The organism is Streptococcus sp. ELY_137 (assembly GCF_058314515.1).
The window spans coordinates 1-45,055 of record NZ_JBZFUL010000016.1 but is presented as its reverse complement, the minus strand read 5'-3'; the positions used below and the strand labels follow the sequence as shown (position 1 = coordinate 45,055).

The following is a 45,055-nucleotide window of genomic DNA, read 5'->3' as shown; positions in this document are numbered from 1 at the left end:
TACGAGTTCGTTTGTGGTAAGATGGGTGTAGGTCATTTATGGTAGTTCCTCTCAGACAAATGTGGTGTTTATCTGAGCCTAACATAAATGGCTTTTTTCTGTCTAGCTTAATTTTACAAATTGGGCTGTCATAAAACTTCCTTTATGTTACCGTTTTAAGCAACAAACCTTAATGTTACCTCAAACCATATCATAACACATTTTAATGCAAAGGACTACTAGGCCCATTTTTATCCACGAGGGCTACCGCCATCCCTTGAAAACCAGTCCCGTTGGGATCATTTTTAGTGGCGACCACACGGAACTCCTGACCGTCCATCGTGATGGTGTTGGTTTCACCCTTTTTTAATTCATCATCGGGTTTAGCTGTAACCACATCCGCATTATATTTTTCGGCTGCTTTAGGATCAACGCTATAAACGTTTTGGTGCCTATTAAAATAATTAAGTTCTTTATCAGAATATTGATAAGACATTATTGCTCTCCTTTCTCTTTATCAGAATAACTAACTTTTACCTTGTCAGTTGTCGTTCCTTTATGGTGTTCTAAATACTGTTGTTGTTTATTTGTTAACGTTCTGTGTATTCCCCCTTGTGAAATTTCTTCATAGCTTTTGTCATAGCTTGCGCCAAATTTGATAACCTCACCATCGGAAAATGTTAATTTTATTTCACATTGCCATGCTCCAGGCGGAGATGTGTATTCAGGTTCTGTTAGTTCAATCTTTTCAATCCCTTCATAAGAATTCTTGAAGGCCTTAACCAAGCTCACCTCGTACTCTCGGTTACGTTTCAGTTCCTCTTGTTTGTGTTTACTGTATAAGTGCATAGCACTGCCTCCTATCATAATGACTAGGGCAATCAGACTGATTACCAGTATTAATTTTCTTTTTGTCATAAGCACCTCCTTTGCAGTATCGTCCTAAGTAAGAAACTTTAATGTTACCTTAAACTATGTCCATTCTTACCCACTAGCACTGCCACCATGGCTTACACTACCTTTGTCAGAATTAACTTTGACATTTGGCACAAATATTTTCCAGCATTAACCGCCATTCTCATGTAACAGCTCATCAAGGATTTTCTTAAGCTCTTCCGAGGTATAACCTGATGTAGCAATCAACTCTTGCTTTTCTTTTTGAACTTGCTCCATATCTTCTTCTAACTTTTTGGCGAAGTCAGATAGTTCATGAACACTCTCTTGAGATAGTCGATGATGTTCTTTTACTTCCTCCCATGATTTATGTAACTCTTGAGCAAAGTCTAAATCTTGACGGCGTTTAGTTTCTGGCAAGAGGGCTAACGAGAATGTTCTGGTAAGTTCCAATATCCCCCGAGATAATTTTTCACTGTCATGGACTAGTTTTTCATTATTTCTAAGCTCAGCTTGATATTTTTCAATAATGGTTTCCCGTTTTAGTAAGGCAAGGAACTTGTTTTTGAACTCTATTGCCCTTTTGTCTAACATAGACTACACCTCCCTTCGTGCCATTGTAACATATTCCTATACATACTGTTTTATGGGCAGCAACTGATTTTGATTTTTGAGCATAAACCAGCAATTATGGCATAAAAAATGAGTATCCAATCGTGTCAGATACTCATTTTCAGCACTAGCTTTTTGAAGACTTTTGATACATAAAAAGAACTTCTAGAAGTTAATTGTTGTCTGCCATACTTATTGAAAGACATTTACGGTGTCTTGTAGAGACGCTGTGCCCTATTCACAGTTTAAATAAGTTTCTGATAGATTATTCTATTTGTATTATCGAAAATCGATTGTTTTAATCATATCACGCAGTAGGGAAAATGTAAATGCTGATTTATCCTTTTTCCCTAGGCTCCCAGTCTAATCTATGACCAGCTAGGAAGCTTGTTTTGAAATTCTCTATGGGATGAAAATAGGCCTTGCCAAATTCATCAATCAAGCCATGAAATTCTTGGGCGTCCTGATAAGTGAAGGGGCCTGGAAGCTGAGATAGCTGGCGGTTCAAACTTTGATAGGTGGTCAATCCCTCAACACCTAAAAGCCCAAAGAGCGTGCGAGCATACTTGTCCGCTACGAATTGCGGCTGGTCGAAAATATAAGTCAGCAGCACATCAGCCGTCTCAGGTCCGACACCATGCAGCTTAAGCAGGGTATCGCGCAGACTTTCGCCATACTGCGCCACAGTAGCCTTGGGATCCTGATCATGGGCTAGGTACCACTGGGTCAGCGTTTGGATGGCCTTGCTTTTATTCTTCATAAAACCGGCTGGGCGAACCAGTTCCTCCAAATCTTCCAGCGGCAGCTGCTGAATACGGTGGAAATCGTAATCGGTCTGGGCTCTAATCAGCTGTGACGCACGAACAGCATTGCGCTCAGTTGTATTTTGAATCAAAATAGCTTCAATAATAATTTGCTGCTTACTGTCAGCCGGCCACCAACCAGTCGGCCCCATGTGAGCCAGCATCTTTTGATAGAGATCGTATAGGGTTAACTCCATACTACTTACAAAGCCCCGACAACCTTGTGAGGGAGATATTTTTCTTCCAGATAATCCATATCTTCCTGAGTCAAGTGAAGGTCAAAAGCTCCCATAAAGTCATCCAGATATTTTTCCTTGGTGACACCGACAATTGGAGAGTGGACGCCTTTTTGCCATAACCACGCTAAGGCAATCTGCGTGCGGGTGACACCGTATTTGTCAGCAAGTTCAGCGACCCGGTTAACAATCGCCATGTCCTGCTCCTCGGTACTGTCGTATTTACTTTGGGCTGTTGTATCCGTCTTACTGCGGGCTGTATCAGCTGTCCAATCGCGCACGACACGACCCGATGCCAAAGGACTGTAGGGCGCTAAACCAACACCTGTCTCCTGACAGAAAGGCAGCATTTCGCGCTCATCTTCACGATAGAGGAGATTATAATGATTTTGCATGACGGAAAATTTAGTCCAGCCGTTCTTTTCAGCAACATATTGCGCTTTCTGGAACTGCCAAGCATACATGGCTGAAGCTCCCAGATAACGAACCTTACCGCTGCCTACCAAATCGTTCAGGGCTGACATGGTCTCTTCAATTGGCGTATGATAATCCCAGCGATGGATATAGAGAATATCAATGTAATCAGTCCCCAGCCGCTTAAGGCTGCGTTCAACCTGATGGAAAATAGCCTTGCGTGAAAGCCCGTGGTTGTTGGGCTTACTTTCACCATTAGGCAAATCACTGAAGAAGCATTTGGTCGCAATCACCACATCTTCACGGTTGGCAAAATCACGAAGAGCTCGGCCGAGATACTCTTCACTGCTACCAGCCGCATAAACATTAGCCGTATCAAAGAAATTGATTCCTAGATCCAAGGCTTTCTTAATGATGACACGGCTCTTGTCCTCATCGAGAAGCCAGCCTGAGTGAAATCCCAGCGTGGCATCTCCAAAACTCATACAGCCTAAGCAAAGTTTAGAAACTTCCAAGCCTGTTGCTCCTAATTTCACATATTCCATGATGCTACCTCCTGTAGAAATTTCACCTTTATTCTATACCTTGAAGTCCACTATAAGTCAAGTTAAAACTTAAAAAACAAACAAATTATTTAACGCAGGATTCAGGCAGTTCCAGTCTTAACAGCAAGAAAAGTAAAAGGGAGTGGAATCAACCTAAAAATAACAAAAGCACTGGTCAGCGAAATTTTATTTTTAGCTGCTGTCCTGAAGGGCTGAGACAAAAGTCCTGTCGCCATAGATTATTTGAGATATAACAGTTTGACACAGTAGTTGGAAGTGAAGCTTGTTGGCTAGGTTAGCTTAGTCTTACCATTGCACATTGGGCTAAGAGATTATTCCAAATCAGAAATACTGGATGAGTTTTTGCTCAACTTCTATCTGACACTCATGATAGAAGTTATCCAATCGAGCCTTCCATTTCAAAAGAAATCAATCGGTTCAGTTCAACTGCGTATTCCATCGGTAATTCCTTAGCGAAGGGTTCGATGAAGCCCATGACGATTTTTTCAGTCGCTTCCTGCTCCGTGAGTCCGCGGCTCATCAGGTAAAAGAGCTGTTCCTCAGAAATTTTAGAAACCTTGGCTTCGTGCTCTAAAGAAACAGATGAATTGTGGATCTCATTAAATGGTACTGTATCTGAAGATGACAAATCATCCATTAGAATCGTATCACATTCTATGTGGCTGAGAGACTGGCTAGCATTTTCCTTAAAGGTCACCTGACCACGGTAGTCCACCTTTCCGCCTCCCTTGGCCAGTGATTTGGAAATAATCGAAGATTTCGTATGGGGAGCATTGTGGATCATTTTAGCACCGGTGTCTTGGTCTTGTCCTTTATTGGCAAAGGCGATGGTCAGCATGGTTCCTGTTGCTCCTTGGCCGTCCAGATAGATAGCTGGATATTTCATGGTTGTTTTGGAACCAAGATTGCCATCGATCCACTCGACCGTTGCGTCTTTTTTAGCCGTCGCCCGCTTGGTCACCAGATTATAGACATTGTCCGACCAGTTCTGAATAGTGGTGTAACGAATGTGGGCGCCATCCAAGGCGAAAACTTCAACAACAGCGGCATGCAGACTATTGGTCGTGTAGCTCGGTGCCGTACAGCCCTCAACATAGTGCATGCTGGCTCCTTTATCAACAATAATCAATGTACGTTCAAATTGACCGGTATTTTCATTATTAATACGTAAGTAGAGCTGCAGGGGGACTTCCACATGAACTCCTTTGGGAATATAGATAAAGGTGCCCCCTGACCAAACAGCTGAGTTAAGAGCAGCCAGTTTATTATCAGTCGGCGGTACCAATTGACCAAAATATTGACGAAAAAGTTCAGGATACTCCTGCAGAGCCGAATCAATATCTGTGAAAATAATGCCTTGGGCTTCGAACTCCTTTTTCATATTGTGGTAGACCGCTTCGGACTCATACTGGGCAACGGTCCCCGCCAAATAGGATTGCTCTGCCTCGGGAACACCTAAACGCTCAAAGGTCTCCTTGACCTTATCCGGCACCTCATCCCAAGTCCTAGCCGGCGCATCGGAGACTTTTTGATAGTAGACAATATCATCAAAATTGACACCTGATAAATCCGGTCCCCATGAAGGCAGAGGCATCTCCTCAAAGGCCTTGAGAGCCTTCAGGCGAAAATCCAGCATCCAGTCCGGCTCCTGCTTCTTCTGCGAAATCTGCCGAACCACATCCTCATTCAGTCCCTTTCCTGTTGAAAAGACAGGATCCATATCCACGTGAAAATCATAGTCTTGCTGATCGACCTGAAAGTTATCTTGGCTATCTGTTGTCATTCAATCGCCACCTTTCTTGTTCTCCATTATAATATTTCTTCTGATAAAAATATAGCTTCTGGTCTAAAAAATTAGATTTATCCAAGAGGCTCTAGTTCTCTCGGTCAAATCGCTTGCAATTAATTCTGCAGCCCCCTATAATAAAACAGAAATCAATAGATAAGAAGCGAGGAATATGATTTATGTCAGTAATGACGATAATTTTAGCAAGCCTCGTTGCTCTGGAATTTTTCTATATCATGTATTTAGAAACCTTTGCAACGACATCTGCCAGCACATCACGGGTTTTTGGCATGACTCGAGAGGAACTGTCAGCACCATCCTTAAAGACCCTTTTTAAAAACCAAGGTGTCTATAATGGTTTGATTGGGGTTGGCATTCTTTATGCCCTCATCTGGAATCCAAGCATGCTGTTGCCCATCATGATTTATATCGTACTGGTAGCAGCTTACGGTGCAGCCACGTCTAATCCTAAGATCCTCCTGACCCAAGGTGGTCTAGCCATCTTGACTATTATTACTGCAATATTTTTAGGATAAACTAACTATAAAAACTAGGCTTAAGGTCGATTCTAAAACAGTCTGATAAGAATAGTCAGCTTTTTAGTTCATCTACGTTACAGTCTAGTTTTTTTATTTATTGGGACGGGCGTCCCTAAACGTTTTTCAGCACCTCATTTGAGAGTGCGTAGACGTTTGGAAGACCGTTTTTTTTTTTGCGGCCATGGATTCATAAAATAAGAGGTTGAGACAAAAGCAGGACTTTTGTTTCAACCTCTTATGTAGGAAAGATAACGGTAAAGGTGATGGTGTCCCCTTTGTAGCTGGCAAAAATACGTCCTTTAAAAAGCTTAACTACGCTTTCTGCCATGGACAGTCCAATTCCAAATCCCGATTTTTTTTTGTTGCTATGAGATTCTTCTTCTCGATAAAAACGCTCAAAGAACTTGCTGTAATCAGTACCCTGTCCTTCTTTGTAGGTATTGGAGACTTGCAGTCTGGCTCGTTTGCGGGTGCGCCCTACCTGACTGAGGCTGACGCTGACCTTACCGCCTGCATCACAGTACTTATTAGCATTATCAACTAGGATGGTTACCAATTCAAAAATTGATTTCTCTTCTGCCTTAATGTGAATATCAGGCGATATAGCCATGACAAATTCTTTACCATCTCTAACCACTGGTCCTTTAAAATCCTCGGCAGCATCTTCTGCGACTGCCGAAAAATCGACATCAGATAGGGTTATATCGGGCTGCTCTTCCAGCCTAGCCATAGCCACCATTGAATTAATGAGGTTGCCCAAGCGACTGACCTGATCCTTGGTGGAAAGTGACCACTCAGTCTCACCGGTCATAAGCTCCTGTAGTTCCGTATTGGCCTGAATAATAGCTAAGGGAGTCTTAAGCTCATGCCCCGCATTGGTAACAAAGCGTCTCTGCTTCTCCATATTTCTGACAAAGGGGCGAATAATCCGACCTGAAAAGAGGGAAAAGATAGTGAGAAAAAGGACAAAACTGACAAGAGACATAAGAGAAGTCAGATGAGTCAGCCGTTTAGTGGAGGCGTAGAATTGGCTGCTATCTAAAACGACAATCAAGGTTTTCCCACCTTCTATCGGCGTTCGCTGATAAGAAAATTCAACATCATTGACTGTTAATGTGCCCTTATCTTTTTTAGAGTTCAATACAGTTTTAATAATACTAGCGACATCATCCGTTTTGACCGATTGAATATTATCAATCGAGGCGGATAACAATTTTCGATCTTTATCTAGAGTCAGGCTGAAATAACGGTACTGGTAGAGGGCATCAGGAGACGTAATTCCCAAGCGATCCGAGGTCTTATCATTATAAGTCAGCTCACCGTCATTGTTAGCTAAAAGCTGCAAGACACTGTCAATCTGTTGACGGGCTGTCAAATAATAAGCCGAAGTGAGCACATTAGAAAAGATAAAGAGTGCCAAAGCGAGCGCTGCCGCGGCAATCAAAATAATTCGAAAGCGCAACCGTCTAAACATAAACATCACCTGCCTTCTGTTAATTCAAAACCGCCTTCTGGCTCACCAAGAATCTCCAAATCGGCCTTGATGGCCTTGAGTTTCTGCCGCAGATAGGAGATATAGACATAGACATAGTCCTCTGTCACTTGATCGGCATCATCCTTACCCCAGACCTGCTGAAAAATCTCCTGAATAGATAGGCGCTTGCCAACATTTAGCATGAGAAATTCCATCAATTTTGCTTCCTTACTGGCTAAGCGAACCGAATTAGCCGCCGTCAGCTCCTGCTCTGCAATATTGAGGGTGACAGATCCAACCTCCAGCACCTTAGCCGTATAGGTATCGAGACGGCGCTCCATTGAGCGTAAACGTGCCAGCAATTCCTTTAGAGAGATTGGTTTCGTCAGATATTCATCAGCCCCTGCGTCCAAGCCAGTTACTCGGTCATTGATTTCAGACATAGCTGTCAGCATGATGACGGGGGTACGATTGCCTGATTCCCGCATCTCCTTCAAAGCTTCTAGACCTGTTTTTACCGGCATCATGATGTCCAAGACCATCACATCGTAAGCCTTCTCGCGTGCCAAATTGACAGCTATTTGACCATTTGCCGCATGATCAACCTGATAGCCTTGGTGCTCCAAAGCTGCTTGATATACGCGAGCAAGTTGTTCTTCGTCCTCTGCTAATAAAATATGCATAGGCATTTAGTCACCACTTTCTTGAATCAAATTACGGATAGTCTGCATGGTTAAATCACAAGAAGCTAATTCATCAGCACAGCGTTTAAGTTCTCGCGTGATCATCTCCGGATTTTTAATATCGCGCTTATACTTCATCTGGTGTTCCAGACTAGCCCAAGAATCTTGAGCGATAGTCCGCAGCTGGATTTCTGCAAAATAATGCCCCCTGCTATTTCCATCTACATCCGGAAAGTCTGTTTCGATATCTAATATCAAATGATAGGAGCGATACCCATTAGGCTTAGCATTAAAAATGTAGTCCTTCTCATTGTAAACACTAACTCCCGGTAGATTCTTGAGCACCTCCACCGTTTTGTAAATATCGTCAACAAAGCCGCAAACTACCCGAATACCAATACTGTCTCGGATAGCTCTGAGAGCAGATTGCGGTTGAAGCGGAAGCTTTTTTCGGCGACATTTTTCAACCATGCTGTCCTCATCCTTAACGCGAGCAAGCAGGTGTTCATAAAGCTTAAAGCCAGTTGCTGCCTTCTGTTTTTTATTAGCAAGCTCAATACTATCTGTTAGAAGCTTTAAAATCTGCGGTAGGTAGTCGGCATAGTCACCATAGATACTTGACATAAGAATTTCCTTTTAAATAATAATAGAATGCACTTATTATAGCACACTTGCAAGCATAATTTGCTATTGAAAAAACCGCTTCAGCGAAACGGTTTTAACCACTCGAACCCATAAACGTAAGTGCCCCTTCTTAGGAGTTAGAGAACCAATCCAGTCTAAAAATAGTGTTATTGCTCCAAGGTCTAAAAAGTCAGGGATGCACCAAGCCATGCTCTGTCTAATAAGCTAGTTATTCTACTTGCTCCCACAGACTCGGGACTAAAAACTAAATTCACAGAAAAAACGACCTTCTTCTGCCTTTTAAGCAGCTGCTTGTCCTTCCTTCAAAATTTCTTCAATCAGGTAAAGAATAAGACTGACTAGTAAGCTGAGGGCAACCGTCAGCAGGATCCCCCAAGCCAATTCGGGCAGACTCCTTGTGCGTAGACCATCAAAAAGAACAGTGCCTAGTCCACCAGCATTTACGGTTGAGGCAATAGTCGCAATAGCTATGATAGAGGTCGCAGCAAGGCGGATACCGGCGATAATGGCTGGTAAGGCCAAGGGCAACCGAATTTTAACTAACACCTGAACAGGTGTCATTCCCATACCAACCGCTGCTTCTATCACACTGGCATCTACCTGAACCAGTCCTTCAAGAAAGGTTCTCACCATAGTATACTGGGCATAAACAACCAGAGTAATCACAGCTGTCGCGGTTCCTAACCCTGTCCAAGGAATAAGGAGGGCAAAGAGAGCAAAACTGGGCACGGCGTACAGCAGCGACAAAATATAGACAGAAGGCTGGCGCAGTCTAGGTACCAAAAGCAAAATAACAGTAATGATACTAGACACTAGCAGAGCCAATAAAAGCGAGATACCTGCCAGCACAATATGCTCAATCGTTGCTGTAATTAGCTGATTCGACGCCGTTTGAAAATACTCAATCATTAGCAATACTCCATAAAGATTCTTGGGCACGTGCAGTCTCAACTAACTTGCGGACAAAGTCCCCCTGCGGCTCTCTGATAATCTGTTTAGGACTGGCAAACTGACAAACTTTCCCCTGATCCATGATTAAAACACGATTGCCTAATTTAAATGCCTCTGTAATATCGTGAGTGATAAAAATAAAGGTCTTATCTCCCAGTTGCTGATGGAGCTCTACAAGCTGTTCCTGCAAATCTGTACGCGTAATAGCATCAATGGCTCCAAAGGGCTCGTCAAATAGAATGACATTAGGATTCGATGCCAGAGCCCGAGCAACACCGACTCGCTGTTGCTGTCCACCTGAAAGTTCATGAGGGTAGCGCTTGCCATATTCAGCAGACGGTAGCTGGACCAGCTCTAGAAGGCGGTCTGTCTCCTCAGCTATTCGTTTCTTATCCCACTTGAGCAGTTTGGGAACCGTAGCAACATTATCAGTTACTGTCAGATGTGGAAAAAGGCCAATTTGCTGAACGACATAACCAATATGACGTCGGTGAGCGATGGGATCAAGCGACAGCAAATCCTTTCCTTCAAAAAACACCCGCCCCTTACTTGGTTCAATCAAGCGATTTATCATCTTCAGCGTCGTAGTCTTGCCAGAACCCGAGCTTCCGAGGATTGTGATAAATTCCCCTTTTTCAATGGTAAAAGTAACATCATCGACAACAGCCTTGTCGTTATATACCTTGCTGACATGATCAAATTGGATAATCTCTGCCATACTCTCCTCATTTCTTGTCTGTCAAAAATCTTTGCAAGAGGCCGAACGAAAATTCATCCAGTCCGCATGTTTTTGAATAAATTCTCAGTGCAGTAGGTGGCTGGCTTTCCTTTTGCCACAAGGTCAAAGCGGAAAGTTAAATGAATGCAATGAACGCTGTTCATCTTATCCCCAACCTCCAAAGGTCCCAGCTTTTCCAGTCACTAGTCACTACCTGACAATCAGGAAGTGATGGGATCTAAAAATTTTTGAGGCTCTCCTTGCTTCTTGCACCTTCTTACTTAATAGTTTCATAGTAGTCTCTGGCCACTTTTTTATAATCTTCCTTATCAACATCAACCTTAGCGTTGAGTTTTGTCACCGTTTTAGTGGTCAAAGATTTAGTAACCTGATTCAGGATTCCTTTTACCTCAGGATATTTCTTAAGCGTTTCATCACGGATAACAGGGGCTAAATTATAAGGCGGCCAAAAGGCTTTATCGTCCTTCAAAAGCGTATACTTATCTGTATCAACCAGTTGCCCTTCTGTCGTATAGGCTGGCGTGACATCCGCTTTATTATTGGCCAGAATCTCATACTTCAAGCTATTATCATAGGTTTTTGACGATTTCCAATTAAAGCTACCATAAGTCTTTTCCAGCCCTGGCAAACCATCTTCACGCTGGTCAAATTCACCTTGACTAGCAAAACGGAGCTCCTGCGCATGTTTCTGTAAATCTGAAATCGTCTTAATATTTAATTTTTTTGCGGTTTCAGTCCGGATTACCAAACCTTGACTGTCATTAGCTTGAGCATAGTCCAGCCAAGTCAATTTGAATTTTTTTTCATAGTCTGTTTTTACCGTTTTATAAACAGCTTTGGGATCTGTCTGCATATTTTCTCCTAGGACAGATAGGAGCCCTGTTCCTGTGTACTCGGGATAAACATCAATCTCATCATTTTTTAAAGAATTATGAATGAGAGAACTTCCGATATTGGCCTTGCGGTCAACCTTATAGCCGTGGTCTTCTAAGGCTAAAGAATAAACTTCTGCCACGACAAGGTTTTCAGTGAAATCCTTAGAACCAAAACGAATCGTTTCCTTACTACCTGCGCCATTTGACATCTTTAAACCTGCAGCAAAGAATCCGCCAACAAGCAACACCAAGAATGCTAAGATAGTGCCTAATAATATTTTTTTATTTTTCATTTGACATTACTCCATTTAATTCCTAAATCCAAAACCAGCATGCTGAAAAAGGATAAAATCGCTACCGAACCACCGCCGATAATCAACAAGTCATACCTAAAGAGCTGGAGTCCGGAAAAAATAAGATTTCCTAAACCGCCAGCACCGATATAAGCAGCCAGTGTAGCGCTGGCAATAATTTCAACCAAGGAGAGCTTAATCCCATTGAGAATATAAGGCAGGGCTAGAGGAAGGCTCACTTGAAGCATCAACTGAGACTGGGTCATACCAAGACCAATCCCAGTCTCCAGCAAATCATCTGAAACCTGTTCAAAGCCAACAACCGTATTAACCAAGATTGGCGGCAGACCCAAAAAGATCAATGCTATCAGGGCTGGTACTGTCCCAACTCCAACCAAAGGAATGAGGATAAAAAGTACACCGAGACTAGGGATAACCCTCAAAGCCTGACTGGCCCCCGTTATCAGCTGCTTGAGATGAGGCCTTCGATAAGCATAATAACCTAGACTAAAGCCCAAAAGCAGCGAAATAAAGAGCGCTGATAAACTCAGACTGATATGCTGCCAGACATAACCCCAATAGGCAGCGCTATGGGCCGTAAAATATTGACTAATTTTCTCAACCATTAGTGCACCTGATGACTTTCTATCAAGCTCTTAAATTTCTGCGAGAAGAGCCGAGTTGCCTCCAACAGCGTTTCTTGCTGCTGCTGACTGAGAGCAGACATCGCCTGCTCTTCGTAACCATAAAAAGGAGCAACGATCGCTTGGAACTCACGCTGACCATCTGCTGTCAGCATGACTAGTTTTTTACGCTTATCAACTAGACTAGGTTCTAAGCGGAGCCAGCCTTTTTGGCGATAGGTCTTAACGATGGCTTGAATAACCTGCTTGGTTGAAAAAGTCCGTTTGGCTAAACTCTCCTGCGTCATCCCCTTGGAACGATTGTAAATCCACATCAAAACCAAAAAAGATTTGCTGGTCATGCCGTGTTGACGGGCATAACTTTCAATGAGCGAAAACTGCTCATCCCGCAAAATAGCATATTGCTGCGCCTTAGTTAGCGTCATTTCTCATCCCTCACTCTTCAAATTTTAGAAAGTAAAAATATTTTACTATTACAGTTTAACATATTCTTTCTGTGAGTCAACTAATTAACACCCCCCTCTTAGTCAAAAACTCAGAGGTTAGGTTACTACTCTAGCAAGTATTTATTGCAAATCAATTATCACTATATTGAGAACTATTAAGAATTCAAGTAATTATCACTACAAGCTGCTCCTGCCAGCTTTTCTAGATGAGCCTGCTATCTTAATTTTAGATGAGGTCGATTTCAAAAGTCTATAAGCTGCCCTTACCTAGTTTGATTTTAATGTTTTGTGACTATAATTAATGGATAAAAATAAAAAATACAAAGCCTTCTTTGCCTCGAAAGCTAAGGCAGAGAAGACTCTGTGTTTGTCTGAGTATTTATTTTGTTCTGCTGCTCTTCAAACTCAAAGCTAATAGGAAACCGGCAATAGCAAGGCCTAATGTGAAATAAAAACCGTAATGAATCCCATTTGTAAAGGCAGCTGCATGATTGGAACCATGGTAATGAGATTGCCCCAATACCAAGAAACTCGTAGCTAATGCTGTAGCTATAGCACCGATAATTTGCTGCATCGTATTCATAATCGTTGAACCATCAGCCGATTCAGCCCCATGCAAACTGTTAAGAGCATGTGTTTGCGAAGGAGACATAGCTAAGGGACAGCCAATCATTAAAACAATATGGGCAGCAATAACATAAGTGACCGATGATGCTGGAGTAACAAGAATCAGCATAACAGCCCCTATAATAGCGATGATAAATCCTAACCGAGCCGGCATCGGTGCTCCCAAATTATCATAAAGGCGGCCTGATACAGCTGATACTAGAGCATTAACAAGGCCGCCAGGCAACATAATAACCCCTGTCATAGCAACAGGCAAACCCATACCATTTTGAATAAATTGCGGAAAGAGATACATAGCTGATAAGATAATAGCAAAATCCAACATAACCAGAACAGCCCCGATCCTAAAGGCTGGTTTGGTAAAAATTTTCAAATTAAGAATAGGATTTTGAAGATGCAGCTGACGGTAAGTATAAAATGTCAAAACAAGGATTCCAACTGCCAAAGCTCCCAGAACAATCGGTGAGCCCCAGCCTTGATCACTAGCAAAACTAACACCGAAAACCAAGGCGCCAAACCCCACAATACTGGATAAAACAGACAGAAAATCAACCTTAGGTTTCGTCAACTCTGCCACATTTTTTAGAAAAACTAGGGCAAAGATTAAGGCGACTGCCAGAATAAGGGCAAAAGACCAAAAAATATAGCGCCATGACAGTTTTGCCAGCAAAAGTCCTGTTAAAGTCGGACCAATAGCAGGAGCAAACATGATAACCAGCGCATTAACTCCCATAGCTGCTCCTAGCTTTTGCATAGGAAAAATCTTCATGGCTACAGTAAACATTAGGGGTAGAATGAGACCAGTTCCGATCCCTTGAATCATTCGACCTGCCAATACAAGACTAAAATTGCTTCCCAAGGCCGAAACAACAGCACCGCAGATAAAAGCCAGAATAGCAAAGATAACTGTCTGCCGGGTCGTAAACCATTTTGAAATCAAGCTGGATAAAGGCAAAACGATACCAATAACCAGCATGTAACCCGTTACCAGCCACTGCAAGGATGACGCTCCTACATTTAAGGCGACTTCCAATTTAGGCAGGGCAATATTTAGTGATGTTTCAGAAAGCATCCCCACAAAGGCTCCGATTAACATACTTGTCATAGCTAACCAAGGATGAGCAACATGAACCGAAGCTCGCGCAGTGTTTTCTTGCTTGTGTTCTTCCACAATAATTCTCCTCTCAGTAAACAACAGCTAATTCTGAAGCTAAATAAAAAGAGCCTTTCAAAACAAGAAGGAGACAAAACTTGCGAACAAGCAAGGCTTGTTTCAACTCCCACTTCGAAAAAACTCATTTTTCTGCAATATAAATGCTGTTTTTTTTGTATGATTATAGATCCCCTAGTCAAAAAAAATCAAAATCAGGCCGGGCAACCAGGCAACAAAGCATCCCAGTAACTATGGGCAGCCTGCTGCAGGCGATCCACCTAGCTGCCGTACTAGTTGTCAAAGTCAGCAACCTGCCTTTGTAATTTCCAAAGAGTATCGACTCAGCGATCCATGGCTTATCTTATCAAATTAAAAATTTTTTTGTAAGTCTTTTCTCAAAAAAAGAAAAACAATTTCTGAAAATCACAGGAAAGCGATCTATAAAAGAGCCCTCCTTTCGGAAGGCCCTTTTACAGTTTTAGGCTGAAGCGAACTGTGAATTGTAAAGGTCGGCATAAAAGCCACCTTGAGTCATGAGCTCATCATGATTACCCTGTTCGATAATATTACCTTCTTTCATTACCAGAATCAGATCGGCATTGCGAATAGTAGATAAGCGGTGAGCGATGATGAAGGATGTCCGTCCTTCCATCAGTTTGTCCATAGCCTGTTGAATCAACTCCTCTGTCCGAGTATCAACCGATGAGGTTGCTTCGTCTAAAATCAGGAGCGGTGAGTCCTTGAGCAAGGCCCGAGCGATAGTCATGAGCTGCTTCTGACCGACAGACAGGGTAACCGAGTCATCCAGAACAGTATCATAGCCCTGCGGCAGGGTTTTAATATAGTGATGGACACCGACTGCCTTGGCAGCAGCAATAACCTGGTCATCTGTTATATGATCTTGGTTATAAATCAAATTCTCTTTAACGGTTCCCTCAAAGAGCCAAGTATCTTGAAGCACCATTGAGAAGGCATCGTGAACTTCAGAGCGTTTCATATCGTGGATATTAACACCGTCGATGGAAATGCGTCCTTTATTGATTTCATAAAAACGCATCAGCAAGTTCACAATAGTCGTTTTACCAGCACCAGTTGGACCGACAATAGCAATCTTTTGGCCAGATTTAGCATGAGCAGAAAAATCATGGATAATGGTTTTATCCTCATTGTAACCAAAGAAGACATTCTCAAAAGCTACATCCCCCTTAACAGTTTGCAATTGGCGGCTCTTGCTTCCTTCTTCTTCCATTTCCTCTTCATCTAAGAATTCAAAAACACGCCCCATTGCAGCATTAGCCGACTGGAGTTGGGTAATCCCCTGCGCAATCTGAGAAATAGGCTGGGTAAAGATGCGAACATAGGTCATAAAGGCCACGATCGTCCCCATGGTAATATCACCATTGATTGCCATCCGTGCCCCAACGATACAGACCATAACATATCCAAAGTTCCCGACAAACTGCATCATGGGCATCATGATGCCTGAGAAAAATTGAGATTTCCACATACTGGAAAAGAGCTTCTTATTGAGGACTTCAAACTGTTCCTTACTTTCCTGCCGAGCGTTATAGCTGGTGACAACATTGTGTCCTGAGTAGATCTCTTCCACATAGCCGCTGACGTCAGCGAGATTCTTTTGCTGACGTTTAAATAGGGGTTGACTTTTAGCTATGATAAGAGCTGTCACAGAAAAGCCCCCAAAAACCGATAAAATCGCTGTTGCTGCCATAGTACCATTAGTCCTGATCATCATAAAGATGGAACCCAGCAGTAAAATAACCGCCGATACCATGGAAACCAAGCTTTGGTTGAAGGACTGGGTCAGCAAGTCCACATCATTAGTCACTCGTGATAGGGTATCGCCTTGGGAGTGGCTGTCAAAATAACTCAAGGGAATTTTATTAATCTTATCAGCGATAGCATCGCGCAGACGCTGTGAAAATCGCTGGATAATAGTCGAAACGATAAAGCTGGCTGCGTAAGACACCAAAGCGCCACCGGCATAAAGTAAGGCCAGCGTCAAGGCGATATGACCAATCTTATCCAGATCAATTTCGCCTGTCAGCCCTTTGGTCATGGTATCTGTCATCTCCTTGAGACGGTCAGGACCAATAACGGTAATTGTGCTGGATACAGCCGTAAAGATAACCGCTAATCCAAATACTGCCCGATACCCCTTCAGATAAGGAGTCATTTGGCTGAATAAAGATTTAGATTTCTTTTTATTTTCCATTTTCTAACTCCTCCTTAGATAATTGTGAATAGGCAATTTCTTGATAAACAGGATTATTGGCTAAAAGCTCTTTATGGGTACCCTGCCCAACGACTCGCCCTTCATCCAGAACCAAGATCTGGTCAGCATCCATAATAGTCGAAATCCGTTGGGCAACAATCAATTTAGTCAAATCTCTAGTCTTATCATTAAGTTCTTGGCGCAGAATCCGATCGGTCTTATAGTCCAAAGCCGAGAAGGAATCATCGAAAATCAGGATTTCCGGTTTACGGGCCAAGGCACGGGCAATAGCCAGACGTTGCTTCTGACCGCCAGAGAAATTGGTTCCGCCTTGGGCAACTTCTGTATCCAGTCCCTTTTCCTTACTTTCAACGAAATCCTTGGCTTGAGCTAGTTCCAAGGCTTCCCAGATATCATCGTCTGACAGCTGACCTTGGGCACTTTCACCCATGGCAATATTAGAACGAATAGTTCCGCTAAAGAGGACGGCTGTCTGTGGAATATAGCCCACCTTGTTATTAAGATCATCATGGCTATAGTCATCGACCTTGACCCCATCCACTTTAATCCAGCCTTCTGTCGCATCATAGAAACGCGGAATTAGGTTAACCAGAGTTGATTTCCCCGAACCAGTAGAACCGATAAAGGCAACAGTCTGTCCCTTTTCAGCTGTAAAGGAAACATGTTCAATAACAGCAGCAGAATTTTTACTGTAGCGGAAAGAGACATCATGCACTTCCACTCGTCCCTTGCTGCCATCATCAGCCTTGGAATCTTTTTTGAAGATAACCGATGGCTTCAAGGCTAAAACTTCGTTGATCCGCTTAGCAGAAACTAGAGCCCGCGGCAGAATAATAAAGATAGCCACCATCATCATAAAACCAATAACAACTTGCATAGCATAAGATGAAAAGACCACCATATCACTAAAGATGGAGACACGATCCTTGAGCGCGTGTGCAGCTGCTGCTACCATCTTCATTACTTGAGGGCTCGTTTTATCCACTGCCGGAATCTTGATATCATTAAGCAAGTTGGCACCGATCCAATAAATAGCCAGAGTCAAACCGCTGGAAACGGCAGTCATAACAGGATTCATCAAGGACATCAGACGAAAAACAAAGAGATTAAGCTTGGTCAGATTGGCATTTTCTTCTCGGAACTTCTCATCCTGATAGCTTTCCGCATTATAGGCCCGAACCACACGCACACCCGTTAAGGATTCACGAATAGTAGCATTGAGATCATCGGTCAAGCCCTGAACCTTGCGCTGCCGCGGAAAAGCGACAAACATCAAGACCGACAGCAAGATAAAGACAACCAAAACAGCTACACCGACAGCACCAGTCCACTCATCGCTTTTGCCCCAAATTTTAGTCAGGGCCCAGACAGCCATAATTGGTCCGCGGGTTACCACCTGCATCCCCATAGTAACCATAATTTGCAGCTGTGTTAGGTCATTGGTCGTCCGAGTCAGCAAACTCGGCACAGAAAATTTCTTAATCTCAGCCTGAGAGTAGTCTGTCACCTGGTTGAAGATATCCGAGCGCAGCTGTGTCGTAAAGCTGGCAGCCGTTCGTGCTGCCAAAAAACCGACTAGAACAGCCATCAAAAAACTCCCAAATGAGAACATGAGCATCTTAGAACCAGGCTTCATGATATCTGATGTCGTCGTCCCTTTATCCTGCAGCAAGGTAGTGATTTTAGACATGTATTCTGGTGTCTTTAAATCCATCCAAACTGCTAGACAAATGAAGACCGTACTTAAGACAATCATGCCCCACTCTTTGGCACTTAATCGTTTAAAAATTTTAAACATGTACGCCTCCTATTTTTCTAAATTAATTTTAAGCTGTTTAAAAACTTTATGGGTAACTTCCAAATCTTGTTCATCAATTCCTTTGAGAAGCTTGTTATGAATTTCCTGACGAAAGATAGCTAGCTCTTGGGCTTTTTCACCCCCCCAATCCGTCAAGACAATCTGCTTACAGCGCTTATCTCTCAAGGAAGGCTTAACTAGAATAAATCCATTCTTCTCCATGCGCTTGATGAGATTACTAGTGACAGACTTGGAAATATCCAGCTTCTCCTCAATATCCTTGATGAAAATTTCGTCATGACGATTTTCGTAAAGATAAGAAACAGTGAAACCCTGAGGGCCAGCCAAGTGTTCGACCCCTCGTGCCTTGGCCAATTCCTGAATAGCAGCTTCCATAGTATTGATGAAGTTTCTGAAAGTATCAAAAGGATCTTTCATGAAAACACCTCACATTTCCTGAAAACATTTTAGTTCTCGTGAGAATCATTCTACTCGCCCTATACTTTAAAGTCAAGCAATAAGTTCTCATGGAAACTTTTGGCTAATGCTTAAAAAGATAATTGTTCGTTTATATATAAACAATCGATAAAAAATATATTGAATAATTCGTTATTTAGTTGTAAACTTATGTAGAAAAAGTAAACTATTCGGAGGTATTTATGAAAAAACGTATATTACTAAAAAGTAGTATTTTAGCCATCGCAGCTAGCTTGATCCTTCTAGCTGCTGAGGTTTCAGCTGATCAAGTAGATGTCCAAGTTCTTGGAGTCAATGACTTTCACGGTGCCTTGGATACGACGGGGACGGCTTCTATGCCAGATGGGCCTGTCAGAGATGCCGGCGGTGTTGCCCAGCTTGATGCTTATATGGACGATGCTCAGACGCAATTCCAAGCTGAGCATCCACAGGGTGACACGACTCGAGTACAAGCAGGTGATATGGTTGGAGCCAGTCCTGCCAATTCAGGTCTTCTGCAGGACGAACCAACTGTTAAAGCCTTTAATCAAATGGATGTCCAATTCGGAACCATTGGCAATCACGAATTTGATGAAGGTTTGGCTGAGTACAACCGAATCGTTCAGGGACAAGCACCGGAACCGGGTCAATTCGATCCAATTGTTGACCAATATTCAGCTGACGGCCAGCAAGAAGCCGCAAAACAGCAGATCCTAGTCGCTAACATCATTGACCAACAGACAAATCAAATTCCCTTTGGCTGGCAGCCCTATGCTATTAAGACCATTCCTATCAATGGCAAAGAAGTCAAGATGGGCTATATTGGTATTGTTACGACTGAAATTCCCAATCTCGTCTTGAGGAAAAATCTCGAAGGCTACACTTTCCTAGATGAGGCCGAAACCATTGCCAAATATGCCAAGGATTTAAATGACCAAGGCGTCCATGCCATAGGTGTTCTGGCTCATGTTGCTGCCGACAATGATGCGGGAGAACTTGAAGGTGATGCTGTGCCGATCCTTAATAAGCTCAACCAAATTTATCCAGACCATAGTGTTGATATTTTCTTTGCCGGTCACAGTCACAAGTACGCCAATGGGGTGGTTGGCAGAACACGTGTTGTTCAGGCCACTTCTCAGGGTAAGGCCTTTGAAGATGTCCGCGGCGTCTTAGATACCGATACAGGTGATTTTATTGATATTCCAAGCGCTCAAATTATCCCTGTAGCACCAGGCAAGGCAGGTAGTCCTGACCTTCAAGCTATTGTTGACGATGCCAGCAGGCGGGTGAAAACTGTCACGCAGGCTAAAATCGGAACTGCTACACTTCCTCAAGCTATCACTCGGGAGACCAACCAAGATAAGGAAACAGCTGTTGGTGATTTGGTTACTCAAGGACAATTGACCATTGCTCGTAAAACCTATCCTGATGTTGATTTCGCTTTAACGAATAATGGTGGTGTTCGTTCAGATTTGATTGTTAATCCTGACAAATCTATCACTTGGGGAGCTGCCCAAGCCGTTCAGCCATTTGGTAATGTCTTACAAGTTGTTCAGCTGACAGGCCAACAGATTTATGACGCCCTTAACCAACAATATGACGAGCAACAACGCTATTTCTTTCAAATGGCTGGGCTTCACTATCTCTATACCGATAATCCTGCTGGGGGCAAGGAAACACCTTATAAAGTGGTCAAAGCTTATAAGGATGACGGCAGCGAAATTGATCCGAGTCAGACCTACAAGGTGGTCATCAACGACTTCCTCTATGGTGGTGGTGATGGTTTCTCTGTGTTGCGCAATGCTCCCCTGATCGGTGCGATTGATCCTGATACCGAAACCTTTGTCCAATACATCAAAGATCAAGAGGCTGCCGGTAAAACGGTTGTTATACCGGAGATGAACCACAAGACCTATGTCACCGTTCAAACGGCCCATACCTATCAAGACCGACCAGACCGACCTGATGGTCGTCATCTGCTGACTATAGAGACCTATGTCAATCGTCAAGGTCAGCCAGTCGGTCAAGCAATTATCAGCGACCAACTGATTAAAGAAAATCAGTCTGACGCAAGAACCGAGCAAAAAACCCAAGTTCTACCAAGTGCTAGCTTTAGCCTCACACCTCTTGCTGACAAGACAGGAAATCAGTCAACCGCTGCTCAAGCGAAACAAGTTAAGCGAACTGAGGCTAAGTCCTTGCCGGAAACGGGGGCCGAGGAGAAATCAGCGACTGCCCTCAGCCTAGTCGGTCTGATCATAACATTTACAGTCTTCTTTATGGGAAAGAAAAAGGAAGAAAACTAGCTCTAGCTTAAGAATTTTTCTATGAAATGAAAAAAGCATGACATCTCATTCCTCAAACGAAGGGAAAATGTCATGCTTTTTTGTGATAGGTAAAACTAGACTTTCAAGCGGATAGATCAGATTCTTCTTATAATACAAGAAAAAGCCTATTTCTATTATCATTTTCGAAATTTTTATCGTTGGTCTGGGCTAAATCAAAATCCTGCATGCGATCTAAACGCTCAGATCTTTCCTTTGGTAATAAGCTGCGCTGACGATCAAGCTAATTGCAATAACAGCCCCAGCAACAGCTAAATAGGCTGGCTGTAATTTGATTTGACTGAAACATCTGCGCCGCTCGCAAAATAGTAGGGTGTCAGGTATTTGAGAAATGCGATATCCGGCACAATACGGCACATTATATCCATGACGTAGAGCAGCAAAACCAGCCCGAGTGAGAGACCAATTTGTTTTTTACGGCTGAAAGCAGAAACTAAGAAAGCCAGGCTGGCAATTTCAATCTGCAGCAAAAAGGCTAAGACGTGATACCTGAGAAAGAGATTATAAGAAAAGTCTAAATCAATCTGCCAGATACCAAATACTTCCAGTCCTATAACGATTAGATTAAATATCAGCAGCATAAGGATCAGGCTAATATACTTCCACATCAGGATGTTCAGACGGGCAAAAGGAAGCGTGTAAAGAAATTCACTGGTATGTCCTTCTTCTTCCTTGGACAGACTGCTTGCTACCATCATAGCCGCAAACATCCCAGCCCCCAGTCCGAACATTAAAACAATCTCAGTCGCAAAATAGCCGTCTAAAGTTGCGATACTAACCTTATCCAGCCCCAAAGCTTTGGCCATCTCTCCCATATTAGCATAGAGAGCTGCTGTATCTGTCAGCTGATCCTTCACACTTTTGTATAAGACAATGCAGCCCCAGCAAACAGCGAATGGTTGTTGATTTCCCAGAACCATTTGAGCCCAAAAAACCAAAGATTTCACCTTTCTCAACAGGTAGGGAAACATCTTCGACGCCCATGTGGCGGCCATATTATTTGCGCAAATGCTTGATATCAATAACAGTTTCCATGTGATTGCTTCCTTTCCTTAGATAGAAGTGTTTAAGAATTCCAATAACAGTTGATTATACTTATCAGGCTTGAGCATATTAGACGGATCAAAGGAATCTTCAATAACTTTAATTTGGCTGGATGGCATAACTTGATGAATTCTCTTCATATAGTCGATCAAAAGATTATAACGGTCTCCCACCAACAACAAGATAGGTATTTTTAACTGACCAATCTTCTCAGTATAATTAATTTGGTTAATAGCCCTGCGCTGTAAAACCACTTCCCGACTGCGTAAGTTTCCCATAATGGTTTCCATATAACTTTGTGCTTCTGGAAATCCTTTATACTGTGATTTTACCGACCATTTAAGAAGACCGCGACAATAATAGAGCCATAAACTAGCACTTATAGCCATTTTATTAAGAAACTCCTTGATGTTATGAATAGTCGTATCAGAAAATGTATCAGTTAAAACCAATCCCTTAACATAATTTGGATAGTTGACTGCAATATGCTGACAGACAATCCCACCATATGACGTTCCACAAAATACTGCCTCTTTAATGTTAAGTTCATCCAGTAAAGCAATCACAGCAGCAGCCTGCTTTTCAATCACTTGCTTAACAGGGACTTTTAAAATAGAGGATTTTCCGTTTCCCAATAAATCAGGGCAAATTACTCTATATTGATGCTGAAAAGCTAGAATTTGCTGTAAAAACATTCGTCCATCGCAGCCAAGACCATGTAAAAAAACTAGGGCGATACCTTCCCCAGTATCACTGTAATACATCTCGTCATTATTTAATTTCATTAATTTTATCTCTGACATAATATTCCACTTGCCACTTTCTTTGATTCTTATAATCATCCAACAATCTATTTAGCTTCTTGCTGTCAATGTTACGCTTGATTTTGTTGGCAATAAAAATAGTCAAGTATTCCAGCATCACATAGAGGACAAAGCAAGCAGCTGCTAGGAGATTGCTATCAAACCAGCTCAGCCATTGCCCAACAGCACCATAGAGGCAGGAACAAACGATTAAGCCTAGCAGTTCTCTCCCTGCTAACCTATCAGCTTCATCAAAGTTTTTAAACAGAAAAACCTGAATCTGAGTGATAACATAGGCCGCAATGACCATTTCGATTAAATAATAGATATTGGCTGTTGTCCTTCCCTGCAAAAGCTGGTAAACAGCATAGAAAAAATAAACACAAAAACAATAGATAGCTGTCTTATATTCATTGGCAATTTCCTGACTTAAGAAACGTTCCCACCGCTTAGTCTTCATCTTTAATTCCCTCCTGCAAGACCTGTCTGAGTTTATTGGCGTATTTACGTGAGATAAGGACACGTTCACCATTGTCCAGAGTGGCTTCGATCCGGCCAAAAGACTGGCTTTTAAAGCTCTCAATGTGGTACATATTGAGCACCATAGCTTTAGCAGAGCGAAAGAAGCCGCAGTGAGCATAAGCGACAGTCAAGTTTTTCAGACTTGGCGCAACCTGATAAACTGATTGAGCAGTATAAAGAAAGGTTTTGCCGTCAATACTCTCAAAGTACAAAATATCGTCCAAAGCCAAATAGCGGTCTCCGCTGTCATTGCGCGCTAAAATTTTATCGCTGTCTTGATTAACCAGACGGCTGATAGCTTCTACCTTGGTACTGTATTTTCGATAGCGAATAATCACTTCTTCTTCGCCATCAGAAATTTCTTCTAACTTCAATTTCACAGGATCGCCTCCTTAGCGACTATTATAACAAATCCCTCCTCTTGTGAAAGCGTTTTAGAGCTGAGATGCAAGAAAATGCTCTAACATGCAGCTAAAGAAAAAACGGCAATAGTTTCATTAGCCTTTTAACGTGAAATGAATCGCAGATCATAAACATTTATTTATCCCCCTGCATACCAAAAGTTAGAGGAAAATTCCGAACTTTTCAAAAGTTCAATTTTTCTCCCCTTTTTTCTTACTGAACGCTTGATCTGAAAAAGACACTTCTGCATCATATATAGGTAAGCGGGACTTTAAAAACTTGATTTATCGGTGTGTCAGAGACTATTTCAGTTACTACGACTTATCAATATAAAATAAACAAAAAAAGAGTTTGGAACAGTCTTTGTGATATACTCCCCTCATAGTGGACAGTGAAAAAACAAAATTCACTAGACACTATAAGGGGAGTTTTTCGTATGTCTAAAAGAAATCGCCAATCAGTAGAAGAGAAACTAGATATTGTTCAGTTATATATGACGCATCACTATTCGCTCAGTCAATTAACTCAGAAGTACCAAGTTTCTGATTATACTCTTAGACAATGGATAAAACGCTATGAAACGGCTGGTGTGGAAGGGCTAAAAAACAGTCGAACGTGGAAACCCTATGCCAAAGAGCTGAAAGAACAAGCAGTTAAGGATTATCTTGACGGAAAGGGCTCTACCTATGACATCTGTCAGCGTTACCAGATTTCGTCTCGTTCTGTTCTCTCAAAATGGCTAAAAAGGTATACTAATGGTAAAGATTTAAAAGCCACTAGTAAAGGATTGACTCGAATGAAACAAGGACGCAAAACTACTTTTGAAGAACGCATTGAGATTGTTCACTATACCTTAGCCCATGGGAAGGACTACCAAGCCGCCATGGAGAAATACGGTGTTTCCTACCAGCAGGTCTATTCCTGGGTTCGCAAGTATGAAAAAGACGGTTCGCCATCTCTAGAGGATCGCCGTGGAAAAGGGCTAGCTACCAAGCCTCACCTAACAGCTGAGGAAGCTCTCCAACTCAAAATCAAACAATTAGAAGAGCGTAATCATCTCTTAGAAATGGAGAACGGCCTGCTAAAAAAGTTGAAAGCCATCCAGAGGCGAAACCACAGGTAAGATTAGGACGTCACTTAGCAGCCTACCAAGCTATCTATGAGTATAAGGAAGAGAATCAGATGGCTCCCATTAGTCATCTCTGCCGGCTTTTGAGTGTCTCGCGTTCTGGTTACTATAAGTGGCTGGCTCACGAAGAGACAGAGTCTGAGGCAGTCAACCAAGAGTTATGTGAACGCATTAAAGAACTGCATGCCAAGTACCGTGGCATTTTAGGCTATCGGCGAATGACCCGTTTTATTAATCGTCAATTAGGAACTCACTATAATACGAAGCGGATTCGCCGTCTCATGCGGATTCTTGGTCTCCAGTCTGTGATCCGCCAGTCACATAGTTATTGCACCAAGACCAGTTACCAGCATACCGCAGAGAATCTTCTCAACCGTGAGTTTACAGCGAGTGCTCCTAATCAGAAATGGTGTACGGATGTCACCTTCCTGCCGTATGGTTTGGGTTCCAAGGCTTATTTAAGTGCCATCAAGGATTTATATGATGGGGCTATTGTGGCTTACCCTATCAGTCCTCACAATGATAATCCCTTGGTCATGGAGAACCTGAGAAAGGCTATGGTCGCTAATCCCGGTGCAAGGCCTTTGATTCATAGTGATAGAGGCTCTCAGTACACTTCTAGAGAATACCGTATGGTGACCACACAGTATGGCTTGACCCGTTCCATGTCTCGGGTCGGTAAATGTATTGATAATGCCCCAATTGAGAGCTTTTTCGGACACTTCAAGACGGAGTGTTACGACCTAAAAACTTACAAGACTTATGAGGAGCTAGTCGCTGATATTGACACCTATATGACTTTTTATAATAACCACCGCTATCAAGAGAAGCACAAGGGCCTTGCCCCTCTTGAAGTGAGGAACAAGGCCCTTGCTTGATCGTTTATTATTTCACTGTCCACTTGACAGGGAGCTGTTCACTTTGTTCCAGACTCTTTCGTTCTATTAGCATTACCGATTCTTGTTTCTACGGCTCATCAGACTGAATCCAGCCAGCAGCAAGCCCAATCCCATAACTGTTATGGCGACTGTCCTCCGGCTGCCAGTAGCAGGTAACATTTGTCCGTTTTTAACCGCTTCTTCTTGAGAATTCTCAGAAGCATTTAAATTCTGAGCCGATCGAGAAGACGGATCAGATAGATCAGCTGCTGGCAGATTATTTACTAATGATTCGGTTGTATCTTCCATTTCTGATTTTTCATTGATTGGCTTATCAGATTCAGATGGTACAGGATTGTCTGTCTGGTTTTCGGAGTTAATACGAGCAACCAAGTTTTCAAAATCTGTTGGCAATCGGTCATACGGATTATTCTTTACGTCATCTGTAATCATTACCCAGCCAGCATTTCTAGCTCGGGATAGAGCAATAATATCATCATATTGCGAAGGGTCAACCGCATAAATCACATGATAGATGCGATTAGCATTGGCAGGATCAGCCTCAAACTGGGAAATCGGCTGGTAAAAATTATTGATATAGGTATCGGCACTGACTTCACTTGTCAGCCAGATATCAGCATAAGGAGCGATTTCGTCAGTAATAGACCGGCCAGCATTGGCCATGACAATCATGTCAGGATAATTTTGTTTAACATATTGATAGTATTCCGCCATCTTTGGAGCATCTGAAGCATTTCCACCATAAGATGCCTCGTCAAAAAAAATACCTGCAAGATTACCTTCTCCATAAAATTCCGCATAACGGTCTACATCGTTTAAGACATCCGTACTTGGGCGGTTAAAGAAACCGGTTGGAACATAGGCAACATTTTTAATTCCCCTGTTGATATTATTGGCAATGTGTTTCTGATAGGCCTCATCAATTTTGGGACCTGGACCGCCGGCAGGATTGACAATAACATAAGGAATCTGATCTCCGCCAACATTTTCAATCCTCGTCCAGAAATCATCTCCTCGCTGATAGGCCGGAATAATTACTGACTGAGAAGTAAGTTTTGTTGGCTCTACCGTTTCAGTCTCTGAAGCAAGAGAAGATGGAACTGTTTGGACAGTTTGAGCATTATCTTGGACAGCCTCACTCTCTTCTTGATAAGCTTCCTCAGTTTCTGCAAGAACTGAGGTGCTGTCCGCCTCTTCTACAGCTACTGTAGCCGATTCTGGAGCAGAGGCAACACTATCTGTCTGGTTAGTATTGACAGCATCAGTTTGAGTGCTTTCCGCCACCTTGGCAGCCTCAGACGGAACTGCCGTGCTGGCACTGCTTTCTAGTTCATCGGCCTGCGTCACCAGAGGACATCCTATAAAATAAACTGGCAGTGTAGCTAATAAAGCTTTCCTAAGAATAAAACGTTTAGATTTCATAAATTCTCCTCCATTTCAAAATCATCATTCATCCCCCATTTTATCATATTCCAATAATTTATTATAATTCCCTAGTTTCATTATCAAAAATAACCTATACGGTTTCTTTATGTTAGACCGTATAGGCTATTAACTAAAACACTTCAGCATCTGAAAGAAACTGAAGTGTTTTATCTGTTTTGTAATATTTATTGGAGTTTTATAGCAAAATAACTATCGGATTGCCTAGACAATACCTTGTGCTGACATGGACTCAGCAACTTTAAGGAAACCAGCGATATTGGCACCAACAACAAGGTTGCCCTCTTGATCAAATTCTTTAGCTGCCGCTGCTGAATTTTCATAGATACCCTTCATGATATCATAGAGTTTAGAGTCAACTTCTTCAAATGTCCATGATGTGCGTCCGCTATTTTGAGCCATTTCGAGCGCTGATACGGCTACACCACCGGCATTGGCAGCCTTGGCTGGACCAAATGAAACGCCATTTTTAAGGAAGACATCAATGGCACCCAGCGTTGATGGCATATTTGCCCCTTCAGAAACGGCGATAACTCCGTTTTTAACCAAGGTTTCAGCGTCAGTTTCGCTCAATTCATTTTGGGTAGCACATGGGAAGGCCAAATCCGCTTTAATAGACCAAACAGTTGTGTCACCGCCAGCTGGTGTGAACGTTGCATTTGGACGAGCGTCGGCGTATTTAACGATACGTTCACGTTTAACTTCCTTGATTTCCTTCAAGAGAGCCACATCAATACCATCTGGATCATAAACATAACCAGATGAATCAGATACGGCTACAACCCTAGCACCGAGGCTCTGCAATTTTTCGGTTGCGTAGATAGCAACATTACCTGAACCAGACACAATAGCTGTCTTGTTGTTAAAGTTTTCACCACGCGCATTAAGCATTTGCTCTGCAAAGTAGACAGCACCGTAACCAGTTGCTTCCGTACGAGCCAGTGAGCCACCCCACTGTAGGCCTTTACCAGTCAGGACACCAGTATATTCATTGCGAAGGCGTTTGTATTGACCATAGAGGTAGCCAATCTCACGTCCCCCAACACCGATATCACCAGCGGGGACATCGGTGTCTGCGCCAATATGTTTGCTCAGCTCGGTCATAAAGCTTTGGCAGAAACGCATGATTTCATTGTCAGACTTGCCTTTAGGGTCAAAGTTAGAGCCACCTTTACCGCCTCCGATAGGCTGACCAGTTAGTGAGTTTTTAAAGATTTGTTCAAATCCGAGGAACTTGATGATAGATTGGTTTACCGATGGGTGGAAACGAAGTCCCCCTTTGTAAGGCCCGATAGCAGATGAGAACTGCACGCGGAAACCACGGTTTACCTGAACCTTTCCTTGGTCATCAACCCATGGGACACGGAAAGACACAATACGTTCTGGCTCAACCAAACGCTCTAAAAGATTTTCTTCGATATACTTAGGATATTTATCAAAAACAGGAACCAAAGACTGGAAAACTTCTTCCACTGCTTGCAGGAATTCTGGTTCATGACTATTTTGCTTCTTGACCTTGTCAAAGACGCTGTTAACGTACTCTTGTCCACTTGTCATTACACTTACCTCCGATATGACATTTTTGTAATTATAATTACGTCCTTTATTATATAAATATTCTGAATATTTTGTCAAGGATTTTTCGTATCTTTTTCTATTTTTTTATGTTTCATGTGATATTTTATAACATAGCCCTCCTACTGTTTTCCTTCCTCGTTATCAGAGAATTAAAACCTCAAAAGGTTTTGGTAAAGTTTTAAATGCTTAAAAAAGATCTCTCACCCCATCGTATAAATCTTGTAGGATATCAATCAGCACCTTGATACTAGTGATGCGATTATCCTCATGTGTCACTAAGACAAAGTCAAACTGCTCTGGACAGTCAAATGGTATCCAGACAAACTGTCCTGAGTAGTCATTAAGAAAGCCTGGCGAGAGGCAGATGGCCTTACCGCTTGCGACTTGGATCAGTGTGAAATCATGTATCGGACTGTTATAGTGATGGATAGGCACACTTGATAAGACGCGCTGCTGGACCTGGCGAAGTTTTGGCGATGATCCACCGTTTACCAGCAAAGTACGATGGGCCAAGTCATCAGCAGTAATAACTTCTTTTTGGGCAAGCGGATCCGAATTTTGACACAAGAGATAGATGTGACTTGTAAAAAGTGGATGGATACCGACACCCGTCAGCGTTTCAGCTTCCTCCCGCGGCAACAAAATTATGTCCAGCTCTCTGCGCATAAAAGAGCTGATGAAATCATCGGGTGACTGAATTTCTGGCACAATCTGCACCGATGGTTGTTTTTCTTCAAAGATTTTGATAGCCTCAGGCAGATAATAGAGGGACGTTCGGGTTGAAAATCCAATTTTAATCGAATCCTTGTAACGCTCCCCCATATTTTGTGCCTGCTCAATGGCAAACTGCAGCTCCTGCGAAATGCGCTGCAGCGACACAATCAGGTCCCCTCCTGCAGGCATCAAGCGGATGCTTTTCCCGATACGGTCAAAAATCGCAAAGCCAACTTCTTCCTCAATAACTTTGATTTGGTAAGATAGGGATGGCTGAGAAATGTAGAGATTTTCAGCGGCACGGCTCAAATTCAGGGTCTTAGCCGTTTCAATCAGATAGGTTATTTGTTTGGTATTCATAATTAAGATACAAGGGCTTCAAGCACACACAGCTAAAACAAAAAGCTAATCGAGAACACTGACGTTCAAGAAATACTTATTTTTAAGAATGATAGGTTCTCTTTGCTTTTCTTTTATTGCTAAACTATAATAGAGGTAATTATCGAAGTGAGGTATATTTATGAAATGGTTTCCTTTAATCGGAGGGGTGTTTTCAATCCTGTACGCTGGCTTTCTCTTTGCGAATCCACTAACCAGTGTGGCTACGATTGCCTGGATCATCGCCTTAGTTATCTTTGTGACTGGAATTGCTAGTTTTCTGGAATATTTGAACAATCCCCAATACCGCAGCATTTGGCAGCTCGTTCAAAGTCTGCTTTCTGTCGTCTTTGGCTTTGTACTTCTGAGCAGCTCTGTCTTTTCCTTAACCAGAGCCTTTATGACCATCATTGCTTACTGGGTCTTGCTATCTGGACTGCTGCGCCTAGTCACTGGCGTCCAGCTGCGTCGAGCTGGCTATCCGAGATACTCCATCAATCTCTCCTCGGCTGTTCTTACTATCCTATTTGGCCTTATTCTACTGGGCAGCCCCCTGTTTTCAGCCAGTATTATTGGCATTATAGTCGCTTTCTTCTTCTTAATGATTGGAATTGCCCTCCTCTCGCTCTACTTTAGAATTCGCTAAACTGTAAACGATTAAATAACAGCAAAAGATCCGAAAAGAATCGGATCTTTTTAATTTCAACCACTAAAATATTTTCAAAAATTTAATCAATCCACCCTTTTAATATCTAAATCTAATCTGGCTAATCATAATAAGAAATATTAGCTTCATAACTACAAGGTATTCTCAGCCTTGTAAAATATAAAAATTCAAAAAAGATCGATAATGCGAAACTCATACTATAAATAGTCACTAATGAAATGGCCTGCAGCTCCTGTGCCAAAATTTCAGAAGTCATAGAGTTTCTTTGCCTGGCAGAAAGGTGTATGACTTCTTGACCTTTATCTTTCAAAATTATCATACACTTCTCTCCTTTCCTTACATCCTTATCATAGCAATTTTTCTCCTAGTCATTTAAAAAATCTTTGTCCATAGCAACAGGCATTTGTTTTAATCGCCGCATACAAGCCACTATATTTGAATTCTCTTCGCTCAGCGGGGTTGAAGACCTTTATTATAATGTGTTTGGAGTTTTTAGGATAATGGTAAACTGGCGTAGAGTTAATGAGTAATTTATTTGTTTAGCGTCCAAAATCGCATAATAAATGGAAACTAGAAGCCTTATCAGCCACCAGCTTAGCTGGTGGTCTTCTTGTTTTTCTCAAAGAGAAAAACTAGTTTCAAGCCATAGCGAAAAATCCAGCATCATGGCCGATGCAGGATTGACAAGTATTAATGATTCACGTGTTTGGTTGTCTGTTAGGCCGAGAAAAATAGGCTGTACTATATATATTCTTATCCCCCTTATGCTTTTCTAATTCAGTATATTTCCTGATAAAGTCTGCTTTAGCCTCCGTATAACTATTACGGTCGTGTTCGAATTTTTTCCAGAGAGAAAGTTTCAACTCTTCATAAGCTTTAGCTGTTTTCGGATGTTTAATCAGATAATCTCTAAAATAGAGTTCATCACAATCTCCCAAAAATCGCAGATGCAGATGAAAAACTCTTGGAGCAAAACCACTTGTTGTGTAACCCTTCTTAAGCGATATGCGATTTTCGGCTTTGCTCATAAAAAGCCAACCATTAGCCAGCAGGATGGTCTTAATCGCTTGAAGACTTTGTCTGTTATCAGCTTCTAGTAAAATATCCACAATGTTTTTAGCCCAAATCTTGGGAATAGCGGTGCTGCCAATATGATGAACGCTGACAGAAAATTTATCCGCAAGTAAGTCCAAAATACTCTTTTTCTCCTCTTCATACCAATTTGTCCAGTCATCATTGTGGGCTACCAAAAAGATAGGAAAAAGCTGCCGAAGTTCTTCTGAGCTCATATCTTCTAATCCATTCATTGTCAACCCCTTTGTTTAAAATAGACTTTCCGTGTTTTTTTCATTCTCGATACGCTTCTCCCATAAATACTTTCATTCAAAAGGGCAAAAGAAGTGAGCTTGCAGTGGAGAAATTTATAGCACTTGTTTAAGACTGACTGAATTGACTCATATAAAGATCATGATAGAAGCCCTTATCAGCCAAGAGGCTGTCGTGGGTGCCCTGCTCAATGATTTGGCCGTCCTTGAGGACCAGAATCCTATCAGCTTCTTGAATGGTTGATAAGCGATGGGCAATGACGAAACTTGTCCGTCCCTCCATAAGTCGACTCATGGCTTTTTGAATCAAGAGTTCTAAGCGGGTATCAACCGAGGAAGTCGCCTCATCCAAAATCAGAATCTTTGGATCAGCCAAAAGAGCTCTAGCGATGGTTAAGAGCTGTTTCTGTCCCAGAGAGACATTGCTAGATTCTTGGTTCATTTCCATATTGTAGCCACCCGGTAGAGTGCGAATAAAGTGATCGACATTAGCCGCCTTAGCCGCAGCGATAATTTCTTCATCTGTTGCATCTAGCTTAGCAAAGCGTAAGTTTTCCTTGATGGTTCCTTCATAAAGCCAAGCATCTTGGAGCACCATACCGAACTGTTGACGGTACTCCTGCCGAGATAGATGGCGAATATCGTGGTCATCTACTGTAATAGCGCCCTTGGTCACATCATAAAAGCGCATAAGCAGGTTGATTAAGGTTGTTTTGCCTGCTCCAGTCGGCCCAACAATAGCGATCATCTGACCAGGTTTGACATCCAAATTAAAGTCTTTTATCAGGGGTTTGCCAGCTTCATACTGGAATTCAACATGATTAAAAGAAACTTGACCGGTCAAATCACCAGCTAGCTGCTCGCTGACCTCTGCTACCTCATTTTCTTCATCTAAAACAGCAAAAATCCGCTCCAATGATGAACGGGCAGCCTGCAGCATCCCCGCCAGCTGAGTCAAAGTTTGAATGGGTTGACCAATCTGCCAAAGGTATTGGACAAAAGCCTGCAAGTTACCAATTGTCAGAGTTCCAGCAATCACCTTAAGTCCACCCCAGACAGCAATAATCAAATAGGAAGAATCTGAGATAGCATTGAGGATGGGCATCATGATACCTGAAATAAAGCTGGCTTTGAAACCAACCTCCTGCAGCTCCTCTAAGATTCCCTCAAATTCTTTAGCAGAAGCCTCTTCTCGGCCGTAAAGTTTAATGACATTAAACCCTGTTAAATTTTCCTGAACAAAACCATTCATATCTCCCAGTACATCAGCCTGACGTTTAAAATAGGGTTGGGATTTATTCAGCAGGTATTTGGCAGATAGATAAGTAACAGGGATACTGATGATTACCACCACAGCCAACTGAAGATTGAGATAAAGCACCATAACAATGACCATAATTAAGGTCAATACGGCATTGACAACTTGCAAGAAAGATTGCTGCAGAGCATTAGAAACAGTTTCGACATCATTAGTGAAACGGCCTAGCATGTCCCCAAATTTATGCTGGTCGAAATAAGACACTGGGATCTTATTGATTTTATGACTAAGGTCATAGCGCAAATCGTGGATAGAACGCTGTACTGTCCGCGTCATAAAATAGTTGGACCCGTAACTACCGATCTCCGATAATAAACCGCGAACAGCATAGATGATAAGTAAAACTACAAGGCGGCCAACATTAATAGGGCTCCCTGACACCAGACTCCCAGTCAATTCTGTCACCATCAAGCCCAAAACAAAAGGCTCTAAGACACTGGCAAGGGCAGCAACAATCTTTAGAAAGACCGCCAAATAGAGCGTTCCCCTATAATGCTTCAGATAGGACCAGAGCCGTACAAATACATTTTTACGCATCTTTTCCTCCTATGCTTCTTCTAGCTGATTGCTACTGTTAAGTTGAGAATCAGCAATTTCACGGTAAATTTCATTAGAAACCATTAGCTCATCGTGAGTTCCGCGGCCAACGATTTCGCCTTCATCCAGCACAATAATTTGATCAGCATCCATAATAGTTCCAACCCGTTGGGCAACAATGAGAACAGTGGCATCTTGCGTAACCTCTTTGAGACGGCGACGCAATTCAGCATCCGTTCGGTAATCAAGAGCTGAGAAGGAATCATCAAAAATATAAATATCCGGCTTTTTCACAACCGCTCGAGCAATGGCTAAGCGCTGTTTCTGCCCACCGGACAGATTGCTGCCACCTTCAGCTAAATGAGTATCGTAACCATCCTCACGACTGTCAATAAATTCCTTGGCTTGGGCAACTTTAGCAGCTTCTTCTAAGTCCTCAACTGTGGCATCCTGCTTACCATATTTGAGATTTTCCTCAATGGAGCCTGTAAATAGCAGGGCTTTCTGCGGGACAAAACCAACTTTCTGGCGCAGGGCCTTGAGATTATAGTCTCTAACATCGACACCATCCACTAGGATCCTGCCCAAAGTTACATCGTAAAAACGCGGAATAAGACTGACCAATGAAGACTTACCAGAACCAGTCGATCCGATAAAAGCTGTCGTCTGACCCGGACCTGCCTTAAAAGAAATATTATGAAGAACTGGGCTTTCTGTCTCGCCAGGATAGGCAAAGGTGACACTGTCAAATTCTAAGTAACCTCGGCTTTGAGTCTCAGTGACCCCGTCTGGATTTTTAGAGATGGACAAGTCCATAGCCATCACTTCCTGAATACGGTGGCTGGAAACCACCATACGCGGATACATGGTAAAAAGATTCGCGAAAATCAAGAAAGAAAAGAGAGCATGGAAACTGTACTCAATAAAAGCGACCAGATCTCCGATCTGTAAGCTTCCCTTATTCAGGGGCTCCAAAGCAAACCAGACAATGGCGACAATCATAGCTACAATAATCTGGATAAACAGAGGCTCTGTCAGTCCCGTTAAGGTAAAGAGCTGAGTTGAAATGCCCGCATAATCTTTATTTTTGCTATCAAAGCGCTCCTCCTGGAAGGATTCGCGGGCGAAAGCACGGATAACCCTGAGACCGGTCAGATTTTCCCGGACGTACTGGTTTATCTTATCTAAAGTCTTCTGCTGTTTCTCCGAGAGCGGACCAGTCTTGGCAGCTACATAAGCAATGGTAGCAATCAAAAAAGGGATAAAAATTGCAACAACCCAGGCCAATGAAGGACTGGTCAGCAAAATCATAACAACCGAAAAGCTCATCATCAGGGGCGTAACAACGCCAATCCGTAAGCTTTGCTCAGAAAACTGCATGAGGACAAAGGCATCCGTTGTCATCCGTGTCACCAAAGAAGATACGCCAATTTTTTCATACTCTTCATGGGAATAATCCTGAAGCTTGGCATACATGTCCTTACGCAAATCCTTAACCATATTAGTGGACAACTTCCCGGTTGCATAGGCCAGCGTCATTCGCCCAACAATTCCGGCAAGTACGACCAGAAACATGATGGCAGCCCAAAAATAAAGTGCCTGCTTATCTTTAGGATTGATCGCTAAATCAATCATCCGCGCTAAAACTGTCGGTAGGCCTAAATTGACCACGACAAATAAAACAGCACCAAACAAATCATAAACCAGCCACTTAGGATACTTTTTCAAATAAGACCAAATTAGGTTCATAGTTTTCCTCTCTAAATTTTACATTTAGTATTTGAATACTATTCAATAAATAATCAACATCCACCTTGCTAATTTTGCTTATAATAGCATAAAATGAATCATCTCTTATATCCCTTCTGCCAGAGATTTTACCATCCAGATATCCATAGCAGTATGAGGGCTGTCGGCCTGCAAGGGAGAGGCCAACTGGCTATAACCAAGATGTTCGTATACTGCTACGGCCTGATCCAAAAGACTGGAAGTTTCCAAATAAATCCGCTCGTACCCTAGAGTGCGCGCTGCTGTTTCAATCCTCTCAACAAGTTGGCTGGCAAGTCCTCGTCCGCGATAATCAGCCGCTAGATAGAGCTTTTGCAGCTCAGCCGTTTGCTTAAACAAAGGACCGAAACCACCGCAGCCAACGATTTCACCATCGTTTTCTAAGACAAAATAAGCTGATGACTTCACCCTGTCGTAATAACCAGCCAAATCATCTAACTGGGGATCATCATAGGCTGTTTCTGGCTTATCCAGACCATAGGCCTGAAGACTATCGCGGATAAGAGCCGCAACAGCAGCATTATCATCGGGTTCAATCGGTCGAATCCTCATGTTTCCATCTCACTTAGATATTCATAACGCTCATATTTTTCCAAGAGCTGTTCGTTTTTGCTGTCTAAATCACTTTGCAGCTTGCTCAGCCTAGTAAAGTCACTGCCGCAGTCTTGCATTTCAGCTTCGATAGTTGAAATATCAGCTTCTATAGCAGCAATATCTTCTTCAATACTTGCCCATTCCTGCTTCTCTTGATAAGACATCCGTCTTTTATCTGTTTTGGGTTTGTGGACTTTGGAGCTTTCAGATTTTTGAATCACTGCTGCATTGGCTTTTAAAAATTCCTGCTCATCCAGATAGTCCGTATAATTACCGAAGAATTCACGGACGCTGCCGTCTTCAAAAGCCAGAATTTTATTAGCCACCTTATCTAGGAAATAGCGATCATGGCTAACGGTGATAACAGCGCCGCCAAAGTTCTGTAAAAATTCTTCCAAAACTGTCAGAGTGGCTATATCAAGATCATTGGTAGGTTCATCCAGTAAGAGAACATTAGGCTTTTCAAGCAAAATTCTAAGCAGATAAAGACGCTTCTTCTCACCACCAGATAGCTTGGCAATCTGGGTACCATGAGTAGAGCGCGGGAATAAAAATTGCTCTAACAAATCAGTCACACTGCTCGTACCAACAGATGTTTTCACCTCATCTGCGACTTCCTGCAAATAGGTAATCACTCGCTTGGACTCATCCATATCCTTAATGAGCTGAGAAAAATAGCCAATACGCACTGTCTCACCAATATCCAAACGGCCACCAGTTGGTTCCAAGTCCCCACTGATTAGGTTGAGCAGGGTTGACTTCCCAACACCGTTATCCCCGATAATCCCAATACGATCCTTGTTCTGCACCAGCAAGTTGAAATCTTGCAAAATGGGCTTATCAGGATAGGAAAAGCTGACCTGATCAAAGTTCAGTACTTTTTTACCAATTCGGCTCGTTTCAAAATCGATAGCCAGATCTGCTTTTGCATTAGCATGGCTAAGATCACCTTTTAATTCCTTAAAGCGATTAATACGTGCCTGCTGTTTGGTCGCTCGAGCCTGTGGCTGAGTGCGCATCCAAGCTAGTTCTTGCTTATAAAGCTGCTTTTTCTTATGCAGGGCCGCTGCATCGCGCTCATCCTGTTCTGCTTTGAGGCGGACATAGTCCTGATAATTTCCTTGATATTCTATCAAACTCGCCTTGTCCAATTCAAAAATTCGTGTTGCGACATTGTCCAAGAAATAGCGGTCATGTGTAATGAAAAAGACTGTCTTTTTAGAATTCTTGAGGTAAAGGGTCAGCCAAGCAATTGTATCAATATCTAGGTGGTTGGTAGGTTCATCCAGTAAAAGTAAGTCAGCTTCGCCCAAGAGGACCTGAGCCAACTGCACCCGCCGACGCATGCCACCAGAAAGCTGACCAACCTGTTTAGTCCAGTCAGAAATCCCCAGTTGAGTCAGCACCGTTTTAACCTCACTTTCAACGCTCCAGGCATTGAGACTATCCATTTCAGCCATAACACGCTCTAGTTCAGCTTGATATCCTGCTTGATAATCCAGCATCAGTGCTTCATAGCGCCGAATTAGAACCATCTCACGCAAATCAGAAGACAAAACGGTATCTAAAACCGTTCGCTTATCATCAAAATCAGGTTCCTGCGTCAAGTAAGCAATCTGATAATCCTTAGGCTTACGAAAAGGAGAGACATCCCCATCGAATCCCAGTCTATCTGCTATAACATCTAAAAGTGTAGTTTTTCCTGTTCCATTGACTCCGATGAGACCGACTCGGTCACCCTCATGAATCATAAAAGAAATCTTCCGAAAAACAGTCTTATCCCCAACCGTCTTGGTTAGATTTTCAGCGCTAAAATCACTCATTGCTCTCTCCCTATTACACTACTAAATTTTTCAATGACTTTCCAAAAGGCAGATAAAATAAGGATCTCTGGCCCCTAAGCACAGGCAGTGAGATTTATCATATTTAAAATCCCCTTAGAGTCCGCTCTTAACAAAATCCAAGATAGCCATCCGTTCATTGGGAAGTCCGCCTTGAACGATGGCCTCTTCAATATTCCTCAAAATCTGCCCTAAGTCTGGTCCCGGCTTTAGTCCCAGTTCCTTTATCAGGTCACCGCCTTTGATAAGAATTTCATGTTTATCATGAATGGTTAGCGCTTCGTCCAGCTGCTCAATCAAGGGGAAATCAACTATTAGTCCTTGTGCCTGACGCAGACTTTCAGCCAGTAAGACCAACTCCTTACCGTAGTCATAAAGTGTCCGCTTGCTATGCGTAGACTTTTGACGATAACGGTAGATAGCCACGAGGTCAGCTACTGTTTTTTGAAAATGAGTCGCCGTCTTCCATTTTTTCAAAAAGGTAACCGCATCATTAATTTCCAGAACTAAGCAAAGAGCTGCCCAAGCTTGTTCGCTTGTCGCAAAAACAAAATTATCTTCGTACACCACTAAAAACTGCTCCAAGGCCGGTCCTTTTCCCGCTAGATCTGGCAGATACTCGTAAGCTTGGCTGTCGATTAGAGCTTGCAGTCCCTTTTTCCAATGGGGAGCTGTTAACAATTTATCAAATTCAATGAAAATACGTTCAATCGAAATTTTTTCTAAGAGCGGAGCATAGCGTTCCATAGCAGCAAAAGTCTGCTCCTCAATAGAAAAGTTAAGACTGGCCGCAAAGCGCAGACCGCGCATAACTCGCAAAGCATCTTCACTGAAACGCTCCTGAGCCTTACCGACAGCGCGCAAGAGATGATTGTCCAGATCACTCAAACCATTAAATAAGTCGATAACGCGGGCATCTTCAGCTAAAGCAAAGGCGTTGACAGTGAAATCACGCCTTTTAAGATCTTCTTCTAAAGAGCGCACAAAAGAAACACTGGAAGGTCGGCGATAGTCCACATAGGCATCTTCCGTCCGAAAAGTGGTCACCTCATACTCACCACCGTTTTCCAAGACCAAAACTGTTCCATGTTCGATACCAATATCAACCGTTCGATCAAAAATTTCCTTGGTCTCTTGTGGATAAGAGCTAGTTGCGATATCGACATCATGAATGGGACGGCCAAGCAAAGCGTCACGGACTGAACCACCTACAAAATAAGCTTCAAATCCTGCTTGCTTTATTTTCTCTAACACTGGCAAAGCCTCCTGAAATTCAGAAGGCAACTGTTTTAATCTCATAGCAACTGTTCCAAACCGTACACAAGTTTATCTCGTTTAACAACTTCCTTGATACCGAGGTTAACACCGCTCATAAAGGAAACGCGGTCGTAGGAATCATGGCGCAAAGTTAGTCCTTGACCTTCAGCCCCAAAAATCACCTCTTGATGGGCTACCAAACCAGGTAAGCGCACCGAATGAATGCGGAAACCGTCAAAAGCTGCCCCGCGTGCACCCTTAATACTCTCTTCTTCATCAGGAGCACCTTGTTGTTTAAAATCACGCGCTTCACGAATCAGCTCCGCCGTCTTAATTGCCGTACCGCTTGGGGCATCCTTTTTTTTATCATGATGGAGTTCAATAATTTCCAAATCTGGGAAATACTTAGAAGCCTTGGCTGCAAATTCCATCAGCAAAATCGCTCCAATCGCAAAGTTAGGGGCAATTAAACCACCTAGACTCTTCTCAGCAGAAAGAGCTACCAATTCAGCAATTTGTTCTTCGGTAAAGCCTGTTGTTCCAACGACAGGCGCAAAGCCATTGTCTAAGGCAAAGCGAGTATTTTCATAGGCAACCTTAGGCATGGTGAAATCCACCCAAACTTGGGCATCGAAACCAACTAAATCCTTCTTGTCAGTAAAAACAGGGACACCATCGACTTCTTTCTCAGTCGCAAAAGGATCTAGGAGGGCTGCCAATTCCAGATCGGCATCGCCTTTAACCATGTCGACTGCAGTTGAGCCCATCCGTCCTTTAAAACCTGCAACAATAACTTTAATACGCATCTTTCTTTCCTCCTCTTATAGTACCTCTGGCACCATGCCAATCCTGCCTTCAGCCTTATAATACTATCTGCAAACAGTCTATCAGTCAGCTGCTTCTTATCGGTGTAAATCCAACAGCAACCGCTCCTTCACCCAGATGGGTCGAAATCACGCCACAAAAAGGCACAATATCAACGGGACCCTGATAACCACTGTCTACCAAAAGCTGGCGAAAATGTTCAGCCTTACTCTTGGCATTAGCCTCAATAATCCAAGTCTGGCAGTTTGCCTGCTGGGATTGATGATCGAGGATAGCTAGTAAACGTTTGAAGGCTTTTTTCTCTGTCCTGACCTTCTCAAAAACCTCAATACCTCCATCGTTGAAGTACATGATGGGCTTAATGCTCAGGAGATTACCCAAAAGGGCTGCACCGTTCGAGAGGCGGCCGCCCTTGACTAGATGATTGAGGTCATCAACTACGATATAAGCCTGCGTCCCATCAATCATGAACTGAACAGAAGCTAGAATATCTTCAAAACTCCGACCTGATTCAGCCATACGCAGAGCCGAGATCACCATGTACCCCATAGGACTGCTGGTGATCTTGCTGTCTGGGAAGGCAATCGTCAATTCCTTATGCTCATCAATCAAAAATTGGATATTCTGCCAGAATCCTGAGATACCGCTGGACAAAAAGAGTCCCAATACATGTGTATAGCCACCGATAACTAGATTGGTCAGAATATCATCCAGCTCAGCGATACTGGGTTGACTGGTTGTAGGTAGACTAGCAGCCTGACGCATCTTAGGGTAAAACTCCTCAATAGTCAAATTTTTCCCTTCAACATAGGTCTCACCATTTATCATAATCGGAATATCTAAGATATACAAATCTGGGTGATCCAAAAATTCCGACGGCAAATAGACTGATGAGTCTGTGATAATTGCTAGTTTCATCTTAGAACTCTAGACTGATACCCGGACGGTCCAAAGCAATCTCTGATACTTCATAAGTCATGCGCTGCAAGACCTCCAAAAGAGGGGCTGCTAAATTTTGCACTTCTTCTTGTGAAAATTCCTTAGGCTCATTGACGAGGCGGTTTTTAAGATGAACCATCTGCGAAATAACACCAGCAATAACAAACTCACTGCGTACAATTTGGAACTGGAGAACCGACACCAAGTGTGTCTCATATTTTTCCTCATCCTTGCTGACCAACTGGAAGGTTACTTCTACATTAGTCTTAGGCTCCCCGTGCTGCTTCTCCCACTCCAAATTACGAGCGTCATAGTGGTACTGATTAACAAAAACTTGATCACGCGTTAATTCCATTTTTCTCTCCTAACTACTAAACAACTACTCAAAGAAAATTAAATTGGACAAGGCAAAGCCCGAGCTGCTCTGGAGGGCATTTTATACCCCTTAGAAATTGGAAATAAGAAAAGATTAGCTTTCTCAACTAAAACCGAGCTAGAGCAAGCCCAAGTTCGTAAGATATTTTTATTTTCAACGAGTAGGAATTACTCAATACAGCTTATTATAGCATACTTCTGCCGCTCTTCAAAGACCTTCACTAGAAATACAAAAGTAAGAGAGTGTCGCTTTTTTCTGCTAAAGGAGGAGGCAGACTTTTTGTATTAAAGTCCAGCAGGACTTACTAGAGCTAGCTTTATGATGCCTACAAATTATAAGACCGCTCCAAATTTTTTTCGGGGGGCATTTAACAATTTCAGGATGGACTGATAAGGCAGCCTTTCCTTTTGCTGATAAGGTATCGCCATCAAAGCTAAAAAAACGGAGCCAACTTTCTTGCTGAATAGCTCTGCTATTTTTTCATCCAGCTCTGAGCATTTGAACGAGGATTTCTTTTATGACAAATAGAATCAAACCTGTAAATATAACAGCCAAGGCACTACTTTCAAAGTGAGTAAAATTAAATTTATGCATGAGCAAAAGTCCATTTACCATAATCCTCACAAACATAAAACCGATAATATGTGCCAACCTAGGAATTCTCAAGTCTGAAATATTTTACGGCTATGAAAAATCTTACCAGACTCTTGATGAGCTAGAACAAGCTATTACAGATTACATTTTTAACTACAATAATAAACGCATTAAAACAAAACTAAAAGGACTTAGTCCCGTCCAACACAAAACTAAATCCTTGTAATAATTTCTTATCCAACTTTCAGGGGTCAGTGCACAATCCCGTATGAATCATTCAGGACTGAAGCAATAGCAGAGCCCTCCAATAATTGAGATAATATTGATAGTGGAAAACTATCCAACATTTCGAGGAGTTATGCTATGGTTTTAATTTTCTTATCTTGCTTAGCTTGCAAACCTAATTTAGACCGCTTCTGCTTCCTACCATTATCGCCTTTTTCCCACGCATGGTTCCCTCCTAAGTTATACATTCTCATAAGGCGGATATTTTGAAAGTTTAATCTTATTCGGAGAAATTTTCTTGTAAGTTGAAATCTGAGACTTTCTTCCTTCTCTGTCATAAGTCGTTAGAATCAGGCGATTCCCCTTCCTCTTGTAATATCTTGGTAAACGAGACGCATATGTATGAGCAAAACCATTCACATAAGGCTCAGTCAAGTCAAAATCATCTTGAATCCGACTCAAATGACGGGCGTAGTCACTTGATGAATAACGGTTGACCACAGTCCTTGAGAATTTTTTTATCTTGATTCCGTTTGATAGCGGATCACTAGCTACATACTCATTATCTCCTTCAGCTTCGTAGTAATCTTTGTCAAATTCACGATATTGACTACCCATCGCAACAACCAAATCCGGACTACTATTTTCCTTATCTTCCTCCCAGACATCCTTTGCATAATGGTACCTATAACTAGATTCTTCCAACCAATAGCCATCAATATTACCAGTCATATAGCGATAAAAGAAGCCTGCCCCAAGGAGCAATAGTATACTTGGTATTAGCCACTTGAGGAGGTTCAGCTGTCTCTTATTAAAAGACTTAATCCATAACATCCTATACAGCCTCCAAATGAAAATCAGCGTCCTCGATATACTTATACTTAACTTGTTTTTCCAAACTGCCATCCTCATGAAAGTAGGTCACAGTCAGATAATCACCACTAACTTTATAAGTCATTTTAGACCTCTTAGCATATGTTTCCAAGGGTTCTTCACCATTGCTGCCATCACCCTCACTATTTACCATCTTTTTATAGGCCTTTACCGATAAGTTTGGCACAACTTTTCTTGATAGAGGATTTAAGCGGTAGCTATTTTGAGGCTCATCAATAACCAAGCTATTGACATGGTCGCCATAGCGGTACATGGTCACTCTTTGCGATGCTACTACTAAGACTGGTCGTTTCCAGCCATCGTACTCGTCATCCCATTCTTCCCATCGCTCTGTAACCAGATTATAGTTTCTCTCAGCCACAAATCGCCAGTAACCATCAGCCTGACCTGTCACATATCGATAAATAACAATACCATAGAATGCCAGCGAGTAGATGAGGGCACCTACTATTATCGTTTTTACCTTAGTGGTTATAGGGCGCCTACTAGCTGCTCCTTGGGGTAATGGACCGAACCATTCTCTTTTATTTTCTATTTCTACCATTCTGACCTCGCCTTTATTATCCTGTTTTCATCAGTGTAGCACAGAAAATTAATATTTAAAATAGATTTTTAAATATTTTTTACTTGGAGAGATCTTGTAACTTCGTTTCATTTTACTTTGATGTCAGTTCCTCTAAGTCATCATCTGAGGTAGTCCGAACTTCCTTGACCTCTACTTTGCCCCAGTGCTCAATATTTGGTGAAAAACGACTGTGATAGACAGAAGACCAATCCTTTAAAATCTTATGCAGACTTTTGTCACCATGGCGGTAGATGTTTGCCTTATCTACCTTAAGTTTCCGCAAAATTGCTTTAATTTCTTGTCCATCACCTGAGGTATGATAGTAAATGTCATTAAACTTATCATGTATGGCAAAGCTCTTTGAGAGTATCTTAGTTTTGACATTATAATAATAATCAATATGTATATTATAATGATTAATATTCTAGGATGTTGAAAAATTTATAACTCCATCATCATAAAAGGTATCAGGTGGATAGTAGAAGGAAAGGATTAAATACTGTCGGCTTTTCCCTAATAGGGACTTGTCATAGCGATAATTAGAATTGGGAAATTCATAAGAGGTTGCCCCTTCATCTCCGCGTCCTCTGTGATAAGCTTTAACACCTTTTACATGATTAAAATGGGTGCCCCCAAAATGGAAAACTCGAGTCGCAAAAGAAGTCTCATCATAATACATCTCATCAAAAATATTGGTACTTTTCTGGCGCGTCTGATGATTTAAGACAGATAAAGCAACAAAACCAGCCAAAAATAAGGTGAGTAGAATAGCTAAGAGTATCTTATAAGGTCGCTTCATGTCACTTACCGTCTGCTTTCAGATCATCACTCTTTTCTTTAAGACTGTCTCTATTCTTGATAATAGGACTTATTGGTATCATAGTATTCCCTATCAAAACCAAAGTAACCACTTTCGTTTTCTTCCCCAAGACCCATATCAGCACGAATAAAACTCATTTGTTCATAATTCCGATAACCAGTGGAGATTAAACAACTACTCACAAGCCATCTGCCAAAAAGTTCAATCTTCTTTTACTGTCATAGGGCTAATCTTAACGTCTCCCCAATTTTTTTCACTGAAACGACTAGGATGGATTTCCAACCATGCGTGAATGACTGTTTTATTTACCATAGCCTGTGTCTCTTTTTGTAAATCACTTTCAGTCATATTTTTAGAGGCGAGTAC

The 45,055-nt window shown here is 42.2% G+C and carries 41 protein-coding genes, 4 pseudogenes and 1 riboswitch; of the genes and pseudogenes, 5 read left to right on the top strand and 40 right to left on the bottom strand.

Annotated elements, in window-relative coordinates; all coding sequences use genetic code 11:
• Nucleotides 1-202: 202 nt before the first annotated feature.
• The 6 genes from AC4HAO_RS09745 to sufB form a co-directional block, all read right to left on the bottom strand.
• Nucleotides 203-475, bottom strand: coding sequence for a hypothetical protein (locus AC4HAO_RS09745; protein WP_491135238.1), 273 nt, complete (start codon nt 473-475; stop codon nt 203-205).
• On the bottom strand, nt 475-897 hold the full coding sequence (locus tag AC4HAO_RS09740; RefSeq protein ID WP_491135237.1) for a hypothetical protein: 423 nt from the start codon (nt 895-897) through the stop codon (nt 475-477). The genes AC4HAO_RS09745 and AC4HAO_RS09740 overlap by 1 nt, the downstream gene beginning before the upstream one ends.
• A gap of 147 nt (nt 898-1,044) precedes the next feature.
• On the bottom strand, nt 1,045-1,467 hold the full coding sequence (locus AC4HAO_RS09735) for a hypothetical protein (protein ID WP_491135235.1): 423 nt from the start codon (nt 1,465-1,467) through the stop codon (nt 1,045-1,047).
• 193 nt (nt 1,468-1,660) lie between these two features.
• Nucleotides 1,661-1,758, bottom strand: a riboswitch (purine riboswitch).
• Nucleotides 1,759-1,822: 64 nt separating this feature from the next.
• The gene (locus tag AC4HAO_RS09730; protein WP_491092906.1) at nt 1,823-2,485 is read right to left on the bottom strand and encodes an endonuclease III domain-containing protein; all 663 of its coding nucleotides are present in this window, start codon (nt 2,483-2,485) and stop codon (nt 1,823-1,825) included.
• 5 nt (nt 2,486-2,490) lie between these two features.
• Entirely contained in the window at nt 2,491-3,483 is a 993-nt protein-coding gene (locus AC4HAO_RS09725; protein WP_447451311.1) for an aldo/keto reductase, read from the bottom strand.
• Between the two features lie 397 nt (nt 3,484-3,880).
• A complete protein-coding gene (sufB, locus tag AC4HAO_RS09720) occupies nt 3,881-5,287 on the bottom strand; it encodes a Fe-S cluster assembly protein SufB (protein WP_491092905.1) in 1,407 nt (468 codons plus the stop codon).
• Between the two features lie 182 nt (nt 5,288-5,469).
• Between sufB and AC4HAO_RS09715 the strand changes: the two genes are divergently transcribed.
• A complete protein-coding gene (locus AC4HAO_RS09715; protein WP_447451309.1) occupies nt 5,470-5,826 on the top strand; it encodes a DUF1304 domain-containing protein in 357 nt (118 codons plus the stop codon).
• A 238-nt stretch (nt 5,827-6,064) separates the two neighbouring features.
• Here AC4HAO_RS09715 and AC4HAO_RS09710 read toward each other — a convergent pair whose 3' ends face one another.
• The 12 genes from AC4HAO_RS09710 to AC4HAO_RS09655 all read right to left on the bottom strand — a co-directional run bounded on the left by AC4HAO_RS09710 (nt 6,065) and on the right by AC4HAO_RS09655 (nt 18,849).
• Nucleotides 6,065-7,303, bottom strand: a complete 1,239-nt coding sequence (locus AC4HAO_RS09710; protein WP_447451308.1) for a sensor histidine kinase — start codon at nt 7,301-7,303, stop codon at nt 6,065-6,067.
• 5 nt (nt 7,304-7,308) lie between these two features.
• The gene (locus tag AC4HAO_RS09705; RefSeq protein WP_447451307.1) at nt 7,309-7,992 is read right to left on the bottom strand and encodes a response regulator transcription factor; all 684 of its coding nucleotides are present in this window, start codon (nt 7,990-7,992) and stop codon (nt 7,309-7,311) included.
• Nucleotides 7,993-8,610 (bottom strand): GTP pyrophosphokinase, encoded by a 618-nt coding sequence (locus AC4HAO_RS09700; protein ID WP_491092903.1) that lies wholly within the window; start codon nt 8,608-8,610, stop codon nt 7,993-7,995.
• Nucleotides 8,611-8,910: 300 nt separating this feature from the next.
• On the bottom strand, nt 8,911-9,540 hold the full coding sequence (locus tag AC4HAO_RS09695; protein WP_491092902.1) for an ABC transporter permease: 630 nt from the start codon (nt 9,538-9,540) through the stop codon (nt 8,911-8,913).
• Nucleotides 9,533-10,291, bottom strand: a complete 759-nt coding sequence (locus tag AC4HAO_RS09690; protein WP_491092972.1) for an ABC transporter ATP-binding protein — start codon at nt 10,289-10,291, stop codon at nt 9,533-9,535. The genes AC4HAO_RS09695 and AC4HAO_RS09690 overlap by 8 nt, the downstream gene beginning before the upstream one ends.
• A gap of 286 nt (nt 10,292-10,577) precedes the next feature.
• Nucleotides 10,578-11,489: a glycine betaine ABC transporter substrate-binding protein gene (locus AC4HAO_RS09685; RefSeq protein WP_491135233.1), complete on the bottom strand. Its 912-nt coding sequence runs from the start codon at nt 11,487-11,489 to the stop codon at nt 10,578-10,580.
• Entirely contained in the window at nt 11,486-12,115 is a 630-nt protein-coding gene (locus AC4HAO_RS09680; protein ID WP_491092900.1) for an ABC transporter permease, read from the bottom strand. The genes AC4HAO_RS09685 and AC4HAO_RS09680 overlap by 4 nt, the downstream gene beginning before the upstream one ends.
• A complete protein-coding gene (locus AC4HAO_RS09675; protein ID WP_491092899.1) occupies nt 12,115-12,558 on the bottom strand; it encodes a MarR family winged helix-turn-helix transcriptional regulator in 444 nt (147 codons plus the stop codon). The genes AC4HAO_RS09680 and AC4HAO_RS09675 overlap by 1 nt, the downstream gene beginning before the upstream one ends.
• A gap of 400 nt (nt 12,559-12,958) precedes the next feature.
• On the bottom strand, nt 12,959-14,377 hold the full coding sequence (locus tag AC4HAO_RS09670) for a DHA2 family efflux MFS transporter permease subunit (RefSeq protein ID WP_491092898.1): 1,419 nt from the start codon (nt 14,375-14,377) through the stop codon (nt 12,959-12,961).
• A 460-nt stretch (nt 14,378-14,837) separates the two neighbouring features.
• On the bottom strand, nt 14,838-16,592 hold the full coding sequence (locus AC4HAO_RS09665; RefSeq protein WP_491092897.1) for an ABC transporter ATP-binding protein: 1,755 nt from the start codon (nt 16,590-16,592) through the stop codon (nt 14,838-14,840).
• Entirely contained in the window at nt 16,582-18,411 is a 1,830-nt protein-coding gene (locus AC4HAO_RS09660; RefSeq protein ID WP_491135232.1) for an ABC transporter ATP-binding protein, read from the bottom strand. The genes AC4HAO_RS09665 and AC4HAO_RS09660 overlap by 11 nt, the downstream gene beginning before the upstream one ends.
• 9 nt (nt 18,412-18,420) lie before the next feature.
• Complete coding sequence (locus AC4HAO_RS09655; protein WP_491092895.1) at nt 18,421-18,849, bottom strand: MarR family winged helix-turn-helix transcriptional regulator; 429 nt, start codon at nt 18,847-18,849, stop codon at nt 18,421-18,423.
• Nucleotides 18,850-19,070: 221 nt separating this feature from the next.
• Between AC4HAO_RS09655 and AC4HAO_RS09650 the strand changes: the two genes are divergently transcribed.
• The gene (locus AC4HAO_RS09650; RefSeq protein ID WP_491135231.1) at nt 19,071-21,173 is read left to right on the top strand and encodes a surface-anchored 5'-nucleotidase; all 2,103 of its coding nucleotides are present in this window, start codon (nt 19,071-19,073) and stop codon (nt 21,171-21,173) included.
• Nucleotides 21,174-21,386: 213 nt separating this feature from the next.
• Here AC4HAO_RS09650 and AC4HAO_RS09645 read toward each other — a convergent pair.
• From AC4HAO_RS09645 to AC4HAO_RS09625, 5 genes and pseudogenes are all read right to left on the bottom strand, one after another.
• Nucleotides 21,387-22,132, bottom strand: a pseudogene (locus AC4HAO_RS09645) (ABC transporter permease subunit).
• A pseudogene (locus AC4HAO_RS09640) lies at nt 22,041-22,247 on the bottom strand (ATP-binding cassette domain-containing protein); the annotation flags it as partial. The pseudogenes AC4HAO_RS09640 and AC4HAO_RS09645, both read right to left, overlap by 92 nt.
• A 17-nt stretch (nt 22,248-22,264) precedes the next feature.
• Nucleotides 22,265-23,059, bottom strand: a complete 795-nt coding sequence (locus tag AC4HAO_RS09635; RefSeq protein ID WP_491092893.1) for an alpha/beta fold hydrolase — start codon at nt 23,057-23,059, stop codon at nt 22,265-22,267.
• Entirely contained in the window at nt 23,028-23,519 is a 492-nt protein-coding gene (locus AC4HAO_RS09630; protein WP_491092892.1) for a DUF3021 domain-containing protein, read from the bottom strand. Before AC4HAO_RS09630 ends, AC4HAO_RS09635 begins: the two co-directional genes overlap by 32 nt.
• Nucleotides 23,509-23,961 (bottom strand): LytTR family DNA-binding domain-containing protein, encoded by a 453-nt coding sequence (locus AC4HAO_RS09625; RefSeq protein WP_491092891.1) that lies wholly within the window; start codon nt 23,959-23,961, stop codon nt 23,509-23,511. The genes AC4HAO_RS09630 and AC4HAO_RS09625 overlap by 11 nt, the downstream gene beginning before the upstream one ends.
• A gap of 458 nt (nt 23,962-24,419) precedes the next feature.
• Between AC4HAO_RS09625 and AC4HAO_RS09620 the strand changes: the two genes are divergently transcribed.
• Nucleotides 24,420-25,990 (top strand): IS3 family transposase gene (locus tag AC4HAO_RS09620; protein ID WP_491135230.1). Its coding sequence is split into 2 segments (ribosomal slippage): nt 24,420-25,089 and nt 25,089-25,990, totalling 1,572 coding nucleotides; the frame shifts between segments, so codons are not numbered across the junction.
• Nucleotides 25,991-26,062: 72 nt separating this feature from the next.
• Here AC4HAO_RS09620 and AC4HAO_RS09615 read toward each other — a convergent pair.
• The 3 genes from AC4HAO_RS09615 to AC4HAO_RS09605 form a co-directional block, all read right to left on the bottom strand.
• Entirely contained in the window at nt 26,063-27,433 is a 1,371-nt protein-coding gene (locus AC4HAO_RS09615) for a spherulation-specific family 4 protein (RefSeq protein ID WP_491092890.1), read from the bottom strand.
• 225 nt (nt 27,434-27,658) lie between these two features.
• Complete coding sequence (gene gdhA, locus AC4HAO_RS09610) at nt 27,659-29,011, bottom strand: NADP-specific glutamate dehydrogenase (RefSeq protein WP_491135229.1); 1,353 nt, start codon at nt 29,009-29,011, stop codon at nt 27,659-27,661.
• 207 nt (nt 29,012-29,218) lie between these two features.
• The gene (locus AC4HAO_RS09605; protein ID WP_491135228.1) at nt 29,219-30,106 is read right to left on the bottom strand and encodes a LysR family transcriptional regulator; all 888 of its coding nucleotides are present in this window, start codon (nt 30,104-30,106) and stop codon (nt 29,219-29,221) included.
• 160 nt (nt 30,107-30,266) lie between these two features.
• Here AC4HAO_RS09605 and AC4HAO_RS09600 point away from each other — a divergent pair, with 160 nt between their 5' ends.
• Nucleotides 30,267-30,770 (top strand): HdeD family acid-resistance protein, encoded by a 504-nt coding sequence (locus tag AC4HAO_RS09600; protein WP_491092886.1) that lies wholly within the window; start codon nt 30,267-30,269, stop codon nt 30,768-30,770.
• A gap of 121 nt (nt 30,771-30,891) precedes the next feature.
• On the opposite strand, the gene AC4HAO_RS09595 is transcribed toward AC4HAO_RS09600, so the two are convergent.
• The 10 genes from AC4HAO_RS09595 to AC4HAO_RS09550 form a co-directional block, all read right to left on the bottom strand.
• Nucleotides 30,892-31,110, bottom strand: a complete 219-nt coding sequence (locus tag AC4HAO_RS09595) for a hypothetical protein (protein WP_491135227.1) — start codon at nt 31,108-31,110, stop codon at nt 30,892-30,894.
• A 379-nt stretch (nt 31,111-31,489) separates the two neighbouring features.
• The gene (locus AC4HAO_RS09590) at nt 31,490-32,098 is read right to left on the bottom strand and encodes a GrpB family protein (protein WP_491135226.1); all 609 of its coding nucleotides are present in this window, start codon (nt 32,096-32,098) and stop codon (nt 31,490-31,492) included.
• 127 nt (nt 32,099-32,225) lie between these two features.
• Entirely contained in the window at nt 32,226-33,971 is a 1,746-nt protein-coding gene (locus AC4HAO_RS09585; RefSeq protein WP_491135225.1) for an ABC transporter ATP-binding protein, read from the bottom strand.
• Between the two features lie 9 nt (nt 33,972-33,980).
• Entirely contained in the window at nt 33,981-35,720 is a 1,740-nt protein-coding gene (locus AC4HAO_RS09580) for an ABC transporter ATP-binding protein (protein ID WP_491092882.1), read from the bottom strand.
• A gap of 105 nt (nt 35,721-35,825) precedes the next feature.
• On the bottom strand, nt 35,826-36,311 hold the full coding sequence (locus AC4HAO_RS09575) for a GNAT family N-acetyltransferase (protein WP_491092881.1): 486 nt from the start codon (nt 36,309-36,311) through the stop codon (nt 35,826-35,828).
• Nucleotides 36,308-38,176 carry an ABC-F family ATP-binding cassette domain-containing protein gene (locus tag AC4HAO_RS09570; protein ID WP_491092880.1) on the bottom strand — a complete coding sequence of 623 codons (1,869 nt, stop codon included), beginning with the start codon at nt 38,174-38,176 and terminating at the stop codon, nt 36,308-36,310. The genes AC4HAO_RS09575 and AC4HAO_RS09570 overlap by 4 nt, the downstream gene beginning before the upstream one ends.
• A 114-nt stretch (nt 38,177-38,290) precedes the next feature.
• On the bottom strand, nt 38,291-39,493 hold the full coding sequence (locus tag AC4HAO_RS09565; RefSeq protein ID WP_491092879.1) for a CCA tRNA nucleotidyltransferase: 1,203 nt from the start codon (nt 39,491-39,493) through the stop codon (nt 38,291-38,293).
• The gene (dapB, locus tag AC4HAO_RS09560) at nt 39,490-40,257 is read right to left on the bottom strand and encodes a 4-hydroxy-tetrahydrodipicolinate reductase (protein WP_491092878.1); all 768 of its coding nucleotides are present in this window, start codon (nt 40,255-40,257) and stop codon (nt 39,490-39,492) included. The genes AC4HAO_RS09565 and dapB overlap by 4 nt, the downstream gene beginning before the upstream one ends.
• A gap of 85 nt (nt 40,258-40,342) precedes the next feature.
• Nucleotides 40,343-41,194: a DegV family protein gene (locus tag AC4HAO_RS09555; protein WP_491092877.1), complete on the bottom strand. Its 852-nt coding sequence runs from the start codon at nt 41,192-41,194 to the stop codon at nt 40,343-40,345.
• A 1-nt stretch (nt 41,195) separates the two neighbouring features.
• A complete protein-coding gene (locus tag AC4HAO_RS09550; protein ID WP_491092876.1) occupies nt 41,196-41,570 on the bottom strand; it encodes a DUF1149 family protein in 375 nt (124 codons plus the stop codon).
• Between the two features lie 676 nt (nt 41,571-42,246).
• Between AC4HAO_RS09550 and AC4HAO_RS09545 the strand changes: the two are divergent.
• Nucleotides 42,247-42,411: pseudogene (locus AC4HAO_RS09545) on the top strand (IS3 family transposase); the annotation flags it as partial.
• 239 nt (nt 42,412-42,650) lie between these two features.
• Here the strand turns inward: AC4HAO_RS09545 and AC4HAO_RS09540 are convergent.
• From AC4HAO_RS09540 to AC4HAO_RS09525, 4 genes and pseudogenes are all read right to left on the bottom strand, one after another.
• Nucleotides 42,651-43,244: a hypothetical protein gene (locus AC4HAO_RS09540; protein WP_491092875.1), complete on the bottom strand. Its 594-nt coding sequence runs from the start codon at nt 43,242-43,244 to the stop codon at nt 42,651-42,653.
• Nucleotide 43,245: 1 nt separating this feature from the next.
• Entirely contained in the window at nt 43,246-43,848 is a 603-nt protein-coding gene (locus tag AC4HAO_RS09535) for a hypothetical protein (protein WP_491092874.1), read from the bottom strand.
• 112 nt (nt 43,849-43,960) lie between these two features.
• A pseudogene (locus AC4HAO_RS09530) lies at nt 43,961-44,668 on the bottom strand (TipC family immunity protein).
• Between the two features lie 222 nt (nt 44,669-44,890).
• A partial coding sequence (locus AC4HAO_RS09525) for a TipC family immunity protein (RefSeq protein ID WP_491135239.1) occupies nt 44,891-45,055 on the bottom strand: 165 nt, incomplete at its 5' end.

Excerpts from the sequence above, each read along its gene's own strand:
- AC4HAO_RS09600 (WP_491092886.1), top strand. The coding sequence starts at position 30,267 with ATGAAATGGTTTCCTTTAATCGGAGGGGTGTTTTCAATCCTGTACGCT.
- AC4HAO_RS09715 (WP_447451309.1), top strand. The coding sequence starts at position 5,470 with ATGTCAGTAATGACGATAATTTTAGCAAGCCTCGTTGCTCTGGAATTT.
- AC4HAO_RS09710 (WP_447451308.1), bottom strand. The coding sequence starts at position 7,303 with ATGTTTAGACGGTTGCGCTTTCGAATTATTTTGATTGCCGCGGCAGCG.
- AC4HAO_RS09650 (WP_491135231.1), top strand. The coding sequence starts at position 19,071 with ATGAAAAAACGTATATTACTAAAAAGTAGTATTTTAGCCATCGCAGCT.
- AC4HAO_RS09615 (WP_491092890.1), bottom strand. The coding sequence starts at position 27,433 with ATGAAATCTAAACGTTTTATTCTTAGGAAAGCTTTATTAGCTACACTG.
- AC4HAO_RS09550 (WP_491092876.1), bottom strand. The coding sequence starts at position 41,570 with ATGGAATTAACGCGTGATCAAGTTTTTGTTAATCAGTACCACTATGAC.
- AC4HAO_RS09635 (WP_491092893.1), bottom strand. The coding sequence starts at position 23,059 with ATGTCAGAGATAAAATTAATGAAATTAAATAATGACGAGATGTATTAC.
- AC4HAO_RS09705 (WP_447451307.1), bottom strand. The coding sequence starts at position 7,992 with ATGCCTATGCATATTTTATTAGCAGAGGACGAAGAACAACTTGCTCGC.
- dapB (WP_491092878.1), bottom strand. The coding sequence starts at position 40,257 with ATGCGTATTAAAGTTATTGTTGCAGGTTTTAAAGGACGGATGGGCTCA.
- AC4HAO_RS09730 (WP_491092906.1), bottom strand. The coding sequence starts at position 2,485 with ATGGAGTTAACCCTATACGATCTCTATCAAAAGATGCTGGCTCACATG.
- AC4HAO_RS09735 (WP_491135235.1), bottom strand. The coding sequence starts at position 1,467 with ATGTTAGACAAAAGGGCAATAGAGTTCAAAAACAAGTTCCTTGCCTTA.
- AC4HAO_RS09660 (WP_491135232.1), bottom strand. The coding sequence starts at position 18,411 with ATGTTTAAAATTTTTAAACGATTAAGTGCCAAAGAGTGGGGCATGATT.
- AC4HAO_RS09630 (WP_491092892.1), bottom strand. The coding sequence starts at position 23,519 with ATGAAGACTAAGCGGTGGGAACGTTTCTTAAGTCAGGAAATTGCCAAT.
- AC4HAO_RS09605 (WP_491135228.1), bottom strand. The coding sequence starts at position 30,106 with ATGAATACCAAACAAATAACCTATCTGATTGAAACGGCTAAGACCCTG.
- sufB (WP_491092905.1), bottom strand. The coding sequence starts at position 5,287 with ATGACAACAGATAGCCAAGATAACTTTCAGGTCGATCAGCAAGACTAT.
- AC4HAO_RS09590 (WP_491135226.1), bottom strand. The coding sequence starts at position 32,098 with ATGAATGGATTAGAAGATATGAGCTCAGAAGAACTTCGGCAGCTTTTT.
- AC4HAO_RS09725 (WP_447451311.1), bottom strand. The coding sequence starts at position 3,483 with ATGGAATATGTGAAATTAGGAGCAACAGGCTTGGAAGTTTCTAAACTT.
- AC4HAO_RS09580 (WP_491092882.1), bottom strand. The coding sequence starts at position 35,720 with ATGAACCTAATTTGGTCTTATTTGAAAAAGTATCCTAAGTGGCTGGTT.
- AC4HAO_RS09585 (WP_491135225.1), bottom strand. The coding sequence starts at position 33,971 with ATGCGTAAAAATGTATTTGTACGGCTCTGGTCCTATCTGAAGCATTAT.
- AC4HAO_RS09655 (WP_491092895.1), bottom strand. The coding sequence starts at position 18,849 with ATGAAAGATCCTTTTGATACTTTCAGAAACTTCATCAATACTATGGAA.
- AC4HAO_RS09745 (WP_491135238.1), bottom strand. The coding sequence starts at position 475 with ATGTCTTATCAATATTCTGATAAAGAACTTAATTATTTTAATAGGCAC.
- AC4HAO_RS09740 (WP_491135237.1), bottom strand. The coding sequence starts at position 897 with ATGACAAAAAGAAAATTAATACTGGTAATCAGTCTGATTGCCCTAGTC.
- AC4HAO_RS09540 (WP_491092875.1), bottom strand. The coding sequence starts at position 43,244 with ATGTTATGGATTAAGTCTTTTAATAAGAGACAGCTGAACCTCCTCAAG.
- AC4HAO_RS09570 (WP_491092880.1), bottom strand. The coding sequence starts at position 38,176 with ATGAGTGATTTTAGCGCTGAAAATCTAACCAAGACGGTTGGGGATAAG.
- AC4HAO_RS09695 (WP_491092902.1), bottom strand. The coding sequence starts at position 9,540 with ATGATTGAGTATTTTCAAACGGCGTCGAATCAGCTAATTACAGCAACG.
- AC4HAO_RS09575 (WP_491092881.1), bottom strand. The coding sequence starts at position 36,311 with ATGAGGATTCGACCGATTGAACCCGATGATAATGCTGCTGTTGCGGCT.
- AC4HAO_RS09700 (WP_491092903.1), bottom strand. The coding sequence starts at position 8,610 with ATGTCAAGTATCTATGGTGACTATGCCGACTACCTACCGCAGATTTTA.
- AC4HAO_RS09675 (WP_491092899.1), bottom strand. The coding sequence starts at position 12,558 with ATGACGCTAACTAAGGCGCAGCAATATGCTATTTTGCGGGATGAGCAG.
- AC4HAO_RS09685 (WP_491135233.1), bottom strand. The coding sequence starts at position 11,489 with ATGAAAAATAAAAAAATATTATTAGGCACTATCTTAGCATTCTTGGTG.
- AC4HAO_RS09555 (WP_491092877.1), bottom strand. The coding sequence starts at position 41,194 with ATGAAACTAGCAATTATCACAGACTCATCAGTCTATTTGCCGTCGGAA.
- AC4HAO_RS09565 (WP_491092879.1), bottom strand. The coding sequence starts at position 39,493 with ATGAGATTAAAACAGTTGCCTTCTGAATTTCAGGAGGCTTTGCCAGTG.
- AC4HAO_RS09665 (WP_491092897.1), bottom strand. The coding sequence starts at position 16,592 with ATGGAAAATAAAAAGAAATCTAAATCTTTATTCAGCCAAATGACTCCT.
- AC4HAO_RS09595 (WP_491135227.1), bottom strand. The coding sequence starts at position 31,110 with ATGATAATTTTGAAAGATAAAGGTCAAGAAGTCATACACCTTTCTGCC.
- gdhA (WP_491135229.1), bottom strand. The coding sequence starts at position 29,011 with ATGACAAGTGGACAAGAGTACGTTAACAGCGTCTTTGACAAGGTCAAG.
- AC4HAO_RS09535 (WP_491092874.1), bottom strand. The coding sequence starts at position 43,848 with ATGGTAGAAATAGAAAATAAAAGAGAATGGTTCGGTCCATTACCCCAA.
- AC4HAO_RS09680 (WP_491092900.1), bottom strand. The coding sequence starts at position 12,115 with ATGGTTGAGAAAATTAGTCAATATTTTACGGCCCATAGCGCTGCCTAT.